The sequence below is a fragment of the Pseudomonas sp. UBA5666 genome (assembly GCF_002420785.1).
In the GTDB taxonomy this organism is placed as follows: Bacteria; Pseudomonadota; Gammaproteobacteria; order Pseudomonadales; family Pseudomonadaceae; genus Aquipseudomonas; species Aquipseudomonas fulva.
Window position 1 is genome coordinate 44,959 of sequence record NZ_DIIQ01000012.1, and the last position, 57,671, is coordinate 102,629.

At 61.6% G+C, this 57,671-nt stretch carries 47 protein-coding genes and 2 other RNA genes (1 of these 49 running past the window's edge); 18 read left to right on the plus strand and 31 right to left on the minus strand.

Features of this window, described 5'->3' with window-relative positions:
• Positions 1-103: 103 nt before the first annotated feature.
• From ligA to B2Y33_RS07075, 4 genes are all read left to right on the plus strand, one after another.
• Positions 104-2,434 (plus strand): NAD-dependent DNA ligase LigA, encoded by a 2,331-nt coding sequence (gene ligA / locus B2Y33_RS07060; RefSeq protein WP_028687965.1) that lies wholly within the window; start codon positions 104-106, stop codon positions 2,432-2,434.
• 218 nt (positions 2,435-2,652) lie between these two features.
• Positions 2,653-2,749, plus strand: an RNA gene (gene ffs / locus B2Y33_RS07065) — signal recognition particle sRNA small type.
• Between the two features lie 274 nt (positions 2,750-3,023).
• Positions 3,024-4,106 carry a type I restriction endonuclease gene (locus B2Y33_RS07070; protein ID WP_288632797.1) on the plus strand — a complete coding sequence of 361 codons (1,083 nt, stop codon included), beginning with the start codon at positions 3,024-3,026 and terminating at the stop codon, positions 4,104-4,106.
• Positions 4,107-4,267: 161 nt separating this feature from the next.
• Complete coding sequence (locus tag B2Y33_RS07075; protein ID WP_288632798.1) at positions 4,268-5,281, plus strand: HNH endonuclease; 1,014 nt, start codon at positions 4,268-4,270, stop codon at positions 5,279-5,281.
• Here the strand turns inward: B2Y33_RS07075 and B2Y33_RS07080 are convergent.
• From B2Y33_RS07080 to B2Y33_RS07090, 3 genes are all read right to left on the minus strand, one after another.
• Positions 5,256-6,418 (minus strand): IS3 family transposase gene (locus B2Y33_RS07080; RefSeq protein WP_288632799.1). Its coding sequence is split into 2 segments (ribosomal slippage): positions 5,256-6,163 and positions 6,163-6,418, totalling 1,164 coding nucleotides; the frame shifts between segments, so codons are not numbered across the junction. The genes B2Y33_RS07075 and B2Y33_RS07080 overlap by 26 nt on opposite strands.
• 399 nt (positions 6,419-6,817) lie before the next feature.
• Positions 6,818-7,027, minus strand: coding sequence for a hypothetical protein (locus B2Y33_RS07085; protein ID WP_288632800.1), 210 nt, complete (start codon positions 7,025-7,027; stop codon positions 6,818-6,820).
• A gap of 42 nt (positions 7,028-7,069) precedes the next feature.
• Entirely contained in the window at positions 7,070-7,630 is a 561-nt protein-coding gene (locus tag B2Y33_RS07090) for a recombinase family protein (RefSeq protein WP_414707942.1), read from the minus strand.
• Positions 7,631-7,930: 300 nt separating this feature from the next.
• Between B2Y33_RS07090 and B2Y33_RS07095 the strand changes: the two genes are divergently transcribed.
• Together B2Y33_RS07095 and B2Y33_RS07100 are read left to right on the plus strand one after the other, a co-directional pair.
• A complete protein-coding gene (locus B2Y33_RS07095; protein ID WP_288632801.1) occupies positions 7,931-8,839 on the plus strand; it encodes a HEPN domain-containing protein in 909 nt (302 codons plus the stop codon).
• A gap of 540 nt (positions 8,840-9,379) precedes the next feature.
• A complete protein-coding gene (locus B2Y33_RS07100) occupies positions 9,380-10,300 on the plus strand; it encodes a hypothetical protein (protein ID WP_288632802.1) in 921 nt (306 codons plus the stop codon).
• 110 nt (positions 10,301-10,410) lie between these two features.
• Here B2Y33_RS07100 and B2Y33_RS07105 read toward each other — a convergent pair whose 3' ends face one another.
• Positions 10,411-10,635 (minus strand): helix-turn-helix domain-containing protein, encoded by a 225-nt coding sequence (locus B2Y33_RS07105; RefSeq protein ID WP_288632803.1) that lies wholly within the window; start codon positions 10,633-10,635, stop codon positions 10,411-10,413.
• Positions 10,636-10,771: 136 nt separating this feature from the next.
• Here B2Y33_RS07105 and B2Y33_RS07110 point away from each other — a divergent pair, with 136 nt between their 5' ends.
• The 3 genes from B2Y33_RS07110 (at position 10,772) to B2Y33_RS07120 (ending at position 12,666) form a co-directional block, all read left to right on the plus strand.
• The gene (locus B2Y33_RS07110; RefSeq protein ID WP_288632804.1) at positions 10,772-11,053 is read left to right on the plus strand and encodes a hypothetical protein; all 282 of its coding nucleotides are present in this window, start codon (positions 10,772-10,774) and stop codon (positions 11,051-11,053) included.
• Entirely contained in the window at positions 11,053-11,619 is a 567-nt protein-coding gene (locus B2Y33_RS07115) for a hypothetical protein (RefSeq protein ID WP_288632805.1), read from the plus strand. Before B2Y33_RS07110 ends, B2Y33_RS07115 begins: the two co-directional genes overlap by 1 nt.
• Before the next feature lie 276 nt (positions 11,620-11,895).
• Entirely contained in the window at positions 11,896-12,666 is a 771-nt protein-coding gene (locus B2Y33_RS07120; RefSeq protein WP_288632806.1) for an OfxX fusion product, read from the plus strand.
• 570 nt (positions 12,667-13,236) lie between these two features.
• Here the strand turns inward: B2Y33_RS07120 and B2Y33_RS07125 are convergent.
• Positions 13,237-13,908 (minus strand): helix-turn-helix domain-containing protein, encoded by a 672-nt coding sequence (locus tag B2Y33_RS07125; protein ID WP_288632807.1) that lies wholly within the window; start codon positions 13,906-13,908, stop codon positions 13,237-13,239.
• Between the two features lie 795 nt (positions 13,909-14,703).
• Positions 14,704-16,014, minus strand: coding sequence for a site-specific integrase (locus B2Y33_RS07130; protein WP_288632808.1), 1,311 nt, complete (start codon positions 16,012-16,014; stop codon positions 14,704-14,706).
• Between the two features lie 152 nt (positions 16,015-16,166).
• Here B2Y33_RS07130 and ffs (B2Y33_RS07135) point away from each other — a divergent pair.
• An RNA gene (gene ffs / locus B2Y33_RS07135) (signal recognition particle sRNA small type) lies at positions 16,167-16,252 on the plus strand.
• Positions 16,253-16,401: 149 nt separating this feature from the next.
• Here ffs (B2Y33_RS07135) and B2Y33_RS07140 read toward each other — a convergent pair.
• Both B2Y33_RS07140 and B2Y33_RS07145 read right to left on the minus strand, forming a co-directional pair.
• Positions 16,402-16,851 carry a DUF2846 domain-containing protein gene (locus B2Y33_RS07140; protein ID WP_028687964.1) on the minus strand — a complete coding sequence of 150 codons (450 nt, stop codon included), beginning with the start codon at positions 16,849-16,851 and terminating at the stop codon, positions 16,402-16,404.
• 168 nt (positions 16,852-17,019) lie between these two features.
• The gene (locus B2Y33_RS07145) at positions 17,020-17,460 is read right to left on the minus strand and encodes a helix-turn-helix domain-containing protein (protein WP_049695650.1); all 441 of its coding nucleotides are present in this window, start codon (positions 17,458-17,460) and stop codon (positions 17,020-17,022) included.
• A gap of 80 nt (positions 17,461-17,540) precedes the next feature.
• On the opposite strand from B2Y33_RS07145, the gene B2Y33_RS07150 reads away from it, so the two are divergent.
• Positions 17,541-18,020 (plus strand): DUF2938 domain-containing protein, encoded by a 480-nt coding sequence (locus B2Y33_RS07150; RefSeq protein ID WP_027916012.1) that lies wholly within the window; start codon positions 17,541-17,543, stop codon positions 18,018-18,020.
• Positions 18,021-18,023: 3 nt separating this feature from the next.
• Here B2Y33_RS07150 and B2Y33_RS07155 read toward each other — a convergent pair whose 3' ends face one another.
• Positions 18,024-18,782 (minus strand): substrate-binding periplasmic protein, encoded by a 759-nt coding sequence (locus B2Y33_RS07155; protein ID WP_028687962.1) that lies wholly within the window; start codon positions 18,780-18,782, stop codon positions 18,024-18,026.
• A gap of 119 nt (positions 18,783-18,901) precedes the next feature.
• Between B2Y33_RS07155 and dnaX the strand changes: the two genes are divergently transcribed.
• The 3 genes from dnaX (at position 18,902) to recR (ending at position 22,086) form a co-directional block, all read left to right on the plus strand.
• Positions 18,902-20,959, plus strand: coding sequence for a DNA polymerase III subunit gamma/tau (gene dnaX, locus B2Y33_RS07160; protein ID WP_027916014.1), 2,058 nt, complete (start codon positions 18,902-18,904; stop codon positions 20,957-20,959).
• A gap of 63 nt (positions 20,960-21,022) precedes the next feature.
• On the plus strand, positions 21,023-21,358 hold the full coding sequence (locus B2Y33_RS07165; protein WP_023535908.1) for a YbaB/EbfC family nucleoid-associated protein: 336 nt from the start codon (positions 21,023-21,025) through the stop codon (positions 21,356-21,358).
• A 125-nt stretch (positions 21,359-21,483) separates the two neighbouring features.
• The gene (recR, locus tag B2Y33_RS07170) at positions 21,484-22,086 is read left to right on the plus strand and encodes a recombination mediator RecR (RefSeq protein ID WP_023535938.1); all 603 of its coding nucleotides are present in this window, start codon (positions 21,484-21,486) and stop codon (positions 22,084-22,086) included.
• 101 nt (positions 22,087-22,187) lie between these two features.
• Here recR and B2Y33_RS07175 read toward each other — a convergent pair whose 3' ends face one another.
• The 16 genes from B2Y33_RS07175 to ccoN (B2Y33_RS07250) form a co-directional block, all read right to left on the minus strand.
• Positions 22,188-22,736 (minus strand): adenine phosphoribosyltransferase, encoded by a 549-nt coding sequence (locus B2Y33_RS07175; protein WP_023535921.1) that lies wholly within the window; start codon positions 22,734-22,736, stop codon positions 22,188-22,190.
• 54 nt (positions 22,737-22,790) lie between these two features.
• Entirely contained in the window at positions 22,791-23,525 is a 735-nt protein-coding gene (gene fnrA, locus B2Y33_RS07180) for a Crp/Fnr family transcriptional regulator FnrA (RefSeq protein WP_027916015.1), read from the minus strand.
• A gap of 178 nt (positions 23,526-23,703) precedes the next feature.
• A complete protein-coding gene (gene hemN / locus B2Y33_RS07185; RefSeq protein WP_027916016.1) occupies positions 23,704-25,086 on the minus strand; it encodes an oxygen-independent coproporphyrinogen III oxidase in 1,383 nt (460 codons plus the stop codon).
• A 177-nt stretch (positions 25,087-25,263) separates the two neighbouring features.
• Positions 25,264-25,947 carry a sulfite exporter TauE/SafE family protein gene (locus tag B2Y33_RS07190; RefSeq protein WP_027916017.1) on the minus strand — a complete coding sequence of 228 codons (684 nt, stop codon included), beginning with the start codon at positions 25,945-25,947 and terminating at the stop codon, positions 25,264-25,266.
• On the minus strand, positions 25,940-26,152 hold the full coding sequence (gene ccoS / locus B2Y33_RS07195; protein WP_028687961.1) for a cbb3-type cytochrome oxidase assembly protein CcoS: 213 nt from the start codon (positions 26,150-26,152) through the stop codon (positions 25,940-25,942). The genes B2Y33_RS07190 and ccoS overlap by 8 nt, the downstream gene beginning before the upstream one ends.
• Entirely contained in the window at positions 26,134-28,605 is a 2,472-nt protein-coding gene (locus B2Y33_RS07200) for a heavy metal translocating P-type ATPase (RefSeq protein ID WP_206405596.1), read from the minus strand. Before B2Y33_RS07200 ends, ccoS begins: the two co-directional genes overlap by 19 nt.
• A gap of 37 nt (positions 28,606-28,642) precedes the next feature.
• A complete protein-coding gene (locus B2Y33_RS07205) occupies positions 28,643-29,167 on the minus strand; it encodes a FixH family protein (RefSeq protein WP_027916020.1) in 525 nt (174 codons plus the stop codon).
• Between the two features lie 14 nt (positions 29,168-29,181).
• Positions 29,182-30,597, minus strand: coding sequence for a cytochrome c oxidase accessory protein CcoG (gene ccoG / locus B2Y33_RS07210; protein WP_088523296.1), 1,416 nt, complete (start codon positions 30,595-30,597; stop codon positions 29,182-29,184).
• Between the two features lie 315 nt (positions 30,598-30,912).
• Positions 30,913-31,893, minus strand: coding sequence for a cytochrome-c oxidase, cbb3-type subunit III (ccoP, locus tag B2Y33_RS07215; protein WP_206405595.1), 981 nt, complete (start codon positions 31,891-31,893; stop codon positions 30,913-30,915).
• Positions 31,890-32,087, minus strand: coding sequence for a CcoQ/FixQ family Cbb3-type cytochrome c oxidase assembly chaperone (locus B2Y33_RS07220; RefSeq protein ID WP_023535942.1), 198 nt, complete (start codon positions 32,085-32,087; stop codon positions 31,890-31,892). The genes ccoP (B2Y33_RS07215) and B2Y33_RS07220 overlap by 4 nt, the downstream gene beginning before the upstream one ends.
• Before the next feature lie 5 nt (positions 32,088-32,092).
• Positions 32,093-32,701, minus strand: a complete 609-nt coding sequence (gene ccoO, locus B2Y33_RS07225; protein WP_023535925.1) for a cytochrome-c oxidase, cbb3-type subunit II — start codon at positions 32,699-32,701, stop codon at positions 32,093-32,095.
• Positions 32,701-34,143 (minus strand): cytochrome-c oxidase, cbb3-type subunit I, encoded by a 1,443-nt coding sequence (gene ccoN, locus B2Y33_RS07230; RefSeq protein WP_023535871.1) that lies wholly within the window; start codon positions 34,141-34,143, stop codon positions 32,701-32,703. The genes ccoO (B2Y33_RS07225) and ccoN (B2Y33_RS07230) overlap by 1 nt, the downstream gene beginning before the upstream one ends.
• A 365-nt stretch (positions 34,144-34,508) precedes the next feature.
• The gene (gene ccoP, locus B2Y33_RS07235) at positions 34,509-35,450 is read right to left on the minus strand and encodes a cytochrome-c oxidase, cbb3-type subunit III (RefSeq protein ID WP_206405594.1); all 942 of its coding nucleotides are present in this window, start codon (positions 35,448-35,450) and stop codon (positions 34,509-34,511) included.
• Positions 35,447-35,650 (minus strand): cbb3-type cytochrome oxidase subunit 3, encoded by a 204-nt coding sequence (locus B2Y33_RS07240; protein ID WP_058604817.1) that lies wholly within the window; start codon positions 35,648-35,650, stop codon positions 35,447-35,449. The genes ccoP (B2Y33_RS07235) and B2Y33_RS07240 overlap by 4 nt, the downstream gene beginning before the upstream one ends.
• 5 nt (positions 35,651-35,655) lie before the next feature.
• On the minus strand, positions 35,656-36,264 hold the full coding sequence (ccoO, locus tag B2Y33_RS07245) for a cytochrome-c oxidase, cbb3-type subunit II (protein ID WP_023535920.1): 609 nt from the start codon (positions 36,262-36,264) through the stop codon (positions 35,656-35,658).
• 13 nt (positions 36,265-36,277) lie between these two features.
• Positions 36,278-37,702 (minus strand): cytochrome-c oxidase, cbb3-type subunit I, encoded by a 1,425-nt coding sequence (gene ccoN / locus B2Y33_RS07250; protein WP_027916026.1) that lies wholly within the window; start codon positions 37,700-37,702, stop codon positions 36,278-36,280.
• A 49-nt stretch (positions 37,703-37,751) separates the two neighbouring features.
• Between ccoN (B2Y33_RS07250) and B2Y33_RS07255 the strand changes: the two genes are divergently transcribed.
• Positions 37,752-38,447, plus strand: coding sequence for an alpha/beta fold hydrolase (locus tag B2Y33_RS07255; protein WP_028687958.1), 696 nt, complete (start codon positions 37,752-37,754; stop codon positions 38,445-38,447).
• 71 nt (positions 38,448-38,518) lie between these two features.
• Here B2Y33_RS07255 and B2Y33_RS07260 read toward each other — a convergent pair whose 3' ends face one another.
• The gene (locus B2Y33_RS07260; protein WP_027916028.1) at positions 38,519-38,803 is read right to left on the minus strand and encodes a pyrimidine/purine nucleoside phosphorylase; all 285 of its coding nucleotides are present in this window, start codon (positions 38,801-38,803) and stop codon (positions 38,519-38,521) included.
• 90 nt (positions 38,804-38,893) lie between these two features.
• Complete coding sequence (locus B2Y33_RS07265; RefSeq protein WP_023535887.1) at positions 38,894-39,439, minus strand: exonuclease domain-containing protein; 546 nt, start codon at positions 39,437-39,439, stop codon at positions 38,894-38,896.
• A gap of 171 nt (positions 39,440-39,610) precedes the next feature.
• Here B2Y33_RS07265 and B2Y33_RS07270 point away from each other — a divergent pair, with 171 nt between their 5' ends.
• Positions 39,611-40,411: a substrate-binding periplasmic protein gene (locus tag B2Y33_RS07270; protein WP_111475186.1), complete on the plus strand. Its 801-nt coding sequence runs from the start codon at positions 39,611-39,613 to the stop codon at positions 40,409-40,411.
• A gap of 87 nt (positions 40,412-40,498) precedes the next feature.
• Complete coding sequence (locus B2Y33_RS07275) at positions 40,499-41,512, plus strand: GNAT family N-acetyltransferase (protein ID WP_196110076.1); 1,014 nt, start codon at positions 40,499-40,501, stop codon at positions 41,510-41,512.
• A gap of 154 nt (positions 41,513-41,666) precedes the next feature.
• Here B2Y33_RS07275 and B2Y33_RS07280 read toward each other — a convergent pair whose 3' ends face one another.
• The gene (locus B2Y33_RS07280; protein ID WP_027916031.1) at positions 41,667-42,188 is read right to left on the minus strand and encodes an RNA polymerase factor sigma-70; all 522 of its coding nucleotides are present in this window, start codon (positions 42,186-42,188) and stop codon (positions 41,667-41,669) included.
• A 351-nt stretch (positions 42,189-42,539) separates the two neighbouring features.
• Between B2Y33_RS07280 and B2Y33_RS07285 the strand changes: the two genes are divergently transcribed.
• The gene (locus tag B2Y33_RS07285; protein ID WP_206405593.1) at positions 42,540-55,490 is read left to right on the plus strand and encodes a non-ribosomal peptide synthetase; all 12,951 of its coding nucleotides are present in this window, start codon (positions 42,540-42,542) and stop codon (positions 55,488-55,490) included.
• A 243-nt stretch (positions 55,491-55,733) separates the two neighbouring features.
• Here the strand turns inward: B2Y33_RS07285 and dsbG are convergent, their stop codons facing one another.
• The 3 genes in view from dsbG to dsbD are tightly spaced (at most 2 nt apart) and all read right to left on the minus strand, a layout consistent with a single transcriptional unit that may run on beyond the window.
• The gene (gene dsbG, locus B2Y33_RS07290) at positions 55,734-56,492 is read right to left on the minus strand and encodes a thiol:disulfide interchange protein DsbG (RefSeq protein WP_049695658.1); all 759 of its coding nucleotides are present in this window, start codon (positions 56,490-56,492) and stop codon (positions 55,734-55,736) included.
• Positions 56,493-56,494: 2 nt separating this feature from the next.
• The gene (locus tag B2Y33_RS07295; RefSeq protein ID WP_027916034.1) at positions 56,495-57,331 is read right to left on the minus strand and encodes a TlpA disulfide reductase family protein; all 837 of its coding nucleotides are present in this window, start codon (positions 57,329-57,331) and stop codon (positions 56,495-56,497) included.
• Positions 57,331-57,671, minus strand: the 3' portion of a protein-coding gene (gene dsbD, locus B2Y33_RS07300) for a protein-disulfide reductase DsbD (protein WP_125922421.1). Its footprint extends 1,381 nt past the window's final position; the window shows 341 of its 1,722 coding nt (coding positions 1,382-1,722); its start codon lies off the right edge, out of view; it ends in the stop codon at positions 57,331-57,333. The genes B2Y33_RS07295 and dsbD overlap by 1 nt, the downstream gene beginning before the upstream one ends.

Below are 57,671 nucleotides of genomic sequence, written 5' to 3' on the forward strand. Positions count from 1 at the left end.
AACCTGTGAAGCGGGCTCGCTGCCTAAGGCAGAAGGCGATGACCAGGCTTGGCCCTCCAGACGCTGCCAGGCTGCTCTTTCGTTTTGCAAGAGAAGCTGAAAAATGACCGCTGAAACCCGCATCCACGAACTGCGTGCCGAACTCGACCAGCACAACTACCGCTACTATGTGCTGGACGAACCCAGCGTGCCCGACGCCGAGTACGACCGGCTGTTCAACGAACTCAAGGCGCTGGAGGCCGAGCACCCCCACTTGGTCACGCCCGATTCGCCCACCCAGCGGGTAGGTGGTGCGGCCCTTGCTGCATTCAGCCAGGTTCGTCATGAGGTTCCCATGCTCAGCCTGGGCAATGCCTTCGAAGAAGCCGACCTGCGCGAGTTCGGTCGCCGCGTGACGGAGGGGCTGGACCAGCCAGACGCGGTGGATTTCAGCTGCGAGCCCAAGCTCGATGGCCTGGCGGTCAGCCTGCTCTACCGTGACGGTCATCTGGTGCAGGGTGCCACGCGAGGCGACGGCACCACCGGCGAGGACATCAGCGCCAACGTGCGCACCGTGCGCAACATTCCCTTGAAGCTGCACGGCCAAGGCTGGCCTGCGGTGCTGGAAGTGCGGGGCGAGGTGTTCATGAGCAAGGCCGGCTTCGACCGGCTCAATGCGTCCCAGGCCGACATTGGCGGCAAGACGTTCGCCAACCCGCGCAATGCTGCGGCAGGCAGCCTGCGTCAGCTGGACTCCAAGATCACTGCCAGTCGCCCGCTGGAATTCTGCTGCTACGGTGTCGGTCAGGTGTCCGCGCCTGTGGCCGACAGCCATATCGCCACGCTGGAGCAACTCAAGGCATGGGGATTGCCGATCAGTCGTGAGCTCAAGCACGCGGCCGGCATCGAGCAATGCCTGGACTATTACCGCGACATCGGTGAACGGCGTAACAGCCTGCCTTACGAGATCGACGGCGTGGTGTTCAAGGTCAACAGCCTGGCCGCACAACGTGAGCTGGGTTTCCGTGCCCGGGAGCCGCGCTGGGCCATCGCCCATAAGTTCCCGGCGATGGAGGAGCTCACCGAGGTGCTGGACGTGGAGTTCCAGGTGGGGCGCACGGGCGCGGTTACCCCGGTCGCCCGTCTGAAGCCGGTAAAGGTCGCCGGTGTCACGGTGTCCAATGCCACGTTGCACAACATGGACGAAATCGCACGCCTGGGCCTGCGCATCGGCGATACGGTCATCATCCGCCGCGCAGGTGATGTGATTCCGCAGGTGATGCAGGTGGTGCTGGAGCGTCGCCCGGAAGGGGCGCGTGAAGTGCAGGTGCCCAGCCAATGCCCTGTGTGCGGCTCCCACGTGGAGCGCACCCAGCTGGTCAAGCGCAGCAAGGGCAGGGAAGTGACCAGCGAAGGGGCCGTGTACCGCTGCGTCGGCCGCCTGGCCTGTGGGGCGCAGCTCAAGCAGGCGATCATTCACTATGTGTCGCGCCGGGCGATGGACATCGACGGGCTGGGTGAGAAAAGCGTGGAGCAGTTGGTGGACGAGGGCCTGATTGCCTCACCAGCCGACCTTTACACGCTCGCGTTCGACCAAATCGTAGGCCTCGAGGGTTTTGCCGAAGTGTCGAGCCGCAAGCTGCTCGAAGCCATCGCCGCCAGCAAGCAGCCGACCCTTGCCCGCTTCATCTATGCCCTGGGCATTCCCGATGTCGGTGAAGAAACCGCCAAGGTGCTGGCCCGCTCACTGGGCAGCCTGTCACGCGTGCAACAGGCATTGCCGCAGGTGCTCACCTACCTGCCGGACATCGGCCTGGAAGTGGCCCATGAGATTCACAACTTCTTTGAAGACGAACACAACCAGAAGGTCATCCGCCAGTTGCTGGACAGCGGCATGCAGTTGCAGGACGAAGGCGAGCTGGCAGCCGAATTCGCCGCCAGTACCACCCTGGCCGACCTGCTCGCCAAGCTCGACATCCCCTCGGTAGGGCCGACTGGCGCGCAGAAGCTGGTGGCGCGCCTGGACAGCCTGGACAAGATCATCGCCGCGGATGGCATCGACCTGCGCCAGGCGCTCAATACGCGCCAGGCAGAGGCTGTACGCGCGTTCTTCAGGGATGAAGCCAACCAGCAACTGGCCCACGCCATCGAAGCGCAGTTGCTGGCCTTCGGCATGCACTGGCGTAGCGAGAAGAAGGTGGCCGAGGGGCTGCCTCTGGCGGGCCAGACCTGGGTGCTCACCGGCTCCCTGGAACGCATGAGCCGCGACATCGCCAAGGAAAAGCTCGAAGGCCTGGGTGCGAAAGTGGCGGGGTCGGTTTCTGGCAAGACCCACTGCGTGGTGGCAGGGCCGGGTGCCGGGTCGAAGCTGGCCAAGGCCAGCGAGCTGGGCGTTAAGGTGCTCGACGAAGAGGCGTTCGTGGCGTTTCTTGCCCAGCAGGGCATCGAGGTCTGATCACCCTGGGGCCATGTTGACCCGTTGCGTGAGTGCCGGCACTTGTCCATCTAGGCGGCCGGGGTCGCTGGCGGGTTAGGGTGTTTGACCGTGTGGCGCGCGCTAGCCAGACAAGTCATTGAGAAATGATGACTTTTTCTGCCGCAGAGGTTGTATCTGGGCTCAGGACCGGTACAATGGCGCCACTCGCTGTTCAGCGAGACATGTAGTGGTGGCCCTGTCGGTCCTCCCGCATTGATTACCCGTTAACCTGGTCAGGCCCGGAAGGGAGCAGCCATAGCGGGAACATCGAGTGCCGGGGTGTGGCTGGCGGGGCCGCCTCCATTCTATAAGTCCTTGATTTCAAAAGACTTATCTCGCTCAAATTCTCGAAGTGGACCAGTGTCGTAGTACACCTAAGTGGTGCACCGTGCTGAGCATTCTAGCTTTGTCATCTTGCCTCTCCAATCCCCCTCCCTGGTTACGCTAATCTCGGCGCTGCTCTGTCCTCCACTTAATGCGGCGCTTTTCCTCATCGCTCGCCATGATTTGTAATTGCCAGTACGGTGGCTGTGCTACTAGGATGTGGCATCTGAGCGAGGAGCGAGACATGGAATTCGTAGAGCGACTGAACGCATTATCAGCCAAGATCCGCCAGCAGGGCCCTGCTATCCAGACAGAAGAGGCAACCAAGATTGCGTTTGTCATGCCCTTCATCAACTCCGTGCTAGGCTACGACGTCTTCGATCCCTCTGAGGTTACGCCAGAGTACGTCTGCGACGTGGGGACGAAGAAGGGCGAGAAGATCGACTACGCGATAATGAAGAACGGCAAGATTCAGATCCTCATTGAGTGCAAGAAGATCGGCGAGCCGCTGCATATAAATCACGCAAGCCAGCTTTTCCGGTACTTCCACGTTACCACTGCTCGTATCTCGATCCTTACCAACGGCCAGGTATATCGGTTCTTCACCGATCTTGATGCACCAAACAAGATGGATGAGAAGCCGTTCTTAGAGCTGGATCTTCTAGATATAGACGAGCATGCTCTCCCAGAGCTACAGAAGCTAACGAAGTCTGCATTCGATGTCGACTCGATCATTAGTGCAGCTGGTGAGTTGAAGTACGTTGGGCAAATTAAGAAGGAGATGGCCTCCCAATTTAGCCAACCGAGCGACGACTTTGTTAAGTTCTTTGCAGCTCGTGTGTATGATGGGATTATTACGCAGAAGGTCAGAGAGCAATTCACTACGTTGACCCGTAAGGCTGCAATTCAGTTTTTGGGGGATCAAATCAATGATCGACTGAAGTCGGCCATGAGCGGTGCTGTCGAGCCGTCCTATGCTATGGAGGCGGTTGAAAGTAATCAGGCTCTGGAGTCTAGTGAAGATACCGCTGACGAGCAGATTCAGACTACATTGGAAGAGCTAGAAGGCTTTCATATAGTAAAGGCAATCGTGAGGGCGGTTGTCGATGCGAAGCGAATAGTTCATCGTGATACAAAGAGTTACTTTGGGGTCTTGCTTGATGATAATAACCGTAAGCCAATTTGCCGCTTGCACTTTAATCGTAGTCAAAAGTACATTGGCCTGTTTGACTCTGAGAAGAATGAGACTCGACATCCTATCGCCTCTTTGGATGAGATATACGGCTTTGCAGAGCAGTTGAAGGGCACTATCTCTTTATATGAATGAGTCTGCTTGCCTTATCCGTGTCGATGGTTGTGGCGGCCTAGGCACGGTCTAAGGTGGCATCAGAAGTAGTAGATTGCTAAGTTGTTAGGTTAGTGGTCTAGCCTGCTCTGTTGTGATTTGTCGATTGGTGGTGAATTGGGGTTGGCGCATTAGGAGGGGGAGTGAAAGAGTGTGTGCTTTGTGATAGTCCTCTCTCGGATGCTAATGACTCCGAAGAGCACATTATAATTAACGCTATTGGTGGGCGTTATAAAGTACTCGGTGTGCTTTGTGTGAAGTGCAATAATGGTGCTGGACAAACTTGGGATAGCGCCTTAGCCAAGGATCTCCAGTCATTGGGGCTGTTGATTGGGGTTAAGAGGGAGCGCGGAGTATTGCCCTCTCTCGCGGTTGAAAATCTCGATGGCGACCAACTATTGCTACATGCGGATGGTAGCATGAGCCCGGCTAGCGCTAGTTTTAGTCAAACTCCCGAAGGTTCTGGGGTGATGAGGATTGAACTCGTTGCCCGTAGTCCTGAAGAGGCGCGTAAGATACTTAAGGGAGTTAAGCGAAAGTATCCTAAATTTGACTTGGAATCGGCAATTGCCAACGCTGGCGTTCAATCAAGGTACTTAAGGAGCCCGCTGAACCTATCAATGGAGTTTGGTGGTGCTCTCTCGGGGCGCTCGCTCGTTAAGTCTTTACTCTGCTTTGCTGTGATTAACGGTGTAATAGCAAAAGATTGTACCAATGCCAGGCAGTACTTGCTGGAGGATGGGGCGGAGGCATGCTTCGGATATTGGTATGAAAGTGATTTGATGCTGGGTAGGCCGGAAGGGGTTCCTCTTCACTGTGTGGCAGTGAGTAACCAAGGAACGGATGGCCAATTACTTGGATATATAGAGTTCTTTGGCGTCAGGCGCATGGTTGTCTGTTTGGCTGAAAGCTATTCGGGTGCAGCTGTGCACGCTAGCTACTGCATTGATCCAAGAAGCTCCGAAAGAATAGATGTAGAGTTTAACTTGGGTCTTAATAGGGCTGATATCCAGGCTTCATACAACTATGGGCGTATACCGGAGGGCAGCATTGGGCGTGCGTTTGATTCTGTTCTACGTGAGGCGGTGAAGCGCTCAGCCATAAGAGCAAGAGATCAAGCTATTGTAGTGGTCAACTCATCCCGGACACGGTTTTGAGTTTTTCTTCAGCTTTTGCCGGAGCCAGTCCATCGTTGAATTGATGGGGTCGGATCCAGTTGTAGTGGCTCATCAGGTACTGGCTAATGTCTCGTTGAGCTTGCTGCCCGGTCAGGTAGCCCGTGGTCGGTATCCACTCTGATTTCAAGCTGCGAAATACTCGCTCCATCGGCGCGTTATCCCAGCAGTTGCCTCGGCGGCTCATGCTCTGGCGCATGCGGTAGCGCCACAGTCTCTGGCGGAACTGACGGCTTCCATATTGCGAGCCCTGGTCGGAGTGGAACAGCAGCCCTTGAGGCTTTCCGCGTTGTTCGTAAGCCACGTCCAGCGCTTTGACCACGAGGTCTGCGTCCGGCTTTTCTGATAAGGCCCAGCCCACCACTCTGCGTGCATAGAGATCCAGGACAACTGCCAGATAGTGCCATTTGCTCTGCGCCCAAACGTAAGTGATGTCGCCACACCAGACCTGATTTGGCGCTTCGACATCAAACGCTCGGTTCAAGATGTTCGGAATATCTGGCCGCTCCACTGTGGCCTTTTTGTACGCATGTGATCCTGGCTGCTTGCTGACCAACGCCAGCTCACGCATCAGGCTGCGTACCTTGAACCGCCCGATTTGCTCACCCTCTTCTTGCATCATTGCCTTGATGCTACGGCTGCCGGGCGCACTTCGCCCTTGCGTGAACAACTCATTCACTCGACTGCGCAACCGCAGCCGTTCAACGTCCGGAGTTCGCGTTCTATGACGATGTGCGTAGTAACTTGAGCGAGTGACTTCGAACACTTCGCACAAACAATCAACGGGCTCATGCGCGCTGAGCTGACGGATCAGCGCGTACGCTCGAGATCTTCCGACATCAAGAGCGCGGTAGCCTTTTTTAGTATCGATTTCTCGCGTTCAAGGCGCGTGATGCGAGCTTCCAGCTCTTGGATTTTTTGCTGCTCTGGCGTCAACGCTTTGCTGGCAGGCGTGATGCCGCCGCGCTCTTGCTGAAGCTGATTAACCCACCGGCGCAGGGCTGACTCGACCAAGCCGAGCGAGCGTGCAGCTTCGGCGTGGCTATAGCCTTGATCGAGCACCAGGCAGGCAGCTTCGCGCTTGAATTCAGGAGTAAAGGTACGGCGTTGCTTGGTCATCAGACACCTCTCTGTGGCGAGCATTCTCGCCTAAATGGGTGTCCGGGGTTAGTAGACCACTACATATTGATAGGGCAGTGCAACATGCATTCGCTAACCTTGATGTGGATGAATGCGCCATCCTCACTGATCAGGACGTTGAAAAGCTTTCCGGCTTGCTCATGCATGAGCTGACCCCCTACCTTATGCATGTTCTTGGGAGTAGGCGGCGACGGGATGAACTCTAAAATTATTTCAAGCGCTCTTGCGGATTATTAGGCCGATTTGTGTCGGCCTCCATTTGAGTACTACACTATGGTCGTTATGAGAGACCATCGATTAATGTGGGTCGAGATTAAGCCCGTGTACTGTGCCATACTGGCATTAGGTTCGTTAATCTAGAAATATGGCCTATTTCCATCATTGTCGTAGTCGATCTAGTGCCGATTCAAGTGCTTCAGCATTGGTATCCAATGCCTGGAGTGTCACCATGGCGTTCTCGTGTACGTTGACGCTCCCTCGCTGTCTTATCCAGGTACTGACCTCTTCCACTGACGCCCTGAGGGCGATCTGATTGAGATGCAGTAATTCCAGTGCGTCAGCCACGGCAGCAGCCTTGTCGTCATCCATTAATGACATCTCCTATTTATTGTATTGGCTTTGTAGGTGTGGTTAGGCGCTTGCCCTCATGGCACGTTGTACAGTGCTCAGGCTCACGTTGAGCCTCTCAGCGGCCTGACGGAACGACAGCCCTTTAGTAACCCCGTCACCAGCGATAGCGGCCCGTATGGCTGCGTCATCAACAGTTTTGGTCCGTCCCTTGTACACGCCCCGTTGCTTGGCCTTTGCGATGCCTTCTCGCTGGCGGTCCTTGATCATAGCTCGCTCAAACTGAGCTACAGCACCCATCATCTGAAGCATCAGGTGCTGAGTTGGGTTGTCTTCGCCAGTGAACTCAAGCTTCTCTTTGTCGAAGCAGATGTGCACACCCCGTTTAGTCAGGTCTTCAACTAGCTTCAGCAGATCGGCTAGGGAGCGAGCAAGGCGGTCGATACTGTGAACAAGGATTACATCATCTTCCCGAACGTAGTCCAGCATAGCCTGAAGCTGAGGTCGGTCAGTGGTAGCACCGCTGAGCTTCTCTGTGAAGACCTTGTCTAGGGCAACGCCGTCAAGCTGACGATCTAAATTCTGGTCTACCGAACTAACGCGAATGTACCCGACTCGTGCCATTTCAATGCCCTGTGTTCATTTAGGTCTAGATGTTGGCAGTGTGCCTGTATTCATTATCTAAATCAATCCTAATGAATACGAAATCCGACCGTGGGCTGTATTCATGAACTTGTGGTCGGTCAGGTAGAGGCTAATGGACACACCGTTGCCTCCTAGGGCAATGTCTTGAAGTAGGGCGTTGGGATGGTCCTCCATCAGCCAACATCCCTTATCGCCTTGCACGCGCCTCAGTGCTTGTGTGAGTGTTTGCTACTGGGAATATCTACAGAGGCGAGCGAGAGCAATGAGAGTGGGGCTGATATGGATACGTTGAAGTATTTTCAGCAGCGTGAGGCATTCGCCAAAGCTCTTGCGGACCAGCGGGGCTGTAACCGTCAATTGTGCTTCGCGCTCTCAGGATTGTCCCTTGAGGGCGAAGGTTATGAGTTTCCATCCGTGGCGGTGTTAAGAAAGGTTGAGCAGCCTCCAGGAGAGATAGAGTTGGCCAAGGCACTTCAGCATAAGGGGCTGTTAAGTGCTGTAGCGCGCCACATGCGGTATGTAACGTATGAGTTGGCCTTGATCAGTGATGAGGATTGCTTCAGCCAAGCTAGCATGGACATGGGCTGGTGGATCATCTCGGCACTGCGTACGCGGTCCTTGGTAGACATACTCGTACCTGCTGTCGCTGACGTGTCATGGGACATTATCCCTGCGATGCAGGCAGATCAGTGCAGAGTGCAACTCTTAGAGGACGTCCCTCTAGCACGTAGGTTCGGTGCTGGAATGAGAGTTATGGATCGGGATCTGAGTTGGATTGAGGCTCATCTCAACAACTGGATAAGGTTGCTTGAACAGCCTCCCTTCCGGCTAGGTGTGGACGCGTTGACGACGCATAGCCAGCACGCGAACCTGCGCATGTCCGCCGCTTCTCTATGGTCTGGCTTCGAAGCTTTATTTGGCATAAATGCGGAGCTTCGATTCAGGCTTGCTCTCTTGGCAGCTGCTTACCTAGAGGACAGAGGGCAAGAAAGGCTGGCTTTATTCAAACGTATCAAGAAGCTATATGACTATCGGTCAAAAGCAGTCCATGGTAGCCCTACCACCGAGGGACAGTTAGAGGAACACGTTGTGGAGGTGCGGGTCTTGCTTTCTCGATTGATCTGCAAAATGACCGAGCAGGGCGCGGTGCCTTCCAGTGATGAGCTTGAAGCGCACCTGTTAGCTTGAGAGTTCCTCAGCGCGTAGCCGCCTATGCATGGCTGCATTCCTTTACTTGGTCATCCTATCGGCCTTGTTGAACAGGCCGTGGCCTTTAGAGCAGGCTATCTGCTAGCTGACATATTGCTGGCAAAGTGTCCAAATCTTGTAAATCGATGGTTAATCGCTCAGGGGGGACTACTGCTTAGTCCCAGAGCACTCAATCCCAGGATCCATGCCAGGTGTAGGAAAGGGCAGCAAGCAGGCGGGGGCCTCTAGGGCTGCTTCGCAATTACAAACCGATTAGTTAAAGCGTTGGCATGCAGTGCTCAGGGATAGCTCACATGTCTTCGAAGAGGGCTGAGATGCTTACGTCAAGGGCATTTGCTAGCACCTTTACGGCGTTGATGGGGCGTACATGCCCAGCTGGAGCCAGGTAGGACGGTAGTGGGAGGCGGTCTGCTCGCGCCTGGGTGAAGGGTGCCGGATGAAGCATCATTGGTGCACCCCTGCTTGAAAATGCTGCAACATTATGGCTAGTACTCCTTAGCACCTTTCAAGGATTCCCAAATGTCTGCCAAACGAAGAATCGCTTACGCTCACTACCTGCCTGGTTGGGACTTCGAGGGCGGTCTCCGCGAAGCATTGAAGGCGAGTCGGCGGGTCGCGCCCGATGAGTATGAAGCAGGGATGGTAGGCAGCCTATTCTGCCCGGGATGCTATACGAACGTTGAGCGGACCCCGAAGCACAAAGACTTGTTCACCAATAAGCGTGCTCCATTCTACCGCCACCTCACTCGCTGGCAGCATGTTGCATGTGTCTTGAGAGCGAAGAAGCCGGAAGGGAAGCGTTACGATACAGATGAAGATGCCAAGCAAGCTATCGACCATGATGAGTTGACGATTGTCAAGGGATTTATTAAGGCTAAGCCAGAGATCGAGCACTTCGAGGGTGGCGATTACGATGAAACCCCGGTCGAGGATGTTGATGGGCCGTTGACTGATGTGCCCATTGGGCGTCACCGAGGTGAATCCTTCCAGCTGCCCAGCACGATAACCACCGTAGCAGGGATTTGCCGCAATTTTGAGGTTAATAAGGATAAGTACTTCGTCATGCCCGGTGCGCAGCATGCTGTCCAACTAGCTGACCTGCTTACAAATGTGACCGAGTTGACACGCGACATCCTCGATACAGAGCAGTCGCCTAAGCTCTACTACGGCAGGATTAGGCGAAGTTGGAACGCGGGGAAGTACTCACACTCCACGCGTATGACTCGAATAGAGTGCGACCCATCAATCGGGGATTTCACTGTCAAGCTCCCAGATGGATTCTGCCAAGAGAAAGGGATCAAAGATGATTCCACTGGCAGGATCGTCATGTTTTATGGGGTGATCACGACCAATGGAGGTGGGTTGGCTGTCGACCGGCTGTCCTGGGGGGAGATCGCATTGCTACCCAAGCATCACAATAATTTGTTGATACCTGACTAGTAGCCGTCTTCTAGGCTTCCTAGCCAGAGCTCAGGCAGGATGTCGGTGTCGAATCACCTGCTCGCTTACTGAGGTCGGCTGCATGCCGTGTATGTAGGTCTGAGCAGGTCTCACTTCACCATCGCTTCGACGTCGGCTATGAGTGCTGAAGGCTTGCAGCCTAGCGCAGCAGCCAGCTTAAAGATGATGTTGATAGTAGGCTGGTGTATACCGCGCTCAATGAGGCTTACGTAGTTCCGCTGCACGCCTGCCTCAAGCGCCAGCTTCTCCTGCGTTAGTCCTGCCTGCTTCCGTCGTTCGCGGAGAACCTTACTGAATGCCCACGCTGCGTCCAAACCGCACCCCCTCAGTATGAGGTAGCACTCTCGGGTGGGGCTGCGCCTGCGTCTTCACAGGATACTGTGAATTTTTGTTTGGGCATGGCATCATCTGCTCTGAGCAATGGCACGATGCCATTGCATGATGGGAGTAATGCGCGTGAAAGGACGATTCCAGGGCTTTGCGGTTGCAGGTGCTGTACTACTGATGGCTGGGTGTGCTCAGGCACAGTACAAGATGGTGAAGCCTGGGGCCTCTGATGAGGCGGTGATGCAGGATGACGCCAAATGCCAGAATCAATCGGCCATGATCCAGGTTGCCGACTGGGAGTACCGCGGGACGTTCGCTGAAGGTGCCAATATCCAGATGAAACAGAACAGAGCCTATCAGAACTGTATGATCGGCAAAGGCTACAGCGCTATGAGAGTCAAGTGATGCCTCAAAAGCAGAAGCTGGTCGTGCTGAGCGTGCTGAGAGGCGCAGCGGTCACAGGGGTGCTGTGTGCCTTGACTGCTTGTGCTCAGTCACGATATGAGCCAATCCTGTACACAGATGCAGCGCCTACCAAGCGGTGGACATTCACGCCTATCGAGGTCAAGTACGAAGACGCCCAGTCCCCGGCCTGGAACTTTGAATGGCTGCTTGGGCTCTACGCTCAGATGTGCGGCCGAGAAGCCGACTCAGGCTACATCCTGTATGACCAGCTTCGTGGTTATGGATCGAGTGAACGGCCTGATGACCGTGCTCAAGCCTTAGCTGACTGCCAGCACTATGCCTACCAGCGTGGTAATGAGGCTGTTGCTCGCCTGAAGGAGGCCAAGGTATCTGCGAAGACCTTGGACCTGAGTAAGGACCTGTACGCGAAGTGGTCAACCTACCTCGCAAGCATGTCCATCTCTGCTCCGAAGGACCGCATCGCAGCGAGCCAGTATGAGGCTAGCAGGAGTGCCCTGCTGGCAGAGGACAAGTTCGCGCAGTATACGCATGCGAACGAGAAGTAAGATCGTAGCTCTGTAAGCCCGTAAGTCAGTAAGCCCGTAAGTCAGTAAGTCAGTAAGTCAGTAAGTCAGTAAGCTAACTAACTTTTAACTGCATAGCAGAGGGTTGCTCTTGTCTAATCAAAAATGTTTGACCGCCACTATTGAGTCTAGTGGACCTGACGTAGTCGCGGATAGCCCTGAGGCGAAAACGCCTCAAACGTTCAAAATTACGGTAATGACAGTCTACAAGGTTAGCGTGCCCGTCGCTCTACTCATTGCGAAGGTGGGTGTTAGAGCATGAGAGTGAAGATCAAAGGTGAAATCACTCCAGAGCGCATGGCACAGGCGATGGAAGAGGCGTTGAAGTATGTAGCCACTGTTGACCCCCATGTCCAGTCCTTTGGTGCGAACGTGTACCTCAATCTCTTCAATGCAGATGGGGAAAGTATCAGCATCGTGAACGCCCGCCGGGAACCGGTTATATTGACTATAGATGCTCCCTCTGAGGCAAAGGTCAGACCAGTACTATCGGATGAAGCGAAGCAGCGGCGCAAGGCCGCTCGTGAGCAGCATCAGCAGCGACAGCTAGAGAACGAGGAGCGTGGCCGTCAGCAGGAGGCTGAATACAAACGAAAGCGTCAGCACGAAGCTGCTCAAGCGGCTAGAGCTCAAATCACGCTGGATGCCTTGAACGATCTGACATCGCAGCTTCTGTTATCGCACTCCAAGGCGTTGATCGACGGCTTAAACGGTGCCGTTCGAACCACCTGGGAAGCACATGAACCCAAAGAGACTTATGGCCCTCGCAAGGGAGAGCCGAAGCCAATGCCGGTATTTTCTACCGCCGATGGCAGACTAGTACTTTCAACACCCGCTTGGAAGAACCCAAGGTGGCTACGAAATGCGATTGGATACCATAGAGAAGGCTGGGTTGCCCCGATTTGGACTTTTAGTGCTTGGGTCACTGCTGTGAGCGGCTTTCTGCGAGTCATGGAGAGCTTGAGTGGACCATTGCCAGATGCAATCACAACTGGTCCATTGTGGCCAGAACTTCTCCTACAAAGCTAGTTGGCGTAGTCAGCCCATGCTCTGGTAGATCCAGCTCGTAGCTACCATTCTCATTGGTGCAGGCGGTGGCTGGCATCGCTCTGTCCACTGCCTTATAACTACCTGTTCTCGGATATTGTGGCTTCGGCCACGAGATAAGTATCTACAGTCTGATCATGAGCAAGATTAAGGGCGAAGAGGGGGCAGTACAGCCCCTTCTCTTCACTGCTGTCTAGACTTGATAACTTGCCTCACGGCATGTTCGGAGCAGGGGGCAGGGCGGAAAGCCCCCAAGCTTTTGCTTTCACTGTGCAGATACACGGTGACGTACCGTCACTTCGTCATAACTTCTACAGTCCTGAGCAAGGCTAAATTGAAGATCAAGAGCGGAAAGGGGCTTTCTTGCCCCTTCTCTTCTCTACTAAATAGAGGTGTAATCCGTGCCTCAGGCACAGGTGATCCTGCTGTGGCGGATACGCCACGATGGTGAATTAAGAGAGGTTTGTAAGTGCAAGGGGCGCTCTGGTGCTTGGATACATATATATGCGGCCGTGTTATTCCCCCCCCCTGACCCTGAACGGTTGCACGAGGTTATGCTGCCTGTGGGGTCTCATGCTCTGCTGCCTCTGCTCGCCATTTCCTGATTGTCTTCGGGTCGACTTTTGTAGCTCTTGAAATGGGCTTGACCTGAGCACCTTCCCTCAGCATCTGCATTACTTTAGATTTCATTGGGTGCTCCTGGCGTCCTGGAACTTTGATGGTGGTCTCCGAGTGGTGAGTGTTGTTCAGCTCTGCTTCGTGTTCTTCAACGCTATTGTATTGGGTTAGTGTACGAAGGTCATAGTGAAGCTTGGCAAGTACCTCGGAACTCGGGATGTCAGCGTCATTGCAGTCTCGCCAGTCGTGAGTGATTGCTGTAGGGCTGCTAGGCACTTTAATGGGAATATCATTCATCTCTTGGCAAAGCAAGCTGGGGCGGCTCTTCATCATCCATGGGATTATTAGTTGGACTGCTTTGAAGTATCGTCTCGCATGTCTTTCCCTGAGCCGTAGCAAGTCCTCGATAGCTTCGTTCGAGAGGATTGGTAGATTTTCCAGAATTGATGTTAACTTGCGGACTGACAGTGGTATGGACTTACCATTCGCGCCTATTGGCTGGTCATGCCAATCAAGTCTAGCTATACCCTCTATTATGTCTGTCGCAAACTTGGGATAGCGTCCCCACCGCGTTTCGCGTCCGATGAAGCCATAGAATGGATTCATGATACTCTTGGGTTGTGGTCCTTGCATGCTCTTCGGCTTTCTATCATAGGCGGTGGGAGTGTTAGAGTTCAGCAATCGCCGCGTGTTCGCAGCTATTCGTGCGTCTAGGGCTTCAATCTTCAAAGGGGTGAGAAGACTTGCAGTTGATGCTTTCAATTGGTAACTTCCTTGTGGCTGATCGTCATTGTGTGCGCATGTAGGTATTGCTAGGGTTGTCAGTTAATATCGCAGGTAGCACGAACCCTCTTCTGTTTAGTGGATCAACTCTCCGAATGAGCGAAATTATAGGGTGATTGTGATTCGTGATGTGCTAATTGATTTAGGGGTTTGTGTTTCGGCTTGGTGCAACAAGGTTTCAAACGAAGATTGTGATTTCGGTTGCTATGAGGGTAGCGTGGTGCATACGATAGTCAGCAGGCGGCAGTGCTGATTGTTCATTGAGTACAAGTGGGCGTCGATTGGTGCGTGGATCTACTATGCTGCTAGTTGATACTGTTGGGGGCTGTGGCGAGAGAAGAAACTGCGGTGATGGTGCCATGCCTTGTATATGGTATATCTTGGCCTGATGCGGCTTTGAAACTTGTGGCTAAAGCAATCGGCAGACAATTTGATGAGGCTTGGGTGTCGTTGCGGTGGATGCTATCAGGAAGTTGTCCCAAGTCAACCGCATGAGTGCAGTTAGGGCGTAAATACAGTGGCTAATCGGTAATGTGATGCTCCTTAAGTACTACTTATGCATCTTCCGGGGGGCAGGGGAAGGGCTAACCTGCTTCCCCTGATCCTCAGTCATTTGCGCTACTGTACTATTGCTCCTATTCTGATCTGGCTAAGCGCTTCTGCCATCGCCCTCAAAGGGCTACGGCTGCCATACACGCTGAATGTCACAGCAGCATCCTCGTGGCCGGCTATCCGCTTGATCAGCGAGTCCTGCACACCTGCATCTCGCAGATCGTCAATGAGTGTATGGCGGAAGCTGTGGAAGGTCTTCCGGGGGTCAGTTATACCGAGCTTGGCCTTGAACCGACCGAACCACTTCGACGGTGCATGCCCCAGCTTCCCACGTACTGCGTCCAATTCGGGGAATAGGCGATCAGTTCCAGTCGCCTTGACTGACGCAACGTATTGGAGAAGGCCCAAGTCGAGCAGGGCAGGGTGCAAAGGAATGACGCGGCGACTGCTAGCGTTCTTGAGATTCTGGCCTTCACGGGTGTCATCGATGCGGATGCACTGAATACCCTGTTGCTCAACGAAGTCATCCACCCGCAACTGGCACAGCTCTTCTAGTCGTGCCCCGGTAGCCCTTCCCATTAATGGCAGCCAGTAGCGCCATGGGTGCTTGCGTGCTTCCTTCTGCAGCGCCTCATGATCCAGCAGGGTTGCCAGATCGCGGCGGTCAAATGACAGGCGTGCTTCCTTCGCTGATCCCGTCATGACCTTCATGCCGGCTAGCGGGTTCGCTTCTATATAGCTGTTGGCCTTGCACCAGTTCATGAAGGCGGTCAGCTTGCGTAGCCGGTTGTTCACGGTGACGGCAGTGATGGTCTTATACATGCTGCCTGACTCGACCACTTGCTTCAGTGTCTTGCCCTTGAACTCAGGTCGTAAGCCGAAGTACTGGGGGCAGCGGCTGAGTCGTTCTTTCAGTAAACGAGCTCTTTGAGCATCAAAGGCTACCGCAGGCATATCACCCATCAGCTCGAACAGGTCGGCTAGTGCACGTTCCACATCGTCGATACTGCCTTGCCGCCATGTACCACCGCGTTTGCCTTCCTCCATATAAAGCTTGGAAAGGGTTGCCAGGGTAGGACCGCCACTTGCTGGCTTCGCTGTGGGCGCCACAGCTTGCTTTGATGCAGTGCCGGGTAAGGGCCTGGGGGATGAGTCGCGCCATTGCACGCAAAGCACACGCAGTGTTTCGGGAGGCGTAAGGGGGTGCTCGTTCAAGTGGCTGCTCACTCGCTGAGCCAGTGAGGTTGCAAGGTACAAGGCTGCCTGCCGCTCTCGCACTCGCAGAGAAATACGCAGGGTGTGACGGTTGGGGAATAGGTGCTTCGGGAGTCGAAGGTTGAGGTAGTAAACGGACTGGCGACGAACGATGTAGGCCATGAATGAACACCAGAGTGGACCAGTAGAGTGGACCAATTAAGTGGAACAATTCTGGTCACACCCCAAGCTCTGGGAGACCGTGCTGAGTGTCTGCACGGGCAGATGGCGAAATACCGTATCAGCCTGAAACCCTTGCCGCACAAGGCCCGCATTGATTCCCGAGCATGCTTGCATGCGTACCTGGTCAGGCCCGGAAGGGAGCAGCCATAGCGGGAACATCGAGTGCCGGGGTGTGGCTGGCGGGGCCGCCTCCATTTCAGGCCCTGAATTCTACAAGGCCAAGCGCTCAGTCACCTAAACTGTGCCGTTTTTTCGTAAGTGCCCGCACTGCGAACACTGGCTATAACGCTGCGCACACTACCGCATACGCAGCATCAGGCGCTGGGGTTACTGTGATTTTGCCAACGTGCACTTCTGCAGATGGGCCTGGCCCACGCTTTCAGGCACAACCTCCAACTTCGCACCGCCTACGAAAACGCCAACTTTGATCGATTGGCGGATGTAGTAATTCTTCCCGCCCACCGCCATCAAATCGATGACATTGTCACTGAATTCGGACTCAGTGCCGATCTTGTGCGGGCCAGGGGTAACCAGGCGGTAGAAGTAGACCCGGTTTGCAGTTTGTCCCACGATCTTGCCATCGACAGTGACGATTTTCTTCAGGGCTTTACCGACGAAGTTGTCACGGTAGATATAGAGGCCGGCCTGGTCGGCGGGCGGTGCTGCAAAAGTCTTTAGCGCGGCGTCTGCTTCTGGGCTCTCCATGGGTACGGAGGCGCAGCCCGTTAAGATAGCCAGACTGATGACAGTAGCGAACAGCTTGATGCGAGACAGCATCGAGATTTCCTTGTCGATAATGAATGTTGAATGATCAGCGCTTCGCTCTATCATTAATATCATTATGCCATGCTGCCTCGCGGTGCATCGAGACGTGAGTACAAACGCCTTGAGCGTTGCACTCATGGGCATGCAGGTGAATCCGATTCTGGATGTCGTTAGCCCTATTCAGTGCCTAGGTTTACCTGCCGAAGGGGTCGCCCTTTTCAAACGGCGCACTACATTCGGATGTGCTGATCGTGCTGAGGCCACTGCCATCAACCGGCGAAACCGCGGGCAGGCCAGGTGATCGGCCGCAGGGCACTCAGCCGCATGGCGTAAGCCCTTGCTCATGGCCTGCAATGTCTTGATCTGGCTGTCGAGCTCATCAGCCTTGGCCAGCAGCTGCGCCCGGTCGACCTTCAGGTCCACCAGCAGGGTGCTGATCTCGTCCAGCGAAAAACCGGCGGCCTGGCCCAGCGCTATCAATGCGAGCCTTTCAGCCACGTCGGCCGAGAACTGCCGGCGTTGGCCTGGCTCGCCACGCGCCGTGAGCAGGCCTTTCTTCTGGTAGTAACGCAGCGTGGAAGACGGCACGCCCGTGCGTCTCGCCACATCGGCAATGTCCATGTACAAGCCCTTGACTTGAAGTTGACTTCAACTTACATGCTGCCCGGCGTATTCAACAACGTCAAATGAGAGGAAGCGTCATGGTCAACAGCGAACAGTGGATTGCAGCAATGGGCATCGGCGTCGGCGCCACACTGGTCATGGACGGCTGGTCTGCGGTCTCCAGGCGCCTGGGCGCCACCACGCTCGATTACGCCTTGGTAGGTCGCTGGGCCGGGCATGCACTGCAAGGGCACTGGCGCCATCAGGCGATCCGGCAGGCCCCGCCCATCAAGCACGAGCGGGTGTGGGGCTGGGCGCTGCACTACGCCATTGGCGTGGCGTTCGCGATGCTGCTGGTCACTACGGCGGGCGTCGCGTGGCTGAGCGCGCCGACCCTGTGGCCGGCATTGGCCGTGGGCGCAGGTACGGTATTGGCGCCCATGTGCCTGATGCAGCCTGCCATGGGCATGGGTTTTTTTGCTTCACGCACGCCCAGCCCCTGGCGTGCGCGCTTCAAGAGCTTGGTGAACCACATGGTATTCGGTATCGGGTTGTACGTGACGGCCTTGGCGCTATAGGGGTCAGGTGCCCGTCCCGGTGGGTGGGGGCTCTTCGGTGCTGCCGTAGCGTTGCAGCAAGCGCTCCATCTCCCCACTCTGCTTGATGCGCACCAATGCGCGCAGCAGCGCTTGGGCGGGGATGTCAGGGTCGTTGCGGACCAGGCAGCCCAGGTCCTGCTCGTCCAGCACCGCCAGTGGCTGCAATTGCGCATGGCGCTGGTGGTTGAACCACCGCAGTGACAGTTGGTTGCTGACGGCATACCGGTACCGTCCCGCTTGCAACTTCTGCAAGGCCAGCTCCTGGCTGCGGCTGTCTTCCCGGTAAAGCCGGTGTGCCGCCAGCAAGGGTTCAAGCGTGGTGTAGGTGTAGCCCAGAACGGTGCCGATGGGCTGGGGTGACAGCCGTTGTGGCGAAATCGGGCCGCCTTCGCCCAGGCGGCCTACCAGCACATCGCGCTGGTGAATCAGCGGCACGCTCCAGATGAAGTCCTTCGGCCGCGCCATCAACCACTGGTCGCTGACGTAGCAACGTACATCGATATCACCCTGGTTCATCGCCTCCTCGAGGCGCATTCGAGCCATCACATGATATTCGGGTCGGGCACCGGCTTGTTTGGCAGCTGCCTCCATGACATCGAACAGCAGGCCTTCGACCGGCTGGCCGTTCTCGATGCGAATCAGCGGCATGCTCCAGCTCTCGGCCACCGAAAAGCGCAGTACCGGCTGTTCAGCCAGGCTGTGAGCCGACCAGAAAAGAAACAAAGCCAGCAGGGTCCGCACCGCAGGTTCTCCATGATCCGCTGTCCATCGTCGCGCACGGCCAGTCAGGCAGTGCAATTTTGCCCCCGCTCCGCTAGCATTAGCGATCTTCCGCTCGATCAGGCTACGATGGTTTTTCGATGAGTTATCAGGTTCTTGCACGTAAATGGCGTCCGCGCTCGTTTCGCGAAATGGTCGGCCAGGCCCATGTGCTCAAGGCCTTGATCAACGCGCTGGACAACCAGCGCCTGCACCATGCCTACCTGTTCACCGGCACGCGCGGTGTAGGCAAGACTACCATCGCGCGCATCATCGCCAAATGCCTGAACTGCGAAACCGGTATCACCTCCACGCCCTGCGGGACCTGCTCGGTCTGCCGCGAAATCGATGAAGGGCGTTTCGTCGACCTGATCGAGATCGACGCCGCCAGCCGCACCAAGGTCGAGGATACCCGCGAGCTGCTGGACAATGTCCAGTACGCGCCGAGCCGTGGGCGCTTCAAGGTCTACCTGATCGACGAAGTGCACATGCTCTCGACCCACTCCTTCAACGCGTTGCTCAAGACGCTGGAAGAGCCACCGCCCTACGTCAAGTTCATCCTGGCCACCACCGACCCGCAGAAACTGCCGGCGACCATCCTTTCGCGCTGCCTTCAGTTCTCGTTGAAGAACATGAGCCCGGAGCGGGTGGTCGAGCACCTGAGCCACGTGCTCGAGGCCGAAAACGTGCCGTTCGAGGCCGATGCGCTGTGGTTGCTCGGCCGCGCGGCCGACGGCTCGATGCGCGATGCCATGAGCTTGACCGACCAGGCCATCGCCTTCGGTGAAGGCAAGGTGCTGGCCGCCGATGTGCGCGCCATGCTCGGCAGCCTGGACCATGGCCAGGTGTACGGGGTGCTGCAGGCATTGCTCGAAGGGGATGCACGCGCCCTGCTCGAAGCCGTGCGCAACCTGGCCGAGCAGGGCCCGGACTGGGCCGGGGTGCTGGCCGAAATGCTCAACGTGCTGCACCGTGTGGCCATTGCCCAGGCCTTGCCCGAGGCCGTGGACAACGGCCAGGGTGACCGGGAGCGCGTGCTCGCCCTGGCCGCTGCATTGCCGGCCGAGGACGTGCAGTTCTATTACCAGATGGGCCTGATAGGGCGGCGTGACTTGCCTTTGGCGCCCGACCCGCGTGGTGGTTTCGAGATGGTACTGCTGCGCATGCTGGCGTTCCGCCCGGCCGATGCCGATGGAGCCCCGAGGCCGGTGCTAAAGCCAGTGGGGATCAGCCAGGCCACAGCTGATTCCGTCGAACCGGTGGCGCCCCCGGCAGCGGTTGCCCAACCGGTAAGCGAGCCGGCTGCGTCGGCGCCGTCAACGCCTGCGCCTGTGATCGAGGTGCCTGCGCCGGCAACGGCAGACCATGAACCCGAAGCTGAGCGTGACCGCGAACTCGAGGCGGAGATTACGGCCATCTCGGTGCCTGAGCCAGTCGCGCCGGTAATCGATCTGCCGTGGGAAGCGCCTGCTGCACCGGCCATGCAGGAGCCCCAGCCGGCTCCAGCCCCCGTTGCTGCAAACCCTGCTCCTGCCCAACAGGCCGCTGCAACCCACGATGATGTACCTCCGTTCGATCCGGGTGCGTATGCATCGGTGGGCATGGACCGCGACGACGAGCCGCCGCTCGACGAAGACTACTACGCTGGCGAAAGCGATCCGGTGGGCTTCAGCTACCTCGACGAGCTGGCCGAACACGTCCAGGAGCAGCCCCAGGCCGCCGCCGAGCCGCTGCCCGCTGCCAAGCCGGCGACCGGGCTGGCCTTGCAATGGCTGGAATTGTTCCCGCAGTTGCCTGTCTCTGGTATGACGGGCAACATCGCGGCCAACTGCACGTTGATCGCCGCCGACGGTGATGACTGGCTCCTGCACCTGGACCCGGGGCAAGGCGCGTTGTTCAACGCCACCCAGCAAAGACGCCTGAACGAGGCGCTCAACCAGCACCTGGGGCGTACCTTGAACCTGCGCATCGAGCTGATCCGGCCCGAACAGGAAACGCCAGCTCAGGCGGCAGCCCGCAAGCGCCTGGAGCGCCAGCATGAAGCCGAGGCGTCGATCGAGCACGACCCGCTGATCCAGCAGATGATCAAGCTGTTTGGCGCCAAGGTGCGGCACGATACTATTGAGCCTGTAGAGGCCCTGGCCAGTCAGGGCCAATAACGAATAACCATGCGGCCAGCCCCGTGCCCGGCCGCATCACATGACCCAATCGAGGTATTCCCCATGATGAAAGGTGGCATGGCCGGCCTGATGAAGCAGGCCCAGCAGATGCAGGAAAAGATGCAGAAAATGCAGGAAGAGCTGGCCAACGCAGAAGTCACCGGCCAGTCCGGCGGTGGTCTGGTCAGCGTGGTGATGACCGGTCGCCACGACGTCAAGCGCGTGAGCATCGACCAGAGCCTGATGTCGACCGAAGAAGACGACAAGGAAGTGCTCGAAGACCTGATCGCTGCAGCCCTGAACGATGCCGTGCGCAAGATCGAACAGAGCAGCCAGGAAAAGATGGGCGGCATGACGGCTGGCATGCAATTGCCGCCAGGCTTCAAGATGCCGTTCTGAGCCCCTGCGCGCCCACGAACCGTCGCTGGTAACAGCGGCGGTTTTTTTATGGCCGCCGTGCCGATTTGACGCCACACCCCATGGTGGGTATAAACCGCCTCTTAATGACTTGTCAGGCGTTTCCCATGAGCTTCAGTCCTCTCATCCGCCAGCTGATCGACGGCTTGCGCATCTTGCCCGGCGTTGGCCAGAAAACGGCACAGCGCATGGCCCTGCAATTGCTGGAGCGTGACCGCAGCGGGGGGCTGCGGCTCGCCCAGGCGCTGACTCAGGCCATGGAAGGGGTAGGACATTGCCGCCAATGCCGCACCCTGACCGAACAGGACCTGTGCCCGCAGTGCGCCGACCCACGGCGTGACGACACGCAACTGTGCGTGGTCGAGGGCCCGACGGATGTCTATGCCGTCGAGCAGGCCGGGTATCGCGGCCGCTACTTCGTGCTCAAGGGGCATCTGTCGCCGCTCGACGGACTGGGCCCGGAGGCGATCGGCATTCCACAGTTGATGGCACGCATCCAGGAGCAGGGCACCTTCACCGAAGTCATTCTTGCCACCAACCCCACGGTGGAAGGTGAAGCCACGGCGCACTACATTGCGCAGTTGCTGGCTGAGAAGGGTCTGGTCGCCTCGCGTATCGCCCATGGCGTGCCCCTGGGCGGCGAGCTGGAGTTGGTAGATGGCGGCACGCTGGCCCATGCCTTTGCAGGGCGTCGCCCTATCTCGCTCTGAGGCAGTGATAGGGTACGACCTGCGGTGCAGTGACCTTGGGATTTCCGCCGCGAAGCTGATCCTGGTGTCGCCGCACCCCATCGCCGCCCAGGCGTCACCCCTCAACGCTCGCTGAGGGAAAACTCGGTCAGGCAGAAGGTCGGTACGCCCGCCGCTTGCAAACGGCGCGAGCCGTCCAGCTCGGGCAGGTCGATGATGGCTGCCGCCTCGAACACCTGCGCACCCGTACGGCGCACCAGGTTGGCGGCGGCCAGAAGCGTACCGCCGGTGGCGATCAGGTCGTCGAAGATCAGTACCGAGTCGCCCTCGCACAGGCTGTCGGCGTGCACTTCAAGGAAGGCTTCACCGTACTCGGTCTGGTACCCCTCGCTGAGCACGTCAGCGGGCAGCTTGCCTTGCTTGCGGAACAGGATCAGGGGCTTGTTCAGCTGATGGGCGATGATCGAACCGATCAGAAAACCACGCGCGTCCATGGCGCCGATGTGGCTGAATTCGGCCTCCACATAACGCTCGATGAACTGATCGGCCACATAGCGCAGCCCGCGCGGCGACTGGAACAGTGGGGTGATGTCGCGGAAGATCACACCCGGCTTGGGAAAGTCCACTACCGGGCGGATCAGGGCTTTGAGGTCGAAGGCGTCGCTGTGCATTGTTGCAGGTATCCTGGGAAAACGAACGGCCCAGTATACCTGCTAAAGCCGCCCTCAGGCCTCCATTGCGCCACCGGCCAGCGCGCAAAGCTGGATCGGGTCGAGGATATGCACCTCCTTGCCTTCGGCGCGCAGCAGGCCATTCTGCTGGAAGCGGGTGAACACGCGCGACACGGTTTCCACCGCCAGCCCCAGGTAGTTGCCCATCTCGTTGCGCGACATGCTCAGGCGGAACTGGTTGGCCGAATAGCCACGGGCGCGGAAGCGCGCCGACAGGTTGACCAGGAACGTCGCGATGCGCTCATCGGCGGTTTTCTTCGAGAGCAGCAGCATCATCTGCTGATCGTCGCGAATTTCGCGGCTCATCACGCGCATCAACTGGCGACGCAGCTGCGGCAATTGCACCGACAGTTCATCCAGGCGCTCGAAGGGAATTTCGCAGACCGACGTGGTTTCCTGGGCCTGGGCCGACACCGGGTAGGCCTCGGTGTCCATGCCGGAGAGGCCCACCAGTTCGCTGGGCAGGTGGAAACCGGTGATCTGCTCTTCACCGCTGTCGCTCAGGCTGAACGTCTTCAGAGCGCCGGAGCGTACGGCATAGACCGAGCCAAAATTATCCCCCTGGCGGAACAGGAACTCGCCTTTCTTGAGAGGGCGACCTCGCTTGACGATTTCGTCCAGTGCGTCCATGTCTTCCAGGTTGAGTGAAAGGGGCAGGCACAGGGGGGCCAGGCTGCAATCCTTGCAATGGGCCTGGCTGTGTGGGCGCAGTTTGACTGGCTCGGACATTTGACTCGATCCTTGTGGGAAAGCACACATAAGTCGTAAGGGTAACCCACGACATAGGGTGTAGGCCAGTGGCCGCGACCAGTAGGCTGGCTTGCCACGCCCGGCTGCGCATCACCCGATGGCCTGAGTGCCAGCAGCCGCATGGCCAGGACGCATGGAGTGCGGCCAAATGCCTCGCTCAGATCACACGGGAGAACCGTTGGCGATTGTGCAGGGCCAGGTAGGCATCGAAGACCATGCACACCGAACGGGCCAGCAGTCGCCCGGCCGGTAGAATCCGAATGCCCTTGTCGTCCAGGCGAATCAGGCCATCGCGCTGCAAGGTCAAGAGCTCCGGCCACAGGTCATTGAAATAGCCACGAAAATCGATGGCGAATGCCTGTTCGATCGACTCGAAGTCCAGCTCGAAATGGCAGATCAGCTGTTGGATGACCGCCCGGCGCAGACGGTCGTCGGGGGTGCACAGCAGGCCGCGCTGGGTGGCGAGCTGGGCGTTGGAGAGGCTGTCCTGGTAGGTGGTGAGGTCGCTGCTGTTCTGGCAGTACAAATCGCCGATTTGGCTGATCGCCGACACGCCCAGGCCGATCAGGTCGCAGTGCCCATGAGTGGTATAGCCCTGGAAGTTACGCTGGAGCGTGCCTTCCTCCTGGGCAATGGCCAGTTCGTCATCGGGCAAGGCAAAGTGGTCCATGCCGATGTAGCGGTAGCCGGCAGCGGTCAGTTGCTCGATGGTGGCGTGCAACATGTCCAGTTTGGCCGCTGCACTGGGCAGCTCCCCGGCTTCGATGCGCCGTTGCGGCATGAACCGTTCGGGCAGGTGGGCGTAGTTGAAGACTGACAGGCGATCGGGCTGCAGGCGGATCACTTCTTCAACGGTGCGTGCGAACCCTTCGGGCGTCTGGCGCGGCAGCCCGTAGATCAGGTCCAGGTTCACCGAGCGAAACTGCAGGGTGCGAGCCGCCTCGATCAAGGTGCGCGTCTGCTCCAGGCTCTGCAGACGGTTGACGGCACGCTGCACGGCCGGGTCCAGGTCCTGCACGCCGAGGCTGACGCGGTTGAAGCCCAGCTCACGCAGCAGGCCCATGGTCGACCAGTCCGCCTCGCGCGGGTCGATTTCGATGCCGTAATCGCCCGAATCGTCATCGAGCAGGCTGAAGTGCTGGCGCAGCGTGGCCATCAGCTGACGCAGCTCTACATGGCTCAGGAAGGTCGGGGTGCCGCCGCCGAAGTGCAGCTGCTCCACACGTTGCCTGCTGTCCATGTGGCAGGCCACCAGCTGGATTTCCTGTTCCAGGCGTTGCAGGTAGGGGGCAGCGCGTGCCCGGTCCTTGGTGATGACCTTGTTGCATGCGCAGTAGTAGCAGATGTTGGCGCAGAACGGCACATGCACGTACAGCGACAGCGGGCGCACGGCCCGCCGGCTTTCGCGCAGGGCGTGCAGCAGGTCGAACGAGCCCACTTCGCTGTGCAGTTGCACGGCGGTTGGGTAGGAGGTGTAGCGTGGCCCGGCCAGATCGTAGCGGCGGATCAGGTCGGTGTCCCAACGTAGGTCGTCGAGCATGAGGGCGGTCCCCGGAAAGAGCAGCAATGTTCCGGAGTCTAGGGATGTCTGTAGGAATCTGTGTTGATTTGTATCAAGCGCTAAACGGCCTGAGGGCGCTAGGTCTAGCTCAAGCGATGCGCGGTGGGTACGGCCGGTTACTGGCCATAAGCCATACGCTGCGCCGCCTGGCTCGCCTCAGTGGCCCATCAGCCAGTGTTGATGAGGGCCGGGCAGTGTCCATACGCCGAACAGCACCACGAGCATGCCGCCGGCCACCCGCACGCTGCGTTGTCTCAACAACCTGTTTACCCGCTCGGCCGCCAACCCGGTGGCCAGCAGCACGGGCCAGGTCCCGAGCCCGAATGCCGCCATCAGGGCGGCACTGTGCAATGCATTGCCTTGGCTGGCGGCCCACAGCAAGGTGCTGTACACCAATCCGCACGGCAGCCAGCCCCACAAGGCGCCCAGCAGCAGTGCCCGAGGCAGGCTCGAGACCGGAAGCAGGCGTGACGCCACCGGCTGGATGTGCCGCCACAGCCCGCGACCCATGGCTTCGATGCGGGTCAGTCCGCTCCACCAACCGGCCAGGTACAGGCCCATGGCGATCAGCAGCAAGGCGGCCATGATGCGCAAAACAAGCACGGCAGGGCTGTTGGCCACCGCCCAGCCCGCCATGCCGAGCATCAGGCCCGCGGCCGTGTAGCTGAGCACACGCCCGACGTTGTAAGCCACCAGCAGCCGCAATCGACGGCCGCGCTGCGCCGGGGGTATGGCCAGAGTCAGGGCGCCCATCAGGCCGCCGCACATGCCCATGCAGTGACCGCCTCCGAGCAGGCCGAGCACCAGCGCCGAGCCCAGTAGGGGTAGCAAGTCAGCCACGAGCCGGGGGCTCGGAAGGGTTATCAGGCGTTTGTTCGGGCGTGACGGCGGCTTGGTGACGGGGATCCTGATCGTCGAAGAGAATGCTGTGAGCGGGGCTTTCCAGGTCGTCGTACTGGCCGCTGTCCACCGCCCAGAAGAAGATGTAGACGGCCACGCCGACCAGCAGCAGCGCTGCGGGAATCATCACATAGAGGGCGGGCATGGCAGGTTCCTCGCAGGGGTAGGTGCTGACGCGGCCAGGGCAGGCGCCGCAGCAGGCATTCGGGTCAGGCGCAGGGCGTTGAGCACTACCACCAGTGAACTGACCGACATGCCGACCGCTGCCCACACCGGGGTGATCCAGCCAAGGGCCGCGAACGGTAACATGAGGCCATTGTACAGGCTGGCCCACAGCAGGTTCTCGATGATGATGCGCCGCGTGCGCCGCGCCAGCGAGGCCGTCTGCACCAGCGCCTGAAGCCGGTTGGAAAGCAGCACCGCGTCGGCGCAGGTCTTGGCCAGGTCAGTGGCACTGCCCATGGCGATGCTGATGTCTGCCGCCGCCAGCACCGGCACGTCATTGACCCCGTCCCCCAGCATCAGCACCTTGTGCCCGGCCTCTTGCAGGGCCTTGAGCCGCGCTAGCTTGTCATCGGGCCTAAGGCCGCCGGCGGCCTCGTCGATGCCCAGTTGCGCGGCCACCTCGCCGACCATCGGCGAGCTGTCTCCGGACAACAGCAGCGTACGCCAGCCAAACGCCTTGCAGGCCGCGAGCAGGGCAGGGGCGTCTTCACGCAGGCGATCGTCCAGCCCGAACCAGGCCAGCGGCCCGCGGCGGTCGCCCAGCAGCAGCCACTGTCCCCGTGGCTCGGGTATCGCCGGCGGCGGGGTGCCGCTCAAGGCGCAGACGAAGCTTGCCTGGCCGATGCGCAGGCGTTGGCCTTCAACCTCACCCTCAAGGCCCAGCCCGGGCACGGCCAGCACACCATCGGCCGGCGTGGCCACTTGGCCGAAGGCCCGTGCGACGGGATGCTCGGAGCGGTTTTCCAGGGCCGCGGCCCAGGCCAGGCAAGTGTCGGCCGTTGCATGGCCCAGCGGCCTGAGGCTGCGCAAGGTCAGGCGCCCTTCGGTCAGCGTGCCGGTCTTGTCGAAAATCACCGTGTCGATCTGGTTCAGGCCCTCCAGCACATGACCGCGTGTAACCAGCAGGCCCAGCTTGTGCAACGTGCCTGTCGCCGCCGTCAACGCGGTCGGGGTGGCCAGCGACAGCGCGCAGGGGCAAGTCGCAACCAGCATGGCGAGCACAATCCAGAACGCCCGTTGCGGCTCCACCTGCCACCACCACACGCCAATCGCGGCGGCCGCAAGCAGTGAGCACAACAGGAACACCTGGGAGGCGCGGTCGGCAATCTGGGCCAGGCGTGGCTTTTCGGTCTGGGCACGTTCGAGCAAGCGGACGATGGCAGACAACCGCGAATCCTGGCCCAGGGCTTGCACCTGCACCTGCAGGGCGCTTTCCACGTTCAGCGTGCCACCTGTGACCCGATCACCCTCCTGGCGAGGTTGGGGCAGGTATTCGCCGGTCAGCAGCGACTCATCGACACTCGAGCGCCCTTGCACGATGCGACCGTCAGCCGGGATCACCGACCCCGGCAGCACCTGCACGCTGTCCCCGCAACGCAGTTCACTGAGCAGGATGCGCTCGCTGCGGCCCTGGGCATCGACACGCAGACAGGATGCCGGCAACAGGTTGACCAGTTGCGCCGTCGCGGCGGCCGTGCGTTCGCGGGCGCGCCGTTCCAGGTAGCGCCCGGTCAGGAGGAACAGGGCGAACATGCCGACAGTGTCGAAATACAGCTCGCCGCTACCGGTGACAGCCGTCCAGATCCCGGCACCGAACGCCAGGGCGATGGCCAGCGAGACGGACAGGTCCATGGTCAGGTGGCGGGTGCGCAGGTCACGCGCTGCGCCCTTGAAAAAGGGCGCGCAGCTGTAGAAGACGATGGGAATGGTGAGGAACAGGGCCACCCAGCGCAGGATAGTGTGCAGCTCGGCGGACAGGTCCATGTTGAATTCCGGCCAGGTGGCCATGGTTGCCATCATCGCCTGGAACCACAGCAATCCTGCGACCCCCAGCCTGCGCAACGCACTGCGGTTTTCCCGGTTCAACTGCTCGGCCGCCTGGTCCGGCTGATAGGGGTGGGCGGCGTAGCCAATCCGGCGCAGCGCCGCCAGCACCTGCGACAGCGGCAATTGCCGATCATCCCAGCTCAGCAGCAGCCGATGATTGGACAGGTTCAAGCGCGCCTCGGCCACCCCCGGCAGGTTGCGCAGGTGCTTGTCGATCAGCCAGCCGCAGGCGGCGCAACTGACGCCCTCGACCAGCAGCGTGGTTTCGGCCAGTTCGCCCTCGTGCCGCACGAATCGCTGCTGCACATCGCTGCGGTCGTACAGCGCCAACTCATCTTGCAACTGCCGGGGCAGGGCTTGCGGGTTGGCGCTGTTGTCGCTGCGGTGCTGGTAGTAGTGCTCGAGGCCCCCGGCCACGATCGACTCGGCCACAGCCTGGCAGCCTGGGCAGCAGAAGGCTCGGGGCTGCCCCAGGACCACGGCGGTGAACCCGCGACTGGCGGGAACGGGCAGTGCGCAGTGGTAGCAGAGGATGGGTTGGGTCATCGCATCATTGCCTTGCACAAGTCGATCGCGAGCGCGATCAAAGGTGTTGAGCGCCTTGTAGCGCCTCGTCACCCAACTCCAGGGTCACACCATGCTCGACCTTCTCTTCTTCGAACAGGCGCCACACCTGATCGCCTTCGCTGCCCAGCAGCTCGACGAAGCGCCGGCCATTGACCTTGTCTTCCAGCTGGCCGACATAGCGCCCCTGCTCGACACGGCTCAGCAGCACCCGGCGGTCCATGGCCGGCTGGGTAGGGGAGATAAGGTTCAGCTCCAGCGTCTGCGGGTCACTGCTACCGGTCAGGCGCACATCTACCTCACCGGTCAGGTCGTCCAGGTGGACGCTGGCCTTGAGCGCCAGTTGCTGAGCCAGCAGCTCCCTGTCCAGGGAGCGGTTGATGCCCTTGCCGGCCTCGTAGTAGTTGTCGTTCACCAGGTTGTCCGGGTTGCGCACGGCGATGCTGACCATGGTCAGGCTCAGGCACACCGAGGTGGTCAGGATGCCGATGATGATCCAGGGCCAGAGGTGCTTGTACCAGGGGCTGGCGGCGGTGGCAGGCATGGTGTTCATCCTTCTTAGCGAATCTGCGGGCCGATGAAACGGCTCTTGGCTTCAACCTGGGCGTCGCTGTCATCGGCGCTCTTGAGGATGAAGGTGATTTCGTTGGTGGTCGAGGGAAGTTTTTCCGGGGCCACCGACAGTTGCACGGGCAGGCTGACGATGTCGCCGGCGGCCACGCGGATTTCCCGTTGGCCATCGAGCATCAGGTCGGGCAGGCCGGTGGCATCGAGCACGTAGACGTGGTCGCGCTGGTCCTTGTTCATGACCTTGAGGCTATACACGTTTTCGATGCGCCCCTGCGCATTCTCCCGGTACAGGACGCGGTCCTTGCTCACGTCCAGGCCTACCAGCGAGCGGGTGGCAAAGGCGCTGGCCAGGGCGATGATCATGACCAGCAGCACCACGGCGTAGCCGATCAGGCGAGGGCGCAGCAGGTGGGTCTTCTGCCCGGACAGGTTGTGCTCGGTGGTATAGCTGATCAGCCCTCTGGGGTAGTGCATCTTGTCCATGATGCTGTCGCAGGCGTCGATGCACGCGGCGCAGCCGATGCACTCGATCTGCAGGCCATCGCGGATGTCGATGCCCGTGGGGCACACCTGCACGCACAGGGTGCAGTCGACGCAATCGCCCAGGCCCTTGGCCTTGTAGTCCACGTCTTTTTTACGCGGCCCACGCGTCTCGCCACGGCGCGGGTCGTAGGACACGATCAGTGTGTCCTTGTCGAACATCACGCTCTGGAAGCGCGCGTAGGGGCACATGTACACGCACACCTGCTCGCGCAACCAGCCGGCGTTGCCATAGGTGGCCAGGGTGAAGAAACCGACCCAGAAGTAGGCCCAGCCGTCTGCCTGGCCCGTGAAGAACTCGACCACCAGCTCGCGGATGGGGGCGAAATAGCCGACGAAGGTCATGCCGGTGACGAAGCCGATCAGCAGCCACAGGCTGTGCTTGGCGAACTTGCGGGCGATCTTGTTGGCGCTCATGGGCGCCTTGTCCAACTTCATTCGCTGATTGCGATCACCTTCGGTGACCTTCTCGCACCACATGTAGATCCACGTCCACACGCTTTGCGGGCAGGTATAGCCGCACCAGACCCGGCCTGCGAACACGGTGATGAAGAACAGGCCGAAGGCCGCCACGATCAGAATGCCCGACAGCAGGATGAAGTCCTGGGGCCAGATGGTCGCGCCGAAGATGTAGAACTTGCGCTCTGGCAGGTTCCACCACACGGCCTGGTGCCCGCCCCAGTTCAGCCAGACGGTACCAAAATACAGCAAGAACAAGACCGCGCCGCCTACCATGCGCAGGCGCCTGAACAGGCCGGTGAAGGCACGCGTGTAGATTTTTTCGCGCGAGGCGTAGAGGTCGACGGAATCCTTTCCTGTCTTGGCAGGCGGGGTTACATCATGTACCGGAATATGCTTGCTCATCATCATGTCCCACGGCAGTGGAGAAATGCCGCGGCCAGTGCATGCCGGCCGCAGTCTCGCGCAATCTGCTAGCGCTGCGCGGCCATGATACGCCCCTGGCAGACGTTCAGACCGAGGTGCGACCTTTGGCCGCATTGGGTTGATCTTGTGAAACGTGATATGGGAAGTGTCAATTGATCCAGGTCAGCCGGTGACGCATTTGTTGCCCGCCTGTTGGAACAACCCGGTTGCGCAGCGGGTCAGCGCAACCGGGTTACGCACCCGGTTGCTGGGCATACGTCTGGCCTGGCTGCCAGCAGCCCACCCCAAACTTCCTCAGTCGGCTTTCTCGCCTGCCTCCGGCGAGTGCGAAAGGCTGTACACATAAGCGGCCAGCAGGTGCACCCGGTCGTTGCCCTGCAACTGCGCCTGGGCCGGCATCTGCCCCTGGCGGCCGTAGCGGATGGTCTGCTGCAACTGTGCAAAGCTCGACCCATAGATGAACGCCTGGGGGTGCGTGAGGTTCGGAGCGCCCATGGCCGGGGTGCCCTTACCCTCCGGCCCGTGGCAGGCCACGCAGCTGCTGGCGAAGATCACCTTGCCTTTGGCCGGGTCGGCATTGATGCCCTCCGGCAGACGGCGACCGTCCAGGTTGGTGAGCACAAAGGCGGCCACATCGGCCACGCCCTGTTCGCCCAGCACCTCGGCCCACGCCGGCATGACCCCGTGGCGCCCGTTCATGATCGAGGCTTTTAGGGTTTCCGGCTCGCCGCCCCAGCGCCAGTCGTTGTCGGTCAGGTTGGGAAAACCGTAGGCACCCTTGGCATCGGAACCGTGGCATACCGAGCAGTTGGAGGCGAACAGGCGACCGCCCATCTTCAACGCTTGTGGATCCTTGGCCACCTCTTCGATGGGCATGGCCGCGAACTTGGCGAAGATCGGCCCGAACCGGGCGTCGGCCTTGGCCATTTCCTTCTCCCATTCGTGCACACCGCTCCAGCCGGCCTGGCCGTCCGAGAACTCGGCCTGCTTGTCGTTATCCAGGTAAGCGTAGCCGGGCAGGATGCCTTTCCAGTTGCCCAGGCCCGGGTACAGGGCCAGATAGCCCAGGGCAAAGACAATGGTGCCGACGAACAGCCAGAACCACCACTTGGGCAGCGGGTTGTCGTACTCCTCGATACCGTCGAACGCATGGCCGACGGTCTCGCTGGTGGTCTCCTCGCGTTGGCCCTTGCGGGTAGACAGCAGCAGCCAGGTCAGGGCGAGGATGGTGCCCAGGGTCAGAACGGTGACGTACACACTCCAGAAAGTTGTCATTGTTTTTTGCTCCCGGATGCCTTTTCTTGTGCGTGCTCGACGTGTTGGCGGGCCTGGGGATCATCGGCAAAGGGGAGTTGGGTCGCTTCGTCGAAGTCTTTCTTGCGCCGCGGGCTGAACACCCACAGCGCCAGGCCGATGAAGGCCACCAGCACCACCACGGTGCCCAGGCCGCGAATCATTCCGATATCCATCGCCGTCACCGTTTGCTCTTGATGAGGGTGCCAAGGCCTTGCAGGTACGCCACCAGGGCGTCCATTTCGGTCTTGCCCTTGACCGCATCCCGAGCGCCGGCGATGTCGGCATCGGTGTAGGGCACCCCGAGCGTGCGCAGCACCTGGAGCTTGCGGGCGGTGTCCTTGCCATCGAGGGTGTTTTCCACCAGCCACGGGTAGGCCGGCATCTTCGATTCCGGCACCACGTTGCGCGGGTTGTACAGGTGGGCGCGGTGCCAGTCATCGGAGTAGCGCCCACCGACCCGGGCCAAGTCCGGGCCGGTGCGCTTCGAACCCCACAGGAACGGGTGGTCCCAGACGCTTTCGCCGGCGACCGAGTAATGGCCGTAGCGCTCGGTCTCTGCCCGGAATGGGCGGATCATCTGCGAATGACAACCCACGCACCCTTCGCGGATGTAGATGTCCCGGCCTTCCAACTCCAGTGCGGTGCGCGGCTTCATGCCTTCGACCGGCTGATTGGTCACGTCCTGGAAGAACAACGGGACGATCTGGGTAAGCCCGCCAATGCTGACGGCGATCACCATGAAGAAGGCCAGCAGGCCGATGTTCTTCTCTACGGCTTCGTGCTTCATCAGTGCGCTCCCACGACAGCGATCTTGGCGGCTTCTTCAGCCTCCACCGGGTTGGCCGCGCGCACGGTGCGCAACACGTTATAGGCCATCAGCAACATGCCGCTGGCGAAGAACGCGCCGCCCAGCGCGCGAACGATGTAGCCCGGATGGCTGGCCTGCAGGGCTTCGACGAACGAGTAGGTAAGGGTGCCGTCGTCGTTGATGGCGCGCCACATCAGGCCTTGGGTGATGCCGTTGACCCACATCGAGGCGATGTACAACACGGTGCCGATGGTCGCCAGCCAGAAGTGGGCATTGATCAGGCCGATGCTGTGCATCTGCTCACGCCCGTACAGGCGCGGGATCATGTGGTACACGGCGCCGATGGAGATCATCGCGACCCAGCCCAGGGCCCCGGCATGCACATGGCCGATGGTCCAGTCGGTGTAGTGCGACAGCGAGTTCACCGTCTTGATGGCCATCATCGGCCCTTCGAAGGTGGACATGCCGTAGAAGGCCAGCGACACCACCAGAAAGCGCAAGATCGGGTCGGTGCGCAGTTTGTGCCAGGCACCGGAGAGGGTCATCATGCCGTTGATCATGCCACCCCAGCTTGGGGCCAGCAGGATGATCGACATCACCATGCCCAGCGACTGCGCCCAGTCGGGGAGGGCGGTGTAGTGCAGGTGGTGCGGGCCGGCCCAGATGTACAGGGTGATCAGCGCCCAGAAATGCACGATGGACAGCCGGTACGAATAGATCGGCCGCTCGGCCTGCTTGGGCACGAAGTAGTACATCATGCCCAGGAAGCCCGTGGTCAGGAAGAAACCGACGGCGTTGTGGCCGTACCACCACTGGATCATGGCATCGGTCGCGCCCGAATAGGCCGAGTACGACTTGAACAGGCTGACCGGCAACGAAATGTGGTTGACGATGTGCAGCATCGCGGTGACCACGATGAACGCCCCATAGAACCAGTTGCCGACATAGATGTGTTTGGTCTTGCGCTTGACGATGGTGCCGAAGAACACCGCGCCGTAGGCGACCCAGACAATGGTCAGCAGAATTGCCAACGGCCATTCCAGTTCGGCGTATTCCTTGGTGGTGGTGTAGCCCATGGGCAGCGTGACCAGGGCGCCGACGATCACCGCCTGCCAACCCCAGAACGTGAAGGCCGCCAGGCGATCGGAGATCAGCCTGGCCTGGCAGGTGCGCTGCACCACGTAGTAGCTGGTGCCGAACAGTGCACAGCCGCCAAAGGCGAAGATCACCAGGTTGGTGTGCAGTGGGCGCAGGCGGCCGAAGCTGGTCCAGGGCAGGTCCAGGTTGAGCTCAGGCCACACGAGCTGCGAGGCGATGAAGACGCCCAGGCCCATGCCGATGATCCCCCAGACCACCGTCATGATGGCGAACTGGCGGACGACCTTGTAGTTATAAGCAGTCGAACTGATTGCAGTGCTCATTCTCAGGTTCCACGGTTTTATGTTCTTGTTGGTCGAAATCGGCATCAGTATCGGAAACCCCCTGGGTTACCGCAACGCAACTTTGGTACGCCGACCCGTGTCCAGCCCTGTTCGACAGTGGCACGCAGTGAACGGGGGATGCCATGGATTGTACACAAATAAATATTTGTAATGTGTACCGTTTCTCGGTTTTTTTTGATCGAACGGTCAGGCTTTTTCGGACGGTCAGAAAGTGGGCCTCAAGGCATCGCGAGAACGTGCGTTGAGGGGCGTGGGATGCGCAAGCGGCTGGGGTGCTGGACGCTCACAAATGAAAAGCGCCGCTAGAGCGGCGCTGTGGGGCGGGGAATAAGACGAAGAGCGGATTACTTGACCGTCACGCCTTGGGCTGCTTCGCCCTGGGAGAGGCTGTAGACGTAGGCCGCCAGCAAGTGCACTTTGTCATTGCCCTGGATCTCGGCCTGCGCGGGCATCTGGCCCTGGCGACCATAACGAATGGTCTGTTGCAACTGGGCGAAGCTCGATCCATAGATGAACGCCTGCGGATGGGTCAGGTCCGGCGCACCCATGGCAGGGGTGCCCTTGCCCTCAGGCCCGTGGCAGGCCACGCAGTTGCTCGCGAACAGCGCTTTGCCCTTGACCGGGTCGGCCTTGACGCCTTCGGGCAGCTTGCGCCCATCGAGGTTGGTCAGCACGAACGCCGCCACATCCGATACGCCCTGTTCACCGATCACCTCGGCCCAGGCCGGCATCACGCCGTGACGGCCGTTCATGATCGACGCCTTGATCGTTTCAGGCTCACCGCCCCAGCGCCAGTCGTTGTCGGTCAGGTTGGGAAAGCCGTAGGCGCCCTTGGCATCGGAACCATGGCACACCGAGCAGTTGGAGGCGAACAGGCGGCTGCCCATCTTCAGTGCTTGCGGATCCTTGGCCACTTCTTCCACCGGCATGGCGGCGTACTTGGCGAAGATCGGGCCGAACTTGGCATCGGCCTTGTCCATCTCCTTCTGCCATTCATTGACACCGGTCCAGCCATCCTCGTAACCGGGCAGGATGCCTTTCCAGTTGCCGAGGCCCGGATACAGCACAAGGTAGCCAGCGCTGAAGACCAAGGTGCCGACGAACAACCAGAACCACCACTTGGGCAGCGGGTTGTCGTATTCCTCGATGCCATCGAAGCTGTGCCCCATGGTCTGGTCGGTCGTGCTGTTGCTCTGCCCTTTGCGGGTGCCGAGCAACAGCCAGGTCAGGCCGATCAGGCTGCCGATGGTCAGTACGCTGATGTAGGTACTCCAGAAGGCGGTCATTGTGCTTTGCTCCTCGCAGCTGCACGGGTTTCAGGTGCCTGCTCGACAGGAGGCAGGCGGTCGTCGACGAAGGGCAGCAGGCGCGCTTCGGCGAAGTCCCGGTCGCGGCGCCGGTTGAATACCCACAGGCTCAAGCCGATGAAGGCGATCAACACCACCAGGGTGCCCAGGCCGCGGATCATGCCGATGTCCATTTCCATCGCATTCACCTCTTGTTCTTGATCGAGGTGCCCAGCACCTGCAGGTAGGCGACCAGGGCGTCCATTTCGGTTTTGTTCTTCACCGCCTCGCGCGCGCCGGCAATGTCTTCGTCGGTGTAAGGCACGCCCAGGGTGCGCAGCACGCGCATCTTGGTGTCGGTGTGGCTGTTGTCGACCTGGTCGGCCACCAGCCACGGATACGACGGCATCTTCGACTCCGGCACCACGTTGCGCGGGTTATACAGGTGGGCGCGGTGCCAGTCGTCCGAGTAGCGCCCGCCGACTCGGGCCAGGTCTGGCCCGGTGCGCTTGGAGCCCCACAGGAACGGGTGGTCCCACACGCTTTCGCCGGCAACCGAATAATGGCCATAGCGCTCGGTTTCGGCGCGGAACGGGCGGATCATCTGCGAGTGGCAGCCTACGCAGCCTTCGCGGATGTAGATGTCACGGCCTTCGAGTTGCAGCGCGGTGTAGGGCTTCATGCCCTCGACCGGCGTATTGGTTACGTCCTGGAAGAACAACGGGACGATCTGGGTAAGGCCGCCGATGCTGACGGCGAAGACCATCAGCAAGGCCAGCAGGCCGACGTTTTTCTCGATGACTTCATGTTTCATCAGGCAGGTCTCCTCAAGCCAGCTGGGCGTTCGCAGGGACGGTATCCAGCGCTGGCGAACGTACGGTGCGCCAGGTGTTCCAGGCCATCAGGAACATGCCGCTGAGGAAGATCGCGCCACCGACGAAGCGCACGACGAAGCCTGGGTGGCTGGCCACCAGGGTTTCGACGAACGAGTAGGTGAGCGTGCCGTCGCTGTTGACTGCGCGCCACATCAGGCCCTGGGCGATACCGTTGACCCACATCGAGGCGATGTAGAGCACGGTGCCGATGGTGGCCAGCCAGAAATGCGCGTTGATCAGCCCGATGCTGTACATGCGCTCCTTGCCGAAGACCTTGGGGATGGTGTGGTACAGGGCGCCGATGGAGATCATCGCTACCCAGCCCAGGGCGCCGGCATGCACGTGGCCAATGGTCCAGTCGGTATAGTGGGACAAGGCGTTGACGGTCTTGATGGCCATCATCGGGCCTTCGAAGGTGGACATCCCGTAGAACGCCAGGGAGACCACCAAGAAGCGCAGGATGGGATCGCTGCGCAGTTTGTGCCAGGCGCCGGACAGGGTCATCATGCCGTTGATCATGCCACCCCAGCTCGGTGCCAGCAGCACCAGCGACATCACCATGCCCAGCGATTGGGCCCAGTCGGGCAGGGCGGTGTAGTGCAGGTGGTGAGGGCCTGCCCAGATGTACAAAGTGATCAGTGCCCAGAAGTGCACGATCGACAAGCGATAGGAATACACCGGGCGTTCGGCTTGTTTGGGCACGTAGTAGTACATCATGCCCAGGAAGCCTGCGGTCAGGAAGAAGCCCACGGCGTTATGGCCATACCACCACTGCACCATGGCATCGGTGGCCCCGGCGTAGACCGAGTAGGACTTGGTCAGGCTGACAGGCAGTTCCAGGTTGTTGACGATGTGCAGCATCGCCACGGTCAGGATGAAACCGCCGAAGAACCAGTTGCCCACATAGATGTGCTTAGTATTGCGTTTGATCAGAGTGCCGAAGAACACCACGGCATACGCCACCCACACGATGGTGATCAGGATGTCGATCGGCCATTCCAGTTCGGCGTATTCCTTGGAGCTGGTGTAACCCAGCGGCAGGCTGATGGCAGCCAGCAGAATCACCAGTTGCCAGCCCCAGAAGGTGAACGCGGCCAGGCGTGGCGCGAACAGGGTGGTCTGGCAGGTGCGTTGCACCGAATAATAGGAGGTGGCGAACAGCGCACAGCCGCCAAATGCGAAAATCACCGCATTGGTATGCAGTGGGCGCAGGCGGCCGAAGCTGGTCCAGGGGAGATCGAGGTTCAGGAAAGGCCAGGCAAGCTGGGCGGCGATGAAGACGCCGAGCCCCATCCCGACGATTCCCCACACCACCGTCATGATGGCGAATTGGCGGACCACCTTGTAGTTATAGGCGGTACTGCTGGTTGTGTTCATGTATGGGTTCCCATCCACGGTTATTGGCAGGCTATAGAGCGAGGCAAGCATGAGTAATGGGCAAAATGCCTGCATTGACGGGGATCAATGGGCCAAGGTCGGAAATGTCCCAGGCTTGCGCTGCACACCTGAACACTGGGTGTACGGTGAGCCGTACCGGACCTGCCTGATCCTTGCCCATGGCGCCGGGGCGCCGATGGACAGCGAGTTCATGGAGCAAATGGCGCAAAGGCTTGCAGCACGTGGGGTAGCCGTGGTGCGCTTTGAGTTCCCGTACATGGCCCAGCGTCGGCAAGGCGGCAGCAGAAGGCCACCCAATCCGCAGCCGGCCTTGCTGCAATGCTGGCGCGAGGTGTACCAACACGTGCGACCTTTGGTCGCGGGTAAATTGGCGATTGGGGGCAAGTCGATGGGCGGGCGCATGGCCAGCCTGGTAGCGGACGAGTTGGGGGCCGATGCGCTGGTGTGCCTGGGCTATCCGTTCTATGCAGCAGGCAAGCCGGAAAAGCCACGGGTCGAACACCTGGCCGGGTTGCAGACCCCGACCTTGATCGTTCAGGGTGAGCGCGATGCCTTGGGCAATCGGGAGGCGGTTGGGCGGTACGCCTTGTCACCTGCAATCGAGGTGCAGTGGCTGGCGACGGGCGATCATGACCTAAAGCCCCTGAAGGCTTCCGGGTTCAGTCATGAACAGCACCTGCAGGCAGCGGCCGACAAGGTGGCGCGCTTTCTAGATAGGCAATGACGATGCGCGGTGGCAAACCCCGGGTTCATCAAGGGCATGCGGCCGAGTGAGGCACTCGGCCTGGGGCAGGCTTAGTCGCGGTACTCGCACAGGTAAGCCGTATCGACCTTGACTTGCAACTGGAACTTGCTGTCGGCCGGCACGTTGAACTGGGTGCCAGTCGCGAAGGTTTCCCAAGCATCGCTGCCTGGCAGCTTCACGGCCAGCTCGCCCGAGACCACGTGCATGATTTCACGCTTGGCCGTGCCGAACTCGTATTCACCAGGGGCCATCACACCGACGGTGGCCGGGCCTTCTTCGCCAGTGAAAGCGATCGACTTGACGGTGCCGTTGAAGTACTCGTTGACCTTGAACATGGGCGACTCCAGTAACAGAAGAGGGCAAAAAGGCTGGCCAGTATGCCCAAGGCCACCGGCGCCGTCATCCGCTTTGACAGGCGCCGCCCATCAACCGCTCGGCAGGCTCAACGGCAGCAGGCGCGCGGTGTTGCGCGCGTCTTCCAAGGCCCTGTGCTGTTGGCCGCAAAAGTGCATGCCGGCCATGTGCAGGGCACTGTTGAGCCCCGTCGGACGCTGCAGGTGGCGGGCCTTGGCAAAACGCTGCTTGAGATTGATGTGCGGCAGTGCCCGCAGCGCGCTGTCCAGGCCATGTTGCCGCCATTCCTGGAGCAATTGCACACGGTCGTAGTCGCCCCAGCTCACCCAGGCCTGCAACTGCGCCTGATGGTGCGCCAGCCACCGTTCGAAACTGGGCCACACCTCGGTGAAAGGGGCCGCCGAGTCCACGTTCGCCTGGCTGATGTGGGTCAGCTCGCGGCAGAATGGCGTCAACTGAGGCCGCCTGCGTGGCCGCACGAAGCGCTGGAAATGATCGACCTCGCGGCCTTGGCCAGTTACCAGGCTCGCGCCGATTTCAATCACTTCCATGTCTGCGACCGGCCATCCGCCGTCGTCTGTCGTCGCTTCCAGGTCGATCACCAACCAATGGCCCATATCAGGCTCCCTTCCAGGTCATGCTAGAGCGTAGCCAAAGTCCCGCCTCCCGACACCCCCTGGCATTTTGCCGCCTGCTTTGGCATAAAGGGCGCGACCCGGTGGTTGTGCCGGGTCCGGAAAGCGCCTAGCGTAAGCGGATCCCGTTCTGGCATGTGATGAGTGTTCGTTTTGACCCTAGCGCCCGGCCTCAAGGTCCTGTCCGCACTGTTTATTTCTGCCGCCTGTTGGTTGGCGCCGTCGGCACGGGCCGTCGAGCGGGTGGAAGTCAGGGTCGGGGCTGCTCACTTCCCGCCGTACACCGTGCGTCCCGAGCAAGGTGCGGGCACCGGTCTGCTGACGCAGTTGATCGACGCGTTGAACCTGTCGCAACCCCGTTATCGCTTCGTGCTGGTGCCCACCTCGGTGCAACGACGCTTTGGCGATCTGCTGCAAGGCCGTACCGACATGGCAGTGTTCGAGAACCCGCAATGGGGTTGGGCGCACGTGCCGCACCAGGCGGTGGACATGGGCCTTGAAGACGCCGAAGTGTTCGTAGGGCGTACCAGCAGCCTGGCCGACCCGCACTATGTCGATGACCTGCAGGGCAAGCGCCTGGCCATGTTCAACGGCTACCACTATGCCTTCGCAGGGTTCAACCCCGACCCCACCTACCTGCGCAAGGCCTTCAACGCCACCTTGACCTATTCCCACGACAGCAACCTGCTCATGGTGCAGGCCGGTCGCGCCGACATCGCACTGGTGACCCGCTCGTACCTCACCGATTTTCTGGCCCGTAACCCCTCCAGCCAGGGCCGGCTGGCGGCATCGGGGCGTATCGATCAGGTCTACCATCACTATGCCGTGCTGCGCGCAGGTGGGCCGTTGTCAGCCACCGCGTTTGCCGGGTTGCTGCAGGCGCTGCGCGAGAAGGGCGAGCTGGCGCGCATCTTCGAACCCTACGGGATCACGGTCACTGCCGGGCGCCCGTAATCCCCCCTCAAGGGCAGCAGCTAAATCCGGGGGAGGTGGCATCGTCTTGCAGAGTGAGCCTTTCTTTCACGTCACCGAGTATCGCCCATGCCCTCAGATGCCGCTTTGCAGACACCCTACACACCACGCTGGCGCAGCCTGAGCGCCGAGCAGCGCGACGGTTTTCTGTGCCTGTCGCTCGAAGCTCGACCCTTGATCGCCCTGCGGGTGCACACCCAAGGCACTCCAGTCGTGCAGGTGGAATGGGTTTGCTCGCAGCGACCCTACCAGGCGCTGTGGGCGGCGTGCTACTGGCTGTTGTCCCAGGACCTCACCTGCCAGACGTTGACTTGGCAGCTGCATGAAGTGCCCGCCCAAGCGCTGGCCTCTGGCTTGCTGGTGAGCAGCGAGCAACCGGGGCAGTACCTGTGCCAGCGGGCATTGTTCTGGCAGTTGCCTCAGCCGTGGCTGGGTGAAGTGCAGGCCGCGGTGTATCCGCAACAGATGCGCATCAGCGCGGGCAAGCGACACCCGTTGCGAGCGCCCAAGCCGCGAGGCGAAGTGTACCGGCGCTTCGATGCGCGGCTGGGCAGCTGGGTATCGCTGCGCACCCTGGAAATCGAGCACGATCTTGAGCGCTTCAACCGCTGGCAGAACGAGCCGCGGGTAGAGGCGTTCTGGCAGGAAGGGGGTAGCCTGGCGCAGCACCGCGAGTACCTGGCCAAGCTCGAAGCGGACCCTCATACCCTCACGCTGATCGGTTGCTTCGATGATCAGCCGTTTGCCTACTTCGAAGCCTATTGGGCCAAGGAAGACCGCATCGCCCCGTTCTATCAGGCCGACGATTATGACCGTGGCATCCACATGCTGGTAGGCGAACAGCAACACCGCGGCCCCCACAAGGTCGCCAGCTGGCTCTGCGCGCTGGTGCACTACCTGTTCCTGGATGACCCGCGCACCCAGCGCGTTGTCGCCGAGCCACGTGCCGACAATGCGCGGATGATCGGCTACATGCAGGATCAGTGCTTTCACTGCGACAAAGTGTTCGACTTCCCGCACAAGCGGGCTGCGCTGATGATTCTGGGGCGGGAGCGTTTTTTCGATCGGTGCACGCTGGTTTAAGGAGGGTATTGACGGAGGTTCGACAACTACCCGGTATCGCACTTCAAACCAGTGATTTTGCGGATGCGCACCGGCTGGGTAGGCGCGGCCTTGCCGGTCCGGCGCCCCGGCCAGGCCGCTCTACACGGGTCATCCTTCCCCCTTCGCGCCGTGCCTAGCGCGTCATCTTCCGGCAATGCACCATCGCATCGCGAATCATGAAGTTGACCAGGGTAGGGGAGACGCCCAGTTCCTTGGCGATGTCTTTCTGCGGCACACCATGCAGGCGGTACATTTCGAACGCATACCGCGTGCGTGGCGGCAGGTCGTTCAGTGCGCGGGCGATGTCGTCGAGGGCCGCAAGGTTGATGTGGGTAGCTTCGGGCGAGGCGTTCTGCAGGACGACGTTCAGCCCTTCTTCCTCGCTGCCGGAGTATTTCAACTCCATCGCCTGCTTGCGGTAGTGGTCGATGGCCAGGTTGCGCACGATCTGGAACAGGTAGCTCAGCTGCGCCTTGAACGAAGAGGTGATCTGCGGGGCGCTGCCGAGCCTGAAGAAGGCGTCCTGCACCACATCTTCGGCCCGCGAGCGGCAGCCGGTGATGCGGGCGGCAATCTTGAGCAAGATGCTGCGGTTCTCTACGAACGCTTGGAGCAGTGGTGAATCGCACTTACTTGTGGACAGTTGTTCCGCCATGGAAATCACCTGGAAGCATAGGGTAAAGAGCGCGTTGATTTGTAGGACGCGTCCTGGGACGAGCGACAAGCTATTCAGAATGATAATGATTGTCAAATACGAAACTAAATTAGTATCTGTATCTTTCAGTTCTAAGTCGCGCCCGACTCGCGTGCGTACCCGCCGCATGGCGCCACGCATCACGCGGCGCCTGGTTAACGCGCACGCCCGTCTTTTCTCCCACAGGCCCGCGCTTCGTTAATTTCTGCCCCCCGCCATCCGTTCCCCTCTGTACATCCCCGGCCGCTGATGCTGTCCGCCCCTGCAGGTGGCCACACCGGCCCGCCCACCTCGACACCGGCAGGAACACCCATGACGCATGCCTTCGAACTCCCGACTTCGCTGGTCCAGGCCCTGATGCAACGCGCCGCACAGAGCCCGGACAAGATCGCCTTGCGCTTTCTGGCCGATGCGCCCGGCGAACAGGCCGTGCTCACCTACCAGGCGCTCGACCAGCGCGCGCGCGCCATCGCGGCTGCGCTCCAGGCACGGGCCGCATTCGGGGACCGTGCCGTACTGTTGTTCCCTAGCGGCCCGGACTACGTGGCGGCCTTCTTCGGCTGCCTGTACGCCGGCGTCATCGCGGTGCCGGCCTACCCACCGGAGTCCGCACGCCAGCACCACCAGGAGCGCCTGCTTTCGATCATCGACGACGCCGAGCCGCGCCTGCTGCTGACCGTCGCGGCACTGCAAGAAAGCCTCCAGGGCCTGGAGGCGCTGCAAGCCGCGCAGGCCCCGGAGCTGCTGGCCGTTGACCAGCTCGATCCGACACAGGCGGCGGCTTGGCGCGAGCCTGCGTTGCAGCCCCATGACATCGCGTTCCTGCAATACACATCCGGTTCCACGGCCTTGCCAAAGGGCGTGCAGGTCACCCACGGCAACCTGGTGGCGAACGAACAGCTGATCCGCCACGGCTTCGGTATCGATCTGAACCCAGACGACGTGATCGTCAGCTGGCTCCCGCTCTACCACGACATGGGGCTGATCGGCGGGCTGCTGCAGCCGATCTTCAGCGGCGTACCCTGCGTACTGATGTCGCCTGGCTATTTCCTGGCACGGCCGCTGCGTTGGTTGCAGGCCATCAGTGAGTACGGCGGCACCATCAGCGGCGGCCCCGACTTTGCGTACCGGCTGTGTAGCGAGCGGATCAGCAAGGCTTCCTTGGCAGGGCTCGACCTGAGCCGCTGGCGAGTGGCGTACTCGGGTTCCGAGCCGATCCGCCAGGACAGCCTGGCCACCTTCGCCGACACCTTCCAGGCCTGCGGCTTCAACCCACAAAGCTTCTTCGCCAGCTACGGGCTGGCAGAGGCCACGCTGTTCGTCAGCGGCAGCCGCCGCGGTGAGGGCATCGGCGCCTTGGCGCTCGATGCCCAGGCCTTCGCCGAAAACCGCGCCGAGCCTGGCGAGGGCAGTGTGGTGATGAGTTGCGGCTGGCCACAGCCCGGCCATGCGGTACGCATCGTCGAACCCCGGCAGCGCCAGGTGCTGGCGGACAATCAGGTAGGGGAAATCTGGGCTGCCGGGCCAAGCATCGCCCACGGGTACTGGCGCAATGTCCAGGCCAGCGCTCAGACGTTCGTCGAGATGGATGGCCAGCGCTGGCTGCGCACAGGCGACCTGGGTTTCATGCGCGGCGGCGAGGTGTTCGTCACCGGTCGCCTGAAAGACATGCTCATCGTGCGCGGGCAGAACCTCTACCCGCAGGACCTGGAAAAGACCCTTGAGCGTGAGGTCCCTGCGCTGCGCAAGGGCAGGGTGGCCGTGTTTGCCGTCGAGCACGAGGGTGAGCAAGCCATTGGCGTGGCCGTGGAAATCAGCCGCAACGTGCAGAAGACGACCGCGCCCGATGCACTGATCAAAACGCTTCGTCATGTTGTCGCCGATGCGTGCCGCCAGGCCCCGGCCGTGGTCCTGTTACTCAACCCAGGTGCCTTGCCCAAGACTTCCAGCGGCAAACTCCAGCGCTCGGCCTGTCGTCTGCGCATGGACGATGGCACCCTCGATTGCTACGCGCGCTTTCCACAACCCGCTTTGCCGGCCACCGAGACCGTGACCGGTGAAGGGTTGCAGGCGCAAATCGCGCGTCTTTGGTGCGACATTCTCAAGGTCGAGGCGGTGGCGGCGGACGATCATTTCATGCTGCTGGGCGGCAACTCCATTGCCGCCACCCAGGTCACGGCAGCGCTGGCCGACGCCTTGGGCATCGAGTTGAGCCTGCGCACCCTTTTCGAGGCCCCAGTGCTGGCCGACTACACCCAGGCGGTTGCTGCAAGCCTTGCCCAAGGCCAGCAAGCGGGGGCCATCGACCTGTTGCCCCGCGACAGGCCACTGCCCCAGTCGCTGGCGCAGAACCGCCTGTGGCTGCTTTGGCAACTGCAGCCGCAATCGGCTGCCTACAACATTCCTGCTGGCCTGCAACTGCGCGGGGCCCTGGATGAACCTGCTCTGGAAGCCGCCCTGCAGGCGCTGGTAGAGCGCCACGAAGCCTTGCGTACGGTGTTCAGCGAAGTCGACGGCCAGCCATTGCAACGCGTCCTGGCTCACCTGCCGGTGAACCTTCAGCGGCTTGACTTGCAGGGGCAAGCGCCCGAGCAGGTCGACAGCCAGCGAGAGGCCGAGGCCTGCCTGCCTTTCGATCTGCAGAGAGGGCCGCTGCTGCGCCTGACGCTGGTCCATCTGGACGAGGAGCATCACCAGCTTTGGGTAACCCTGCACCACATTGTTGCCGATGGCTGGTCGCTCACCTTGCTCATGGACGAGCTGGCGCGTCTTTATGCGGCTTATTGCCAGGGCCTGGAACCCAAGCTGGCACCGCTCGGGCTGGGCTACGCCGACTACGGTAACTGGCAGCGCACCTGGTTGGCAGAGGGTGCAGCCGAGCGTCAGCTCGCCTACTGGCGCGATCAGCTGGGCGATGCGGCGCCGGTTCTGGACCTGTGCACCGACCACCCCCGCGCCAGCCAGCGTGGCAACCATGCCGCACGCCTGAACGTGAAGGTGCCTGCGCACTTGTCCCAGGCCCTCAACGCCTTGGCACATCAACACCAATGCAGCCTGTTCATGGTGCTGCTGGCGGGTTGGCAGGCGCTGCTGCACCGTTATACCGGCCAGGCCGACATCCGGGTCGGTGTGCCCAATGCCAACCGCTCGCGCCTTCAAAGCCAAGGGCTGGTCGGTTTCTTCATCAACACCCAGGTGCTGCGCGCTCAGGTACACGGCCGACTGCCGTTCGCCGAATTGCTCGGCCAGGTGCGCCAGGCCACCCTCGACGCACAGGCCAACCAGGACCTGCCGTTCGAGCAGTTGGTCGAGGCGCTGCCCCAGGCCCGTGAACAAGGCCTGTTCCAGGTCATGTTCAACCACCAGCAACGCGATCTGTCGGCGCTGCGGCGCCTGCCGGGTCTGCTGGCCGAAGAGCTGCCCTGGCACAGCCGGGAAGCCAAGTTCGACCTGCAACTGCACAGCGAGCAAGATCACCAGGGCCGTGTGCGCCTGGCGTTCGACTACGCCAGCGAACTGTTCGAGCAGGACACGGTGGCGCGGCTTGCTCAGCACCTGTTGAGCCTGTTCGAGCACGTCTGCGAAACGCCGCAGCTGCCCATCGGCGAAGTCCCCCTGCTGGATGAGGCGAGCCGCGCACGCTTGCTGGACTGGGGGCAAGCGCCGGCTGCGCAGCCGCCACAGCTGCTGGTCGAGCAGCTCAATGAGCAGGCTCGCCTGCACCCGCAGCGCACGGCACTGGCCTGGGAGGGCGGCAGCCTCGGTTACGCCGAACTGCATCAGCAGGCCAATCGCCTGGCCCATTACCTGCGCGACAAGGGCGTGGGCCCCGATACCTGCGTGGCCATCGCCATTGAGCGCTCGCCCCAGCTGCTGGTAGGCCTGCTGGCCATCCTCAAGGCCGGCGGCGCCTATGTGCCGCTGGACGTGGATTACCCGGCCGAGCGTCTGGCCTTCATGCTGGCCGACTGCAATGCCGGCCTGCTGCTCAGCCACAGCAGCCAATTGGCCACGCTGCCGCACGTGCAGGGTGTTGGCGTGATCGCGCTGGACCAACTGCACCTGGACAACTGGCCGAGCCAACCGCCCCGGCTCCACCTGGACGCCGATAACCTGGCCTACGTGATCTATACCTCCGGCTCCACTGGCCAGCCCAAGGGCGTAGGCAACACCCACGGGGCGCTCGCCGAGCGGCTGCAGTGGATGCAGGCGACCTACGCACTTGGCGCGGACGACGTGTTGATGCAGAAGGCACCGATCAGTTTCGATGTTTCGGTGTGGGAATGCTTCTGGCCGCTGATCACCGGCTGCAAGCTGGTACTTGCCGGTGCCGGTGAGCACCGCGATCCGCAGCGCATCGCAGCGCTGGTGCAGGCCCATGGCGTGACCACCCTGCATTTCGTGCCACCTTTGTTGCAGGTATTCGTCCAGGAACCCCAGGCTGCGGGCTGCAGCAGCCTGCGCCGCCTGTTCTCCGGCGGCGAGGCGTTGTCGGCTGCCTTGCGCGACCGGGTCTTGCAGGTGCTGCCACAGGTGCAGCTGCACAACCGTTACGGCCCGACCGAAACCGCCATCAACGTCACCCACTGGCATTGCACCGCCAGCGACGGTGGGCATTCGCCCATGGGCCGCCCGTTGGGCAATGTGCTGTGTCAGGTGCTGGACGATGAGCTGCACCTGAGTGCACCTGGGGTGCCGGGCGAGCTGTACCTGGGTGGCACGGGCTTGGCCCGTGGCTACCTGGGCCGCCCTGGCCTGACGGCCGAGCGCTTCGTGCCCCAGCCTGGCGGCAATGGCCAGCGCCTGTACCGAAGCGGCGACCGAGTGCGCTGGTTGGTGCAGTACCCGGCGCTTGAGTACCTGGGCCGCCTCGACCACCAGGTGAAAGTACGTGGCTTCCGCGTGGAGCCCGAAGAAGTGCAGGCCTGCCTGCTGGCCCAGGCCGGCGTCGAGCAGGCGGTGGTGCGGGTTCATCAGGACACCGTCGGCGCACAACTGGTGGGTTACTACAGCGGCACTGCCGAATCGGGCCCCTTGCTCGCGGCGCTTGCCGAGCAACTTCCGGCCTACATGGTGCCCGCACAGCTGATGTGGCTGGCGCAGATGCCGCTCGGCCCGAGCGGCAAGGTCGATCGCAAGGCATTACCGGCGCCTGTGTGGCAGCAGCGTGAGCACATCGAGCCACACAGCCCCTTGCAACGGCAGGTCGCGGCCATCTGGTGCGAGGTGTTGGGCCTGCCCCAGGTCGGCTTGCAGGACGATTTCTTCGCCTTGGGCGGGCACTCCTTGCTGGCGACGCAAATCGTCTCGCGCACGCGACAGGCCTGCGACGTCGAGCTACCGTTGAAAGCCCTGTTCGACGCCAGCGAGCTGGGCGCCTTCTGCGCTGAAGTCGCACGCATCCAGGCCAGCGGTGAACGCAATGCGCAAGGCGACATCCCGCGCGTGGATCGCCGTCAGGCGGTACCGCTTTCCTATTCGCAACAGCGCATGTGGTTCCTTTGGCAAATGGAGCCCAACAGCCCGGCCTACAACGTCGGCGGCATGGCGCGCCTGCGCGGAACCCTGCATGTAGATGCCTTCGAGCGGGCGTTGCACGCGCTGGTCGTGCGTCACGAAACCCTGCGCACCACCTTCCCCAGCATCGAGGGCGTGCCTTATCAGTGCGTGGCCGACGACAGCAACCTGCAGCTGGCCTGGCAAGATTTCAGTGCACTGCCCGACGCTGCCCGCCAGCAGCGCCTGCAACAGCTGGCCGACCAGCAGGCACACCAGGCGTTCGACCTGGAGAGTGGCCCCCTGCTGCGTGCCTGCCTGGTCAAGCTGCAGGAGCGCGAACACGTCTTCGTGCTCACCTTGCACCACATCGTCACCGAAGGCTGGGCCATGGATATCTTTGCCCGCGAACTGGGCGAGCTGTACGAAGCCTTTGTTGACGACCGTGAGTCGCCGCTGACGCCCTTGCCCGTCCAGTACCTGGACTACAGCGTATGGCAACGGCAATGGCTGGACAGCGGAGAGGGCGCTCGCCAGCTGGCTTACTGGAAACAGCGGCTGGGACAAGAGCACCCGGTACTGGCGCTGCCCACCGACCGCCCTCGACCTGCCGTGCAAAGCCACAAGGGCGAGCTCTACAGGTTCGAGCTGGACCCTGCGCTGGTGCAGCGCGTGCACACCTTCAACAGCCAGCGTGGCCTGACCTTGTTCATGACCATGACCGCCACCCTGGCGGTGCTGTTGCACCGCTACAGTGGTCAGCGCGACCTGCGTATCGGCGCCCCGGTGGCTAACCGCATCCGCCCCGAGAGCGAAGGGCTGATCGGTGCCTTCCTCAACACCCAGGTGCTGCGCTGCGAGCTGGACGGCCAGATGACCGCTGCCGAGGTGCTCGAGCAGGTGCGCCAGGCCGCCATCGAGGGGCAGTCCCACCAGGACTTGCCGTTCGAACAACTGGTCGAGGCCTTGCACCCGCCGCGCAGCAGCGCCTACAACCCGCTGTTCCAGGTGATGTGCAACGTGCAGCGCTGGGCCTTCCAGCAAAGCCGTACGCTGGCCGGCATGCAGGTGGACTACCTAGTCAACGACGCAGCCGCCACCAAGTTCGACCTCTACCTGGAGGTCACGGACCTTGATGGCCGTCTGGGCTGCTGCCTGACCTACAGCCAGGACCTGTTCGACGCGCCACGCATTGCCCGCATGGCCGCGCATTGGCAGCAGTTGCTGATCGGGCTGCTGGACCAGCCGCAGCAACGCCTGTGCGAACTGCCGATGCTCAGCAGCGCCGAACAGCAGGGGCTGGTCGCGCAACTGCGCGGCGAGCCGGTCAGCACGGCGCGGCATACACTGCATGGGCTGTTCGCGGCCCAGGCGGCCGAAGACCCGCAAGCACGGGCCCTGACGTTCGCCGGCCAGCACCTGAGCTACGCCGAGCTCGATCAGCAGGCCAACCGCCTGGCCCGCGCCTTGCGCGAGCGCGGTGTCGGCCCGCAGGTGCGGGTGGGCGTGGCGCTCGAACGCTCGCTGGAAATGGTCGTCGGCCTGCTGGCAGTACTGAAGGCCGGTGGCGCCTATGTACCGCTTGACCCGGAGTACCCGCTGGACCGCTTGCGCTACATGATCGAGGACAGCCAGGTCGCCGTACTGCTCAGCCAACGCCGCTTGCTGCAAGACCTCGGGCCGCTGCCGGAGCACCTGGCCTGCTGGAGCCTGGAAGACGACCAGCCTACGCTGGGCGCCTATAGCGAGGCGCCGCTGGACGATGTCAGCCTGGCGCAGCACCCGGCTTATCTGATCTACACCTCCGGGTCCACCGGCAAACCCAAAGGTGTGGTGGTCAGCCATGGCGAGTTCGCCATGCACTGCCAGGCAGTGATCCAGGCGTTTGGCATGCGCAGTGACGATTGCGAGCTGCATTTCTATTCCATCAACTTCGACGCGGCCAGCGAACGGCTGTGGGTGCCGCTGCTGTGTGGCGCACGTGTGGTCATCCGCGCCCAAGGGCAGTGGGGCGCCGACGAGATCTGCCAGCTGGTGCGAGAGCAACACGTCAGCGTGCTGGGCTTCACGCCCAGCTACGGCAGCCAGTTGGCTCAGCATCTGGCCGTGCAGGGCGAGTGCCTGCCGATGCGCTTGGTGATCACCGGGGGCGAGGCGTTGACCGGCGAGCACCTGCAGCGCATCCGCCAGGCCTTCACCCCTGATCAGCTGTTCAACGCCTACGGCCCCACCGAAACCGTGGTCATGCCGCTGGCCGCCCTGGCCCCGCAATCGCTGGCGGCCGACCTGGGCAGCGTGCCCATCGGGCGGGTGATCGGCCAACGCACGGCCTACATCCTCGATGATGACCTGGCCCTGTTGCCCCAGGGGGGCATCGGTGAGCTGTATGTGGGCGGCGCCGGCCTGGCCCAGGGCTACCACGACCGTCCTGGGCTGACCGCCGAACGCTTCGTCGCCGACCCCTTCAGCCACACCGGCGGGCGCCTGTACCGCACCGGCGACCTGGTGCGCCTGGGTCAGGATGGCCTGGTGGAGTACATCGGGCGCGCCGATCAGCAGGTGAAGATTCGCGGCTTCCGCATCGAGCTGGGTGAAATCGAAAGCCGCTTGCAGGCCCATGCCGATGTGGATGAAGCGGTGGTCATCGCCGTTGACATGCAGGGCGTGCGGCAACTGGTCGGCTACCTCGTAAGCCAGCACGCCGCTGGCGACCCGCATGCCCAGCAACAGCTGCGCGAAGCCGTCAAAGACCATGCCCATCAGCATCTGCCGGACTACATGGTGCCGGCGCACCTGGTGCTGCTCGATTCCCTGCCGCTGATGGGCAATGGCAAGCTGGACCGCCGGGCCTTGCCGCTGCCCGACCTCGACCAGGCTCGCCAGCATTACCAAGCACCGACCAATGATGTGCAAGCGCAATTGGCGCAGGTCTGGGGTGAGGTGCTCAACGTCGATCAGGTCGGTGTTCAGGACAATTTCTTCGAACTGGGCGGTGACTCGATCCTGTCGATCCAAGTGGTGAGCCGCGCGCGGCAGGTAGGCCTGCAATTCTCCCCGCGTGACCTGTTCCAGCACCAGACCATCCAGGCCCTGGCGGCCATCGTGCAGCCGGTGCAGGTCACCGACAGCATCGAGCAAGGCCTACGCCAGGGCAGCGCACAGTTGACCCCGATCCAGCACTGGTTCTTCGACAGCGCGTTGGCGCAGCCGCAGCACTGGAACCAGGCCGTGCTGTTGCAATGCCGCGTGCCGCTGGATCAGACCCGGCTGCACACCGCGCTGGCCGCCCTGGTGGAGCACCACGACAGCTTGCGCCTGCGTTTCAGCGATGCTGCTGGCCATTGGCAGGCCGAGTACGCCCAGCCTGATGATCAACAGCTGCTGTGGTCGGCCAAGGTCGCCGACCTGGACGATTGCCAGGCGCTGTACACCGACCTGCAACGCAGCCTCGACCTGCAGCGCGGTCCCTTGCTCCGTGCCTTGCTGGTGAGTGACGGGGAGGGCGAACAACGCCTGGCATTGACCATCCATCACTTGGTGGTCGACGGCGTTTCCTGGCGCATCCTGCTCGAAGACTTGCAGGCGCTGTACCGAGGCCAGGCCCTGCCGGCCAAGACCCATGCCCCAGGTGACTGGGCGGCGCGGCTGGCAGCCTATGCCAGCAGCGATTCGCTGCGTGACGAGCTGGGCCAGTGGCAGGCCCAGGTGGGTGAGGTACGCCATGAGCTACCCTGCGATCATCCCCAGGGCGGCAACGTGCAGCGTCATGCCCGGACCGTGACCATCGGCCTGGATGCCCAGCAGACCCGCCAGTTGCTGCAGCAGGCGCCTGCGGCCTACCACACCCAGGTCAATGACCTGCTGCTGACGGCACTGGCCCGCACCCTGTGCCAGTGGACGGGCCAGCCGCAGGCGCTGGTGCAGTTGGAGGGCCATGGCCGGGACGGGTTGTTCGAGGACATGGACCTGACCCGCAGCGTCGGCTGGTTCACCAACGCTTATCCGTTGAGCCTGTCCCCCCTGGCAGGGGATGATGACCAGGCACGGGCGGCGTCCATCAAGCGCATCAAGGAGCAGTTGCGCCAGGTGCCGCACAAGGGCCTTGGCTACGGTGTGCTGCGCTACCTGGCGGACCCGGCAGCGCGCGAGCAAATGGCGGCCCTGGCCCAAGCGCGCATCACCTTCAACTACCTGGGGCAGTTCGACCAGCAGTTCGACGACGGCGCGCTGTTCACGCCGGTGGACGCGCCGGTGGGCCTGGCCCATGACCCGGATGCGGCGCTGCCCAACTGGCTGAGTGTCGATGGCCAGGTCTACGGCGGTGCGTTGCAACTGCGCTGGACATTCAGCCGCGAACGCTATGAGCCGCACACCATCGCCACGCTGGCGAATGCCTATCGCCAGGAACTGGTGGCGCTGATCGACCATTGCCTGGCAGACGGGCAGGGCAGCTACACCCCCTCGGACTTCCCCCTGGCGCACCTTACCCAGGCGCAGATCGACGCGTTGCCCGTGCCGGCCAACCTGATCGAGGACGTCTACCCCCTGACCCCAATGCAGGAAGGCATGCTGCTGCACACCCTGCTCGAACCCGGCACGGGCCTGTACTACATGCAGGACCGCTACCGCATCAGCAGCGCACTCGACCCGCAGCGCTTCGCCCAGGCCTGGCAACAGGTGGTGGCGCGGCATGAGGCCTTGCGCGCCTCGTTCAGCTGGAACAGTGGCGAGGCCATGCTGCAGATCATCCACAAGCCCGGGCAATTGGCCATGGATTACCAGGACTGGCGCGACCTGGACGACGCCGACCAGGAGGCTCGCCTGCAAGACCTGCACAAGCAGGAGCGCGAAGCCGGCTTCGACGTGTTGCACACGCCGCCGTTCCACCTGCGCTTGGTGCGAGTGGCCGATGCGCGCTACTGGTTCATGATGAGCAACCACCACATCCTCATCGATGCCTGGTGCCGCTCGCTGCTGATGAACGACTTCTTCGAAATCTATCAGGCGCTGGGCGAGGACCGACAGGCGCAACTGCCGGTGCCGCCGCGCTACCGTGACTACATTGGCTGGCTGCAGCGCCAGGGTTTGGACGACGCGCGTGCCTGGTGGCAGGCCAACCTGGCCGGCTTCGAGCGCGCCACGGCGCTGCCAAGCGATCGTCCGTTGCGCCATGAGCATGCGGGCAGCGGCATGGTCGTCGGTGATTGCTACACGCGCCTGGCGGTCAGTGAGGGCACTCGCCTGCGCGAGCTGGCCCAGGCTCACCAGTTGACCGTCAACACTTTCGCCCAGGCGGCCTGGGCCCTGGTGCTGGCGCGCTACAGCGGCGAGCGCGACGTGGCCTTCGGCGTGACCGTGGCGGGTCGGCCGGTGAGCATGCCGCAGATGCAACGCACCGTCGGCCTGTTCATCAACAGCGTGGTGCTGCGTGTGCAGCTGCCAGCGGTTGGCCAAGGGTGCACTGTGCGCCAGTGGTTGCAGGGTTTGCTGGAGCGCAACATGGAATTGCGCGAGTACGAATACCTGCCGCTGGTGGACATCCAGGCGTGCAGCGAACTGCCCAAGGGCCAGCCGTTGTTCGACAGCCTGTTCGTGTTCGAGAACGCCCCGGTGGAAACCGCCGTGCTCGACCACGCCAAGCACCTGGATGCTACCTCCGACTCAGGTCGCACCCACACCAATTTCCCGCTCACCGCGGTCTGTTACCCAGGTGATGACCTGGGCCTGCACCTCTCGTTCGACCAGCGCTACTTCGACTACCCGACCGTCGAGCGCTTGCTGGCCGAATTCAAGCGCCTGCTCCTGGCGCTGGTCCAGGGGTTCGACGAACAGGTGCAAGCCTTGCCGCTGGTGGGCGCCGAGGAACAGCGTTTCTTGCTCCAGGCATGCAACGACACTCAGCGGGCTTACCCCCTGGAGCAGAGTTATGTCGCGCAGTTCGAGGCGCGCGTGGCCGCCCATCCCCAGCGTACCGTGGCCCGGTGCCTGGACGCCGAGTACGACTATGCCAGGCTGAACCTGGCGGCCAACCGCCTGGGCCATGCATTGATCGGGGCTGGTGTACGGCTGGATCAGCCGGTGGCCCTGCTGGCCGATCGCGGCCTGCCGCTGCTGGGCATGATCGTTGGCAGCTTCAAGGCCGGTGCTGGTTACCTGCCGCTGGACCCAGGCCTGCCACCTGCGCGCCTGCAAAGCATCCTTGAGCTCAGCCGGGCGCCGGTGCTGGTGTGCAGCGCGGCCTGTGCCGAGCAGGGGCAGGCCTTGCTGCAAGCCCTGAACCCTGGCGTACGGCCCCAGTTGTTAGTGTGGGAAACCGTCCAGACCTGCACCATGGACAGCCACAACCCTGGGGTCCACAGCGGCCCGGACAACCTCGCTTACGTGATCTACACCTCAGGCTCCACCGGCTTGCCCAAGGGCGTGATGGTGGAGCAGCGCGGCATGCTCAACAACCAGCTGAGCAAGGTGCCCTACCTGGCGCTGACCGAGCACGATGTCATTGCGCAGACGGCGTCGCAGAGCTTCGACATTTCGGTGTGGCAGTTCCTGGCCGCGCCGCTGTTCGGCGCCCAGGTTGAAATCGTGCCCAACGCCATTGCCCACGATCCCCAGGGCCTGCTCACCCATGTCCAGGCCACCGGCATCACCGTTCTTGAGAGCGTGCCATCGCTGATCCAGGGCATGCTTGCCAGCGAACACCAGGCGCTGGACGGCCTGCGCTGGATGCTGCCTACCGGCGAAGCCATGCCACCGGAGTTGGCGGCGCAATGGCTGCAACGTTACCCACGGATCGGCCTGGTCAACGCCTACGGGCCAGCGGAATGTTCGGATGACGTGGCGTTCTTCCGTGTCGATGCCGACTCTACCCAAGGCAGCTACCTGCCCATCGGCACCCCGACCGACAATAACCGGCTGTACCTGCTGGGCGATGAACAGCAACTGGTGCCCTTGGGGGCCGTGGGCGAGTTGTGCGTGGCGGGTACGGGTGTGGGCCGTGGCTACGTGGGCGACCCGGCACGCACGGCGCTGGCGTTCATTCCCCACCCTTACGGTGCAGCAGGCGAGCGTCTGTACCGCACCGGCGACCTGGCCCGCCAGCGGCCTGACGGTGTGCTCGAGTACGTAGGCCGGATCGATCACCAGGTGAAGATTCGCGGTTACCGTATCGAACTGGGAGAAATCGAGGCCCGGCTGCATGAGCAGCCGCAGGTCCGCGATGCAGCGGTCGCTGTGCAGGAAGGTGTCAACGGCAAGCACTTGGTGGGTTACCTGGTGCCTCACCACGGGGTCACGGGCGACGACACCGTGCTCGCTCAGCTCAAGGCACGCCTGCGCGCCGAGCTGCCTGAGTACATGGTGCCCCTGCATTGGGCCTGGCTTGAGGCCTTGCCTCACAATGCCAACGGCAAGCTCGACCGCAAGGCCCTGCCCGCCATCGACATCGGCAGCCAGCACAGCCAGGCCTATCAGGCACCGCGCAGCGACCTCGAGGGCCTGCTGGCCGGTATCTGGGCCGAGGTGCTCAAGGCCGACCGGGTCGGTGTGCACGACAACTTCTTCGAACTGGGCGGCCACTCGCTACTGGCCACCCAGATTGCCTCGCGGGTGCAGAAGCAACTGCAACTGAACGTGCCACTGCGGGCGATGTTCGAGTGCAGCACGGTGGCGGAACTGGCCGTGTACGTGGAGGGGCTGCAGGGCAGTGCGCTGAATGAAGACAAGGTGGATCGGTTGAGTGACTTGATGGCGGAGTTGGAGGGGTTGTGAGGGGCGGCGGGCGATGAGCAATCGTTCGTCCGTTCAAGGGCTAACGAAGTCGCAGGGGCTGCGGGGCTGAAGTCCTGATGCTGCGGTGCGGCCTCTCGCGGCCGGTCCAGCGCCCCGGTGAGGCCGCTCCCAGGAATGAGTGGCTTTTGGATTCAGTGCGAAGCATCACGGGCAAATCCCAGGCTGTTTGCACTGCACCTTGAGACTCTAATTCCCAGGGACTTCAGCGCGTATTCCCGTTATTCACCGCTTACCCAAAATCGTCCCCAACATCTCAGGCCGCGGTGCCCCTTGCTGGCTGTGCACCTTGCCTTCACTGTCCCGGTAGAAGATCGCAGGAGTGGCCTGCAGGCCCATCTCCTGCATCAGGGCCATGTTGAAGGCGAGCTTTTGCTGCACCTCGGCCGGCACCTTGTCCAGGGCCTTGAGGGTGCTGGCCTTGCCGGCTTTCTCGTGCTGCTGCAGCGCCTTGGCAGGGTCCTTGGCGGCGAGCAGTGCTGCCGACTTACCTGGGCTGTCTTCACGGATGATACCCACCATGATGTGGCGCAGCTGCACCTTGCCCGATTCCACCCAGGGGCGGGCCTGTTCCCAGAACATGTTGCAATACGGGCAGTTGGGGTCGCTGAACAGGTAGATCTTGCGCGGTGCATCGGCCTTGCCGTCGGCGATCCAGGCGGACTTCTCCATCTTTTGCCAGAACGCCTGGGTCATGGGGCCGTAGACCAGCTTCTCCAGCGGGGCGGCGCTCAGGTCCTGGCCCTGCTCGTCGAACAGGTTGCCCACCAGCACGTGCTTGCCGTCAGGGGTCAGGTACAGGGCCAGGGGGTTGTTCTGGTACTCGGCGGCATAGCCGCGCAGGCCGTCGGGCGCATCGAAGCTGCCCTTGATCACGGCGCCCTTGCTTTGCAACTGCTGGACCGCCTTGGGCAGGTCTTCGGCATACAGGGCGGGGCTGGCAAGCAAGCAAGCGGTGAGCGGGAAGAGTGCAGGCAATCGCATGGTCAATGTCCTTGTGCGGCAGGTTCGGGCGTGGCGGCCCGTTGGTAGGATTCCAGGGCGTGACGCAGGCTGGCGCGCGACAGCTCGCCCAGATGGCTGCCAAGCAGGCGGCCGCCCTCGTCGTAGAACAGGGTGGTAGGCAGGGCCATGGAGCCGACGCGCTGGGCCAGCAGGCCAGTGCCGTCGAACAGCACGTGGGTCAGGCTCAAGCCGGTGGTGGCCAGGAAAGTGCTGACGTTTTCAGGTGTCTCGCCTTGGTTGACGAACAGGAACGTCACATGGGGGTACTCGCCTTGCGCTTGTTGCAGTACAGGCATTTCCCGACGGCAGGGCGGGCACCAGGTCGCCCAGATGTTGATCACCAGCGGCTTACCCCGGTAGCGCTGCAACGCCACCGACTCGCCTGCGGCATCGCGCAGGGTGATGGCAGGCAATTCGGTCCCCTTGCTGTACAGGTGGCTACCCAAGCTGGCCAACCCCCAGAACAAGGCGCCGCTGAACAGCGCCCAGCTCAATGGCCGGCGCAGGCCAGGGCGACGCCAGCCTTGCCACACAGCAGCCAGGCTGATGCCCACAAGCCCTGGCCAGAGCAGGAAACCGCCGTCGCGGATGTCGATGATCTGGAGCAGATCGCCCCGGTACATCGACCAGTAGGCCGCGACAAATCCGATCCGCGCGCACAACAGGCCGATCAGGAACAGATTGAACAGCGCGGACTCGGGGCTCTCGCCGCCACGCCGTGCCACCCACCAGCCGACCACGCTGGCAATGCCCAGGGCACACAGCAGCACCAGATGGTTCAGGGCCATGGTCAGTGGCCCCAGGGTCACGGTCAGCATCAGCCCTGGCTCCGGGTGAGGGTCCACTGTTGCACGAAGGTGGCGGCATCCACTTCTCCGGTGATGCGCCTTGCCCGGCGCTCCTGGCCTTCTGGGCCGAGCCAGATCAGGGTAGGTGGGCCAGGCACCTGGTAACGCTGCAACAGCGCCTTGCTGGCGGGCGTATCGGTGGTGACGTCCAGGCGCAGCAGGTGCACGCCGGCCAGTTCGGCCTGGACGTCGCTGCGGCTGAACACCTGCTTTTCCATAACCTTGCAGGCCACGCACCAGTCGGCGTAGTAATCGAGCAGTACCCACTGGTTGCGGCCTTTGGCCGCGTCCAGCTCCCGTTGCAGTGCCT

Coding starts and splice junctions, on each gene's coding strand:
- dnaX (WP_027916014.1), top strand. CDS start 18,902: ATGAGTTATCAGGTTCTTGCACGTAAATGGCGTCCGCGCTCGTTTCGC.
- B2Y33_RS07280 (WP_027916031.1), bottom strand. CDS start 42,188: ATGGCGGAACAACTGTCCACAAGTAAGTGCGATTCACCACTGCTCCAA.
- ccoN (WP_027916026.1), bottom strand. CDS start 37,702: ATGAACACAACCAGCAGTACCGCCTATAACTACAAGGTGGTCCGCCAA.
- ccoO (WP_023535925.1), bottom strand. CDS start 32,701: ATGAAGCACGAAGCCGTAGAGAAGAACATCGGCCTGCTGGCCTTCTTC.
- B2Y33_RS07240 (WP_058604817.1), bottom strand. CDS start 35,650: ATGGAAATGGACATCGGCATGATCCGCGGCCTGGGCACCCTGGTGGTG.
- ccoP (WP_206405594.1), bottom strand. CDS start 35,450: ATGACCGCCTTCTGGAGTACCTACATCAGCGTACTGACCATCGGCAGC.
- B2Y33_RS07165 (WP_023535908.1), top strand. CDS start 21,023: ATGATGAAAGGTGGCATGGCCGGCCTGATGAAGCAGGCCCAGCAGATG.
- B2Y33_RS07145 (WP_049695650.1), bottom strand. CDS start 17,460: ATGGACATTGCCGATGTGGCGAGACGCACGGGCGTGCCGTCTTCCACG.
- B2Y33_RS07100 (WP_288632802.1), top strand. CDS start 9,380: ATGTCTGCCAAACGAAGAATCGCTTACGCTCACTACCTGCCTGGTTGG.
- dsbG (WP_049695658.1), bottom strand. CDS start 56,492: ATGCGATTGCCTGCACTCTTCCCGCTCACCGCTTGCTTGCTTGCCAGC.
- ccoS (WP_028687961.1), bottom strand. CDS start 26,152: ATGCCCGCCCTCTATGTGATGATTCCCGCAGCGCTGCTGCTGGTCGGC.
- ccoO (WP_023535920.1), bottom strand. CDS start 36,264: ATGAAACATGAAGTCATCGAGAAAAACGTCGGCCTGCTGGCCTTGCTG.
- B2Y33_RS07265 (WP_023535887.1), bottom strand. CDS start 39,439: ATGGGCCATTGGTTGGTGATCGACCTGGAAGCGACGACAGACGACGGC.
- ccoP (WP_206405595.1), bottom strand. CDS start 31,893: ATGACAACTTTCTGGAGTGTGTACGTCACCGTTCTGACCCTGGGCACC.
- B2Y33_RS07085 (WP_288632800.1), bottom strand. CDS start 7,027: ATGGATGACGACAAGGCTGCTGCCGTGGCTGACGCACTGGAATTACTG.
- B2Y33_RS07295 (WP_027916034.1), bottom strand. CDS start 57,331: ATGCTGACCGTGACCCTGGGGCCACTGACCATGGCCCTGAACCATCTG.
- B2Y33_RS07090 (WP_414707942.1), bottom strand. CDS start 7,630: ATGGCACGAGTCGGGTACATTCGCGTTAGTTCGGTAGACCAGAATTTA.
- B2Y33_RS07095 (WP_288632801.1), top strand. CDS start 7,931: ATGGATACGTTGAAGTATTTTCAGCAGCGTGAGGCATTCGCCAAAGCT.
- ccoG (WP_088523296.1), bottom strand. CDS start 30,597: ATGAGCAAGCATATTCCGGTACATGATGTAACCCCGCCTGCCAAGACA.
- B2Y33_RS07120 (WP_288632806.1), top strand. CDS start 11,896: ATGAGAGTGAAGATCAAAGGTGAAATCACTCCAGAGCGCATGGCACAG.
- hemN (WP_027916016.1), bottom strand. CDS start 25,086: ATGCTCGACGACCTACGTTGGGACACCGACCTGATCCGCCGCTACGAT.
- ligA (WP_028687965.1), top strand. CDS start 104: ATGACCGCTGAAACCCGCATCCACGAACTGCGTGCCGAACTCGACCAG.
- B2Y33_RS07115 (WP_288632805.1), top strand. CDS start 11,053: ATGCCTCAAAAGCAGAAGCTGGTCGTGCTGAGCGTGCTGAGAGGCGCA.
- B2Y33_RS07125 (WP_288632807.1), bottom strand. CDS start 13,908: ATGAATCCATTCTATGGCTTCATCGGACGCGAAACGCGGTGGGGACGC.
- B2Y33_RS07070 (WP_288632797.1), top strand. CDS start 3,024: ATGGAATTCGTAGAGCGACTGAACGCATTATCAGCCAAGATCCGCCAG.
- B2Y33_RS07285 (WP_206405593.1), top strand. CDS start 42,540: ATGACGCATGCCTTCGAACTCCCGACTTCGCTGGTCCAGGCCCTGATG.
- B2Y33_RS07110 (WP_288632804.1), top strand. CDS start 10,772: ATGCGCGTGAAAGGACGATTCCAGGGCTTTGCGGTTGCAGGTGCTGTA.
- ccoN (WP_023535871.1), bottom strand. CDS start 34,143: ATGAGCACTGCAATCAGTTCGACTGCTTATAACTACAAGGTCGTCCGC.
- fnrA (WP_027916015.1), bottom strand. CDS start 23,525: ATGTCCGAGCCAGTCAAACTGCGCCCACACAGCCAGGCCCATTGCAAG.
- B2Y33_RS07275 (WP_196110076.1), top strand. CDS start 40,499: ATGCCCTCAGATGCCGCTTTGCAGACACCCTACACACCACGCTGGCGC.
- B2Y33_RS07255 (WP_028687958.1), top strand. CDS start 37,752: ATGAGTAATGGGCAAAATGCCTGCATTGACGGGGATCAATGGGCCAAG.
- B2Y33_RS07200 (WP_206405596.1), bottom strand. CDS start 28,605: ATGACCCAACCCATCCTCTGCTACCACTGCGCACTGCCCGTTCCCGCC.
- B2Y33_RS07260 (WP_027916028.1), bottom strand. CDS start 38,803: ATGTTCAAGGTCAACGAGTACTTCAACGGCACCGTCAAGTCGATCGCT.
- recR (WP_023535938.1), top strand. CDS start 21,484: ATGAGCTTCAGTCCTCTCATCCGCCAGCTGATCGACGGCTTGCGCATC.
- B2Y33_RS07175 (WP_023535921.1), bottom strand. CDS start 22,736: ATGCACAGCGACGCCTTCGACCTCAAAGCCCTGATCCGCCCGGTAGTG.
- B2Y33_RS07130 (WP_288632808.1), bottom strand. CDS start 16,014: ATGGCCTACATCGTTCGTCGCCAGTCCGTTTACTACCTCAACCTTCGA.
- B2Y33_RS07150 (WP_027916012.1), top strand. CDS start 17,541: ATGGTCAACAGCGAACAGTGGATTGCAGCAATGGGCATCGGCGTCGGC.
- B2Y33_RS07140 (WP_028687964.1), bottom strand. CDS start 16,851: ATGCTGTCTCGCATCAAGCTGTTCGCTACTGTCATCAGTCTGGCTATC.
- B2Y33_RS07220 (WP_023535942.1), bottom strand. CDS start 32,087: ATGGATATCGGAATGATTCGCGGCCTGGGCACCGTGGTGGTGCTGGTG.
- B2Y33_RS07205 (WP_027916020.1), bottom strand. CDS start 29,167: ATGCCTGCCACCGCCGCCAGCCCCTGGTACAAGCACCTCTGGCCCTGG.